Source organism: Pseudarthrobacter sp. NamB4, assembly GCF_005796185.1.
GTDB lineage: Bacteria > Actinomycetota > Actinomycetes > Actinomycetales > Micrococcaceae > Arthrobacter.
The window spans coordinates 114,517-168,981 of record NZ_VAHM01000002.1 but is presented as its reverse complement, the minus strand read 5'-3'; the positions used below and the strand labels follow the sequence as shown (position 1 = coordinate 168,981).

The following is a 54,465-nucleotide window of genomic DNA, read 5'->3' as shown; positions in this document are numbered from 1 at the left end:
CCGCTGGAAACGCTGATTGTGGTGGGCGAAAAGAGCCCTGCGTACTTCGGCGTGGCCTGCGGCCAGATTCACGACGTCCTCTCCGGCTCCAGCTACACCATCCTGCCCGGCTACGGCCACGACGGTGTCATCAAGGCCCCGGACCGGCTCATCAAGGAGCTCGCGGACTTCTTCGCCGGCTGACCCAAGTAGCTCGCAGCTAACGTCGTGAGAACCGTTTCCTCGCGACGATAACTGCCACCCGGTTGGTCAGTGGGCGGCGTGGCCCGGCCCGGTACCTTCGGTCTTGCGCATCATCGCGGAAAGCACGACGGCGGCAAGGGCTATGACGGTTGCCGTCAGGAAGGCGGCGCTCATCCCGGCGACGAGACCCGACGTCGCGGAGACCACGGCGAAGATGGACACCAGCAGCGCCGTTCCCGCGGCTCCCGCCACCTGTTGCGTGGTGCTCATAATCGCCGAGCCGTGCGAGTACAGGTGCGGCGGCAGCGGGTTCAGGCCGGTGGTGAAGGCAGGGGTGAACAGCAGCGCCAGGCCGAAACTTAGCCCCACGTGCAAGGTGACGATCCATGCAACGGAGGTGCCGTCGTCGAGCATTGAGAACTGCCAGAGGGCGGCGACCATCAGGATGGAACCGGTGATGGTTAGCGGCAGCGGCCCCACCTTGTCGAACAGCCTGCCGATGACCGGCCCAAGCAGGCCCATGGCCAGGCCGCCAGGAAGCAGTGCCAGGCCGGTCTCAAGCGAGCCGAGACCACGAATCTCCTGCAGGTAGAGCGGCAGCAGGATGACTCCGCCGAAGAGTGCCATCATGGCCACTACCATCAGCAGGACCGAGACGGTGAACATGCGGAAGTTGAAGGCACGAAGATCCAGCAGCGGAGCTTCCGCCTTCTGCAGCCGGACCTGGCGGAGGACGAACACTGCGAGGCTGACAACGCCGATCACCAGGGCGGCAATAGCGCCGGCACCCGGACCGGCCTGGCCGCCGTGGCCGCCGCCAATCTGGCTAAGGCCATAGACGAGTCCGCCGAACGCCGGAACGGTGAGCAGGACTGAAGGGAAGTCAAGTTTGGTCTTCTCGACCTCACCGATATTGGTGAGGTATTTGGCGCCGATCGCCAGGGCCGCGAGGGCCACGGGCAGGACGAACACGAACATGAAGCGCCAGGTGAAGTGTTCCAGGATCAGGCCGGAAACGGTGGGCCCCATGGCGGGGGCCACGGAGATGGCGATGCTGACGTTGCCCATCACCGCCCCTCGCTTGGCGAGCGGAACCAAGGTGAGGATGGTGGTCATCAGCAGCGGCAGCATGATGGCCGTGCCGCCCGCCTGGACGATGCGGGCCAGGAGCAGCAGTTCGAAGCCCGGAGCAACTGCCGCCATTGCCGTTCCGCCTGCGAACAGCCCCATCGCCAGCATGAAAACGGCCCGGGTGGAGAGGCTCTGCAGGATGAACCCCGTGGTAGGGATGACCACGGCCATGGTGAGCATGAAGCCGGTGGACAGCCACTGCACGGTGGGGGCATCCACCTGGAGTTCAACCATGAGCCGCTGCAGGGCGACGTTCATGATGGTTTCGTTGAGGATCACCACGAACGTCGCCACCAGCAGCGTGGCGATGACGGTCACCGACTCACGGGAGATCTTCTCCGGCGCGCCGGGCTTGGTTCCTTGCGTCTGGACGGACTGGCCGTTCGCGGTCGGAGAGACTTCGGTAGACATGGGTGTTCCCTCAGGGAGTGTTACGGATGGTGCGCGAACATGGCCGCTGCAGATGCCAACACTCTACCGGTTGGAGTAATTCCTCCTCGCCGGAACTTTTATTAAGCCTGAGGGAACAGTAGGGGTGGTTCCAGGAACTATGCGGTCTGCCCCGCGTGCTGGCCCTCCGAGATTTCCTCGACCAGTTTGCCGTTGAAGGCAGGCAGATCATGAGGGTTGCGGCTGGTCACCAGGCCCTGGTCCACCACTACTTCCTGGTCAGTCCAGTTGGCCCCGGCATTTTCCAGGTCCGTGCGGAGGGTGTGGTACGAGGTGACGTTGCGGCCGCGGACTACCCCGGCGTCGATGAGCAGCCACGGCCCGTGGCAGATGGACGCCACCGGCTTGTGCTGTTCAAAGAAGTTCCGGGTAAAGACTTGCGCGTCCTTGTCCACCCGCAGGTGGTCAGCGTTGACGACGCCGCCGGGAATGACCAGCGCATCAAAGTCCGAGGCGTTGGCATCAGATACTGTGAGGTCCACGTGGAAAGTATCGCCCTTCTCCGTGCCTTCGAATCCCTGGACCTTCCCGCTCGAGGGGGCAACCAGGGTTGGCACTCCGCCGGCGTCCTTCACGGCCTGCCACGGGCTGGTGAGTTCAACCTGCTCCACGCCGTCTGTCAGCAGGAATGCGACCTTCTTGCCGGAGATGTTGTGTTCTGACATTGTTCCTCCTCGCGTGAAGCGGGCCAGCCGCGCGGGGGCGCACAGCTTCCGCCTCGAGAGTTGTTTGCCTGACAGTTCCAGCCTAGGAAAGCCTAAAGTGATAAGCAAGCTGACTATTGCGGGTGCTGGGGCCACAGCGAAAGGTACGACGGCGGCGGGCTGGCTGGGCGGGCCTACCACTTTCAGTCAGGCAAGGACACAGAATGTCAGACCCTCCGGGGATGATGTTGGCATGGAAAACAGCACGGGTCCGGGATCGGTGATGGATGGCATTGAGGCCTCTGTTGCCGGGATCGGTGCGCTGTTTGCCGAGGATGCTGCCCTGGCCGCTGCTGACGGTGTTGCCGGGGGCAGTGTCCCTGCAATCGATAAGTTGCAGCGGGCGTACGGGATCCGGCTGGACCGGATGGCGGTAATGAGGCGGCTGGAAGCCCAGATCGCCGCGCTGAAGGCCCGGGACGCGGCCGAAGCCATCGGCCTGCAGCACGCGATGACACCGCCGGAGGCACCGATGCAGGAGCGGACCGTCAACGAGATCTCCACGATCGAGGAAATCGCCGGGGTCCTCACGGTCACCTCCGGGGCCGCCGCCGCGTTCGTCACCCAGGCCCGGCGGCTCTGCTCCCTGCCGCCGGCCATGGCCGCCCTCGCCGCCGGGGCCATGTCCTGGCAGCACGCCCGGATCCTCGCCGACGAAACAGAAGGCCTCAACCCGGCGGGCGCCGCAGCGCTGGTGGCACACATCCTCAACCAGGAGGCCGCGCGCGGGTGTCCGGCGGGGGAACTGGTCCCGTCCCGGTTCCGGGCGAAGGTCCGCTCCTGGCGCCAACGCCACCACCCCGAATCAATCGAAAAACGCCACGCCAAAAGCGTCACGGACCAGCGGGTGGAATACAGCCCGGACTGGGACGGCATGGCCTGGCTCTCCGCCTACCTCCCGGGCCCACACGCACTGGGAATCTGGAACAAAACCACCGCCATCGCCCGCGGCCAGCAAGGTCCCCACGAAACCCGCACCCTCACCCAACTCCGCGCCGACATCATCGCCAACACCCTTTCCACCGCCGGACACCCCGCAACCCACACCGGGACGAAGAACGGGCTGGACAGCGGCAGGCTGGGCAAGAACGGCGTGGGCAACGGTGCAGACCAGTCCCATGACGTGATCGGCATGGCCTTCCTAAACGCCGCTGAGCACGGACCCCTCCAGTCCTCCACCGAGGACGAAATCGGCACGGACAACCAGAACTATGACGCCGGTAAGGCGCCGATGCCCCGCGCGGACGTGCTCGTCACCGTCCCGGTATTCTCCCTGCTCGGCCTCACCGACGAACCAGCAACCCTTGACGGCTACGGCCCCACCCCCGCCTCCATGGCCAGGAACCTCGTCACCGGCGGCGCCGAATCTTTCTACCGGGTACTGGTCGACCCGCGGGACGGGGCACCACTGGAAATCGGCCGCACCAGCTACCGGCTCACCAAAGCAATGAAACAAGCACTGCGCCTCAGGGACGGCAAATGCACCTTCCCCGGCTGCAGCAACCACTCCCCCGACAACGAAACCGACCACCTCACAGCCTGGCACCACGGCGGAACCACCGGGATCAGCAACCTCGCACAACTCTGCCCCAAACACCACCGCCTCAAACACCACAGCCGCTGGACACCAACACCAGCCACCAAAAACCAACCACCCGGCTGGACCTCACCCACCGGCCGCCACTACAAAAACGAACACCACGACTGGCAGCCATCACAATGGCCGAAGGGAATTGGGTTAACGACGGGCATCAGGAAGTCAGGCCATCGAGAGTAGGCACCGCAGCGCCCGGAATTCGTCGCCTAGGCCCGGTGGTGCTCGATCAGCCAACCGGCCATCTGCTGTGCACGCTCGGCAGCCAGCACGTCACCTTCTGCGGCCTGAATAACGGAACTCTTCATGAGTACCAGCAAGGAACGGGCAAACATCCGGCCTCACCAGCCCGGCCTCTTCCGCCACGGCCTGGACGTGGCCGCGGATCCTGTCCAGATAAGCAATGCTGGCCTGCGCCTCCAACAGGATCATATCCATCGTCCACTGCCTGTCCCGTTGCTCGAGGAACGCGAGGACCAGGGAATCCTTGGACGGGAAATGCCGGTAGAACGTGGCCTTGGCTACCCCGGAACGGTCAATCAGCTCGTTCACGCCCACATCCCGCCGCACACCACGCTGGGAGAAGAGCTCGTAGGCCGCCGCCATGATTCGGTCAGCTGGACCGGCAGGAGCCATCAGCGAGTCCGCCACAGATTCGAAAGGCTGCGGGACTTTCGCCTCTGGACTCATAGCACCCTCAGTCTATCGCTGGGGAAGACAGACCGGTCTTCCCCGCAGTAGAGTTTTTTCTAGCGCAGTGCTTTGGACGCCGTGCTTTAGACGCCGTAGAGGTCCTACACCGGCCGCTTCGGACTGGTGCAAGGAGGCCCCGATGTCAGCAGAGCGGATGTTCAAAAGCGCCCCCTCGGACCCTGATCCGTGGATGGCCGCTGACACTCCTGACGACATCCGGCAGTTCGCCCTCGAGTCCCTCCGATGGCAGGCGCAGGAAATCATCGACGAAATACTCTGCGGCAAAGAACCCGGCGAAGAACTTGCCAGAGCCAGGCTTCGCCGCTGCGTGGCCAGGAACCCCGGCCGCCCCGAGCGTGCTCTCCTGGAACAGCTCATGACCAATCGGGACAGGACCGGGATCTAGCGCAGGGAAACCAGTCGCCAAACTGTACAGCCCAAGGCGTCAGGAACTGAGCGGCATGTTGTCGATCAACCGCACAGGACCCACCTTGGCCGCAATGAGCGCGAGGCCCTCACCACGGAAGGGTGTCTCCCGGCAGTTTTCCGCCAGCGGCTCCAGAGTGGCCGGATCCACCACATCGAAGTAGTCCAGGGCCACCAGCGGCTGGGACTCCACCAGCGCCTGGGCTGACTCAAGGTCCAGGGGTTCCCGGGCATGTGCCCGCTCCTCCAGCAGCCGAAGGGCCCGGGACAGTACCAGGGCCCCTTCCCGCTCCTCAGGCGACAGGAAGCGGTTGCGGCTGGACAGCGCCAGCCCGTCCGCCGCACGCACCGTGGGCACTCCCACAACCTCCACCGGAAAGTTCAGGTCAGCCACCATGCGCCGGACCAATGCCAACTGCTGCGCGTCCTTTTGGCCAAAGTAGGCGCGGTAGGCGGGCAGCCCGCCGCCCGTCCCTCCGCCTGCAGCCAGCCCGGCAGCGGGCAGGCCGTAGTGCAGGAGCTTGGCCACAACGGTCAGGGCGCCGTCGAAGTGGCCTGGCCGGGACGCCCCTTCCCACTTCTCCCCCAGGCGCCCGGAGGTCACCCGCACCAGCGGCTCACCGCCCGGATACACCTCGTCCACCGACGGCGCAAAAACCAGGTCCACGCCCTCCCTGTCAAGCAGCGCAAGGTCGGCCTCCAGCGTGCGGGGATAGCGATCCAGGTCCAAGGCGTCGCCGAACTGCAGGGGGTTTACGAAGATGGTGGCCACCACCACGTCGTTCTGTTCGACGGCGGCACGGGCCAGGGCGGCATGGCCCTCATGAAGTGCGCCCATGGTGGGCACCAGCCCCTGCGACGTTCCGCGTTTGGCAGCCAGTAGCCGTGCACCCTCAGAGTGAAGCTCCTGCACCGTGGTGACGAGTTTGACGGCCATCTTCAGTCCTCCTTGGGTTCCAGGGCGTGGCGCAGCCCCTCAAGCTGGCCGGCCTTCAGCAGCCCGCGCCCTTCGGCGCGCAGGGCTGTGGCCCGTGCCATGGCAAGGTACGCCGCAAGCACGTCGCCGCGCCCGCCGCCGTCGAACTCCCGCAATGCCTCGGCATGGGCGGCGACGGTTCCCACGTCACCCCTGGCAACCGGACCAGTCAGCGCCGACTCCCCGGACGCGAGCGCGTTCTCCAAGGTGGCCCGCAGCAGCGGACCCAGCATGCGTGCCGGCAGCTCCACGCCTACCGAGCCGAGCAGCTCCGAAGCCTGAGCCACGAGCGTGACCAGGTGGTTGGACCCGTGGGCCAGGGCAGCGTGGTACAGCGTCCGGTCCGCCTCCGCGATGGCCACGGGTTCGGCACCCATCTCCACTACCAGCGCCTGGGCAATGGGGAGCATCGCCGCGTCCGCCGTGACCCCGAACGTGCAGTCCAGCAGCCGCGTGAGGTCCAGGCTCATCCCCGTGAACGTCATGGCCGGATGCAGTGCCAGCGGAACGGCACCGGCGGCGCGGACCGGATGCAGGACGCCGACGCCGAAGCGGCCCGACGTATGGGCAACCAGCTGGCCCGGCTGCCAGGCTTCCAGCTTGGCGAGCCCATCCACCAGGCCCGGAAGGGCGTCGTCAGGCACGGCGAGCAGGACCAGTTCCGCGCGTTCCACGATCTCCTGCACCTCAAGGACGGGAACGCCGGGAAGGAGGGCTTCCGCCCGGTCACGGCTTGCCTCAGAAACCGCGGACACCCCGATCACCGCATGCTCGGCGGCGCGCAGGGCGGCACCAAGCACTGCCCCGACTTTTCCGGCGCCAATGATTCCGACGCCTAGGCGCCCGGGCTTAGCCATGCTGCCCGCCTTCCTGTTGGTGGGTGGTCCGGACGGGCTCGGCCACCGGTACGGCTTCAGCTGCCGCCGGTGCTACTTGCCGGAGCCACTGTTCGGCGGTCTGCCGCTTCCTGGCCAGCCGGGCCCGTGCGGACTGTTCGTCGAAGAGCGTCCTGGCTTCGTCCACCCCGGCCTGGGTGAGGCGGGGAAGGACCGGCCCGGCGGTGGTGTGCAGGACCAGGTCCGCAACCCGGAACAACCGTGCCAGCGGGCCCTGGTGCAGGGCGATGGACTGGGTGCGCTGGTGCGGCACCACCACGAGCTGGCGCCACCAGCGGCCGGACCGCAGCAGCAGGGCGGTGTCCGTGGCGGCGAACCCGTTCCGGCGCCAGCCCAGCGGGGCCAGCCAGCGGGCCCGGCGTGGAGTGGTGACGAAGCCGCCGGCGAAATCCAGTCCGGTCAGCCCGGCGCCAAAGACGACGGCGGGTTGCGGAGTGCCGGGGTCCGGGAGCACCAGGGCGAGCATGTTCATCACGTCCGGAAGCGTCCCCACGGGCAGCAGGGTAGTGCGGGCCGATCCTTCGCCCGCGTTCTCCACCAGTCCGTACCCGGCCACGTTGACCTGCATCCGAAACCAGCCCAGCAGCCGCCAGAGCGGTGGCTGGGTTATCTTCACGGCCTGGATGCGCCCGGGCGGCAGCGTCTGCGCCTGCGTGTCGAGCAGTCCGTACCGCAGCCGGATGCCGTCCGGCGAGATGGCGGCCGTGAAGTTGTATCCCTTGTTGAACAGGTTCCAGTAAGTGGCGGCGAGACCCAGCACTGCCGGGACGAGATACAGGAAGAAGGCGCTGCTCTCCGTGACAGCGGAAAGCACCACGGATGCCACGGTGGCCGCCACCACGAAGACGCTCTGCCCGCTCAGCAGCAGCGAGCCCACAAGGCGCGACGGCGGCACTGCAAGTACCGGATATTCCGGCGCCTCGGGTGCGGCCACGCCTGGGTCTTCCGTTCCGGTGGTAACACCGGCGGCGCGGGCGAGGATGGTGGCGCGGAGCTGCCGGGCGTCGTCCATTTTCAGGTAGGCCAGCCGCACCGCGGATTCGCCGGCGTCAGCCACCTCGAACTTGAGTTCTGCAAGCCCGAAGATCCTGGCCAGCAGCGGCTGGACGATGTCGATGGCCTGCACCCGGTCCAGCCTTGCCTGGCGCTGCTGCCGGAACAGGAACCCGGTATTGACGCGGACGTAGCCGCCCGCCACCTGGTACTTGGTGAAGTACCAGGTCAGGATGAAGCCGAGCACGGTGACCAGCAGGACAGCTCCGCCGCCGGCGAGCAACAGGGGCGCCCGGCCCGCGAGCTCCTCCTCGAAGACAGGCCGCCCTTGGAGGGAACGCTCAAAGATGTCCCGGCCGAAGAAGAAGGCGATGGCCGCCAGGGCAACCCAACCACGCACGAACGGCGACGCCGGATGCACGCGCAGCCATTCGCCGTTGGACGCTGCACTTTCTGCAGCAGGGGCCGGCGCGGGACTTTCTGCAGCGGGGGCGGGCAGGGCCGGAAGGGGCTGGCCCGACTGTGTCCCGGGGTCAGGAAACCGCCCGTCTGCCGTCACAGCCCTGCCAGCCTGGCTTCGCCCCGGGCCGCCAGCTGCTCGCGAAGCCGGGCCCCCTCGGCGGCGGGAAGGCCGGGAATCTGGGCGTTCGTGCCGGGTGATGCCGTATGCAGTTTAAGGGTGCACAGGCCCAGGCCGCGCTCCACCGGCCCCACGCTGATGTCGACGTACTGCATGCGTCCGTAGGGAACGGCCATGGTGCGCTGGAAGAAGATACCGGTCCTGATCAGGAGGTCATCGTCCCGCTCGGCATAGCCAATGGCCCGGACCTGCCGCGGTATCAGCACCAGCCGCCAGAGGGCCACCAACAGCATCACAGCAGGAACAGTCACGGCCAGCCACAGCGGCGGCCACACCCACACGCCTGCCAGGACGAGCATCAGCGGCAGGGAGAGAACCAGCACAGCAACCAGGTTTCCCAGCGCCCACTGCACCAACCTCACGGTGATGTACCTGGGCGAAACGCGCTGCCAGGCGATGCCTGGAGGGTCAATCGCCTCGGTACGCATATTCGCCCTCCCCAGCGGCCTCACCCGGCACGGCGCGGCCGGATTTCCCGTCAACACCCTTGGTGTCGCCGTCTTCGGGCGGGATTTTGCAGAACCGTTCCACCAGCAGGCCCACCACGATCATCACGAGGCCCCCTCCGGCCATCGCCAGTGCAAGCCAGGTGATGCCTTGGTCGCTGCGCAGGCTCCAGATGCGCAGCTGGTCCAGGAAGATGCCCACATGCCACCCCAGCAGCACCGTCCCGGCGTATGCGCAGGCTTGGGCGAGCACCAGGGTCCGCGCGGCGAGCAGCGGGTCAAGCACTGTCTTCTTCCTGGTGCTGTCGTTGAGGCTGTTCCGCCACCGCAGGACCCTGATGCCCAGGATCAGGGTGATGGCAACTATCACGCCCATGGTGGCCAGCGCCGTCGCCGGCAGGACCGGGGTTGCCATGCTGAACCGGCTGGTGACCACAGTGGCGGACCAGCCTGCCACGGCCAGGATGAAACCGATGAGCAGGAGGCGCAGCGGACTGATGGGCTTCATCGCTCCTCCACTGCCCCGGCCGTGGGCATTCCGTCAAAGTCGCCGAAGCCGTCGAACGGAACGAGGTCGCCGAAGTCCTCTGCCTTGGCGGCCAGTATGCTGATGCGTTCGCCGTCCAGCGTGGCGGCGGGTTCAATGAGCGACCATGGGTAGAGCACGAACGCGCGGCCGGCGGCGCGGGGATGCGGGAGGGTGAGGACCGGATCATCGCTGCGAAGGTCGCCGTAGGTAATGATGTCGACGTCGAGCGTGCGCGGCCCCCAGCGCACCTCCCGCACGCGGTGGTGCTTGTTCTCCACCGCCTGGCAGTGTTCCAGCAGCTCGCTCGGGGACAGGCTGGTTTCCACGGTGATGACCATGTTCAGGAAATCCGGCTGGTTGGGAGGCCCGCCCACGGCCTTGGTCTGCATGACAGGAGAGACCGCCAGCAACCGCACCTCGGGCGGATCCACGAGGTCGGCAACGGCCTCGGTCAGGGTGTCGTTGCGTTCACCCAGGTTGCTGCCGAGGGCAAGGACCGCCTTGGAATAACCGATGTTCATGACCCCTCCCCTTCAGCTGGTTCTTCCGCGCTGCTGCGTGCACGGCGGACGGTGACAGCCACATCGCCGAAGGGTACCTCGATGGGCGCCTGTGGCTTGTGCACGGTGATGTCCACGGCCTGGAGCCGGAATTCGCTGAGCAGGCTGTCCGCAATCCGCACGGCCAGCGCCTCGATGAGGTTCATCGGCGCGCCGGAGATCCATTGGGTAATACGCTGCGCCACCTCGCCGTAGTGCGCGGTGTCCCGGACGTCGTCGGACTCCGCCGCCTTGGTGAAGTCGAGGTAGAGCACAGCGTCCACAACAAAAGGCTGGCCCTCGCGGCGCTCAAAATCAAACACGCCGTGATGGCCGACGGCGGTCACGCCGCTCAGCGTAATCCTGTCCATGGGTCCCCCGGCCCTACTGGTTTTTGGGTGATGCAGCCATGCGCGCGGCAACCTTGACGGCATCAAGGCTGGAACCGACGTCGTGCACCCGGACGGCCCAGGCACCGCGGTAGGCGCTTATGGCAGTGACGGCGGCGGTGGCCCCGTCACGCTCCTCAGGGGCAGCCGACTTTCCGGCCACCGTCAGCAGGGAGCCGAGGAAGCGCTTGCGTGAAGCGCCCACCAGGACCTTGTGCCCGAGGCTGTCCAACTGGTCAAGGTTCTGCAGGAGCTCCCAGTTCTGGGCGTCGTTCTTGGCGAACCCCAAACCGGGGTCCACGATGACCTGCTCCTGGCTGACACCGGCGGCATACAGCTTGTCCCGTACGCCGGCGAGTTCCGCCACCACTTCCCCGGCCACATCCTTGTACTCGGCGAGCGAGTTCATGGTGCGCGCGTCCCCGCGGCGGTGCGTGAGGATGTACGGGACCTTGGCGGCTGCCACGAGTTCAGCCATCTCCGGCTCCATGCTGAGGCCGGAGATGTCATTGATGATGGCGGCGCCGGCTTTCAGGGCGGCGGCGGCAGTGGAGGCATGGGTGGTGTCGATGCTGACCAGCGCACCGGCTTTCACCAGTGCCTCGATCACGGGAATGACCCGCTGCTGTTCCTCTTCCGGGCTGACGTCCTCGGCGCCGGGGCGGGTGGATTCGCCGCCGACGTCGATGATGTCCGCACCGGCGTAGAACATCCCCAACCCTGCCGCGATGGCTGAATCCGCCGTCGGGTGCTTGCCGCCGTCGCTGAACGAATCGGGGGTGACGTTCAGGATGCCCATGACCAGGGTGCGGTCAGTGGGAAGGTCTTCGAAGCGGGCCGCCGCGCGGGGCTTGCGCAGGACGGGCAGCGGGGAGGTTGCGGGCCCGGTTCCCGGGGCTGCAGCGAGTGAATCCATGGTCTGATGGTTACCTTCCGAGGATGAGGCTCATGGCTTCGGCGCGGGTGGCCGGGTCATGCAGCTGCCCGCGGACCGCGCTGGTGACGGTCTTCGCTCCGGGCTTGCGGATACCGCGCATTGACATGCACATGTGTTCGCATTCGATAACGACGATCGCGCCACGCGGCTTGAGGTGGCGGACCAGCGCTTCAACAATATCCGTGGTGAGCCGCTCCTGGACCTGCGGGCGGCGTGCGTAGATGTCCACGAGCCGGGCCAACTTGCTCAGCCCGGTGACCTTTCCGTCATGCGAGGGGATGTAGCCCACGTGGGCGGTCCCGTGGAACGGCACCAGGTGGTGCTCACAGGTGGAGTAGAACGGGATGTCCTTGACCAGGACCAGTTCCTCATGGTCCAGGTCGAAGGTGGTTGACAGGACGTCCGCGGGGTCGTGGTGCAGCCCGGCGAACACCTCTGCGTACGCCTTGGCCACCCGCTTAGGGGTATCAATGAGGCCGCCGCGGTCCGGGTCCTCGCCGATGGCCAGGAGGATTTCACGGACGGCCGCCTCGATCCGGGGCCGGTCCACTTTCTGGTGCTTTGGATGGTGGGCGCCGCCCTCCGCCGGGTAGCCGGCGGAGGCGGGAACGTCGTCGTCGTCGAAGTGGGTCACGTATGAAAGCTTAGCCGCGGAGGGCGTCGGGCCCCGAGTCGGTGACCCCGCCCTTGAAAGGCGCACCCTCCGGAACACCCTGCGGGTGCGGGGGGTTCGCGTCCAGAGGCTCGTCCAAGCGGGCCTTCCTGGCCTCTTCCTGGGCTTCGCGCTCGGCCCTTTCCCGGGAGGACTCAACCGGGCCGGCCATCTGCACCGGGCGGGTCTCCTTGGACAGCCAGACTTCCCGGAAATCGCGCTTGCGGATGTCCCTGAAGATGTCGGCGATCTCAGCCTGGTTCAGGGTTTCGCGTTCCAGCAGCTCCAGGGCAAGGCGGTCCAGGACGTCGCGGTTCTCGGTGAGGATGGCGTAGGCCTCGTCATGGGCCTGGTCGATGAGGCGGCGCACTTCCTCGTCCACCACGTAGGCAATCTGGTCCGAGTAGTTGCGCTCGTGGCCGGCGTCGCGGCCCAGGAACGGCTCGCCGCCGCCTTGGCCCAGGCGGACAGCGCCAACGCGCTCACTCATGCCGTATTCGGTGACCATCTTGCGTGCGGTGCCGGTGGCCTTCTCGATGTCGTTGGACGCACCGGTGGACGGGTCATGGAAGACGATCTCTTCGGCGACGCGGCCGCCCATGGCATACGCCATCTGGTCCAGGAGCTCGTTGCGGGTCACCGAGTACTTATCGTTGTCCGGGACCACCATGGTGTAGCCCAGGGCCCGGCCGCGGGGCAGGATGGTGATTTTCGTGACCGGGGCGGAGTTCCGCAGCGCTGCCGCCACCAGGGCGTGGCCGCCTTCGTGATAGGCAGTGATCTTGCGCTCGTGCTCCTTCATGACGCGGCTGCGCTTCTGCGGGCCGGCCATGACGCGGTCGATGGCTTCATCCAGCGCCCGGTCATCAATCAGGTTTGCGTTGGAGCGTGCCGTCAGCAGCGCGGCCTCGTTCAGGACGTTGGCCAGGTCCGCGCCGGTGTATCCGGGGGTCTTCTTGGCCACGGCCTTCAGGTCCACGCCGGGCGCCATCGGCTTGCCCTTTGCATGCACCTGCAGGATCTGGTCCCGGCCGATCATGTCCGGAGCCTCCACACCGATCTGGCGATCGAAGCGGCCCGGGCGCAGCAGCGCGGGGTCCAGCACGTCGGGACGGTTGGTGGCTGCGATAAGGATGACATTGGTCTTGACGTCGAAGCCGTCCATCTCCACCAGGAGCTGGTTGAGGGTCTGCTCGCGCTCGTCATTGCCGCCGCCGATGCCGGCACCGCGGTGGCGGCCTACAGCGTCAATTTCGTCAACAAAGATGATGGCCGGGGAGTTGGCCTTGGCCTGCTCAAAGAGGTCGCGGACACGGGAGGCGCCCACGCCGACGAACATTTCCACGAAGTCCGAGCCGGAGATGGAGAAGAAGGGAACGCCGGCTTCACCCGCAACGGCGCGGGCCAGGAGGGTCTTACCTGTGCCGGGAGGGCCGTACAGCAGCACGCCCTTGGGGATCTTGGCGCCCACGGCCTGGAACTTGGCGGGCTCCTGGAGGAATTCCTTGATCTCCTGGAGTTCTTCTACGGCTTCGTCGGATCCTGCGACGTCCGCAAACGTCACCTGCGGCATGTCCTTGCTGACCATCTTGGCCTTGGACTTGCCAAACTGCATGATCTTGGAGCCGCCGCCCTGCATGCGGGTCATGAGGAACCAGAACAGCGCGCCGAGGAGGATAACGGGGATCAGGAGGGAAAGCAGGCCGGAGAACCAGTTGCTCTCGATGGGCTGGTCGGTGTAGCCCTGGGCCGGCTTGGCGTCGGTCACGGCTTTGACCACGTCCTCCGCGCGGGCGTCCACGAAGAAGAACTGGACGCTCTTGCCCTTGTCCTGGCCGTCCAGCTGCAGGTTGTCCTTCAGGGTGAGGTCAACGCGGTTCTCGCCGTCGAAGATCTTTGCCTGTTCGACGTCGTTGCCGGCAAGCAGTTCAAGGCCCTTGTCAGTATCGATCCGTGCCGCACCGCCGGGGGCCAGCGTTGCAAAGGCCACCAGGAGCAGACCGACCACGACGACGATCCAGATGCCTGGGCCTTTGAAGAAGTTCTTAGCTTTCATCTGTTCGGGGGCTGGCCCCGTCCCTTCTGGTAGTGCTTCACGGCGAGTAGTCTGCGCGCGTGATGGTGCTGCGTCAGCTTCTAGCTATACACCGTCCGGAGTAGATCACGCATGATGGAAGGCAAAAGTTCCCTGTGGGCGTAGCCCTGCAACTCCCCGGTGCCGCGGCGCCCAGCCCGCTTCGCGCAGCAAGTTCTATGCCTTTAATTTTAGTCGCGCGGCCCGGCGACGGATTCCCTGATCACGGCTGGACATGGCAAGAGCGCCGGCTCCGGCCCCTTGTGATCTGCCGGAAGCTTTCCTTCAACCATGCCCACCAGCCTTTCAGCTGCCCACGCTCCCATCCCGTAATGCGGCAGCGCCACGGTTGTGAGGCCTGGGTAAAGGCCGGCGGCAATAAGTTCCTGGTCGTCGAACCCCACCACGGAGAGGTCCGCCGGAATTGAGAGGCCCAGCTCCGCCGCCGCCCGGTACGCCCCCATCGCCATTCTGTCGTTGTAGCAGAAAAACAGGCCCGAGGGCGGGTTGCTGCCAGCGAGGATCCGGCGGGCCGCTTCGTAGCCGCCCCGCGCGTCCGACGCCGCTGCCTCCACAGGCGCTGCGCCGCCGTCGAGCCCGGCGCTGGTGAGGGCGTCCCGGAAACCGCAGCCGCCCGTCGGTGGACAGCACGTCCTCTGTGTTGTTCAGGAAAGCAATGCGCGTGTGCCCGGCGTTGAGGAGGATATCGACGGCGGTGCGGGCACCGCCGTACTCGTCCGGCACCACGGAGGCCAGGCCGTTGCCGGGGCTGACGGCGTCCACCAGGATTGCCGGGACCATTGCCAGGCCGGCGGGGCCTGCACCGTGCGGTGGTACATCGTGGTGTAGAGGATGCCGTCCACCTGCCGCTCCAGGAGCGCTTGAACGTCCGACTCCCGGGACGTGCTGCTCGCCGTCCCGGAGGTGTTGATAACCATCAGCGTGTAGCCCCGGGCCCTGGCGGCCTTGTCCGCGCCCAGGATGATCCGGCCGGCGTGCGGAGTGGTGGCAATATCCTCACTCACCAGTCCGAGGATTCCGCTGCGCCGGCTCCGCAGCGCCTGTGCCAGCCGATTGGGACCGTACCCCAGCTGTTGTGCAGCGGTTTTAACCCTGCTGCGCGTCTCGGGACTGACCCGCGCGTACGCGGCGTCGTCCAGGACATGCGCAACGGTGGTGACGGAAACTCCGGCCACCAGTGCCACATCCTTGATGCCAATGGTCCTGCCCAAGGCCGGAGGGTGCAGCCTACTCGTAAACGTGCGGCGCCAGGGTACCCACGAAGTCCAGGTTGCGGTACTTCTCGGCGTAGTCCAGGCCGTAGCCCACCACGAACTCGTTGGGGATGTCGTAGCCCACGTACTTAACGTCGATCTCCACCTTCGCGGCGGTCGGCTTGCGGAAGGCGGTGCAGATCTCCACCGACGCCGTGCCGCGGGATTCCAGGTTGGTCTTGAGCCAGGACAGGGTAAGGCCGGAATCGATGATGTCCTCGACGATCAGCACGTCCTTGCCCATCAGGTCCGTGTCCAGGTCCTTCAGGATGCGGACAACTCCGGAGGACTGGGTGCCTGAGCCGTAGGAGGACACCGCCATCCAGTCCATGGAAATGTGGCTGTGGAGCGCCCGGGCCAGGTCGGCCATGACCATCACTGCACCCTTGAGCACACCCACGATCAGGATTTCGCGGCCCTCGTAGTCCTTGTCGATCTGGGCAGCGAGTTCGGTAATCCGCTGCTGGATCTGTTCCTTGGTGTAGAGAACGTGCTTGAGGTCTGCCTGGACGTCGTTTGAATCCACCAATGGCTCCTGTGTAGATGCGGGGTGCGACTATTTTGCGGACGGCTTTTGGGGCCGGAATACTAGCTTCCCACAGCGCGCCCCCTCGCGGGGAACGGGCTCTGCTTTATCAGCCGCCGCCTGGCGGCCTGTTGCCTCGGCTGCTTCGAGCTCTGCCAGCGAGAGCCGGTAGACGCGCACTCCGCCGGGCAGTTCAACGGGACCTGCGGATCCCTGCCGCCGCAGCAGCGCCTCCGCCGCCAGAAGGCGCTGGTAACTGGGCTGCTGGCCTCCGACGTCGGCCGCTGCCTTGGCAAGGACCCGGAACCTGATGGCAGGGGCCAGGGCGCGCAACGACTCCTCGCGAAGGCTCAGTTCCCGGCCGTTCCGCTCCGTGAGCGCAGCGAAGGTGCTTTCCGCCACTTCCTCGAGGTAGTCGGCGTCCAGCTGCAGGATTGACGCGGTCCGGGCGAGCGATTCGGCGACCCCGGGACCCAGTTTTTCCTCCAGGTGCGGGAGCACTTCGACGCGGGTGCGCGAACGTGCGAAGGACGGGTCCGCATTGGTGGGATCGTGCCAGGGCTTCAGCTCCTCCACCGCGCAGATCTCTTCAGTGTCCGCCCGGCGGAGCCCGAGGAAGGGTCGCAACAGCTTTCCGCGGGCGGGCCTCATCCCGGCGAGGGATCGGGTGCCGGAGCCCCTGGCGAGGCCCAACAGCACCTGCTCAGCCTGGTCGTCCAGGGTGTGCCCCAGCAGGATGGCATCCGCACCCTGCGCGGCGGCGGCGGCTTCCAGCGCTTCGTGCCGGGCTTCCCGGGCGGCTGCCTCCGGACCCATGCCGGCGCTTGCCACGGTGACGGCCCGGACCTCCACGGGGGCCAGGCCCAAGTCCCGCAGGACCTCCCCCGTTTTCGCTGCCACCCGGGCAGACCCTTCCTGCAGCTGGTGGTCCACCACCACCGCGCCCACTGTTACCGGATGCCCGTCAACGTGGCCCCGCCGGGCGAAGTACGCGGCCACTGCGGCCAGGGCCAGGGAGTCCGGGCCCCCGCTGCAGGCAACCAGGACATGCCGCGGATAGCCCGCCCGGGCCAGGGCCTCCTGCAATGCTTTGCGGGCCGTGCCGACGACGGGGGCCAGCCTTCCGGGCCGCCGCCGGCCGCTGGGCACACTGTTGTCCATGCCAAGGCGACCGCCGTTGGAAGTGGCGCCAGGTACGGCGGACGCCGCGTCAGGTGATGTGCTGTGCGGCAATCAGTGTCCCATCCGCTCAAGCCACAACTTGGCGTCGTGGATCTCCGGCTCCGTAGGCAGAGTGTCTGCAGACTCCCAGACCTTGTTAAAGCCTTCCATGCCCGCCACATCCACCACGGCACGAACGAACCTGGCGCCGTCCGAGTACTGCCGCATTTTTGCGTCCAGCCCCAGGAGGTTGCGGATGAACTTCTCGATCACGCCGCGGTCCTTGCCGCGGTCATTGAACCGCTGCCGGATGGTTTTCACCGAAGGGATGATGCTGGCATCCACCGCGTCCATCACCACGTTGGCGTGGCCTTCGAGGAGGCTCATCACGGCGGTCAGATGGGAAATGGCGGCCTTCTCTTCGGGATCCTGAAGGAGGTCCAGGATTGCGCCGCGGCCGGGCGTAGTGCCGGAGGCGGTCCGGTCCTTCAGGGAGCGGGCGGCCGCGGTGGCCCGCTCCATCAGCGAATCAACATTACCCAGGAGGTGGACGCTGAGCTGGTCGATCTGTTCGAGCATGTGCTGCCGCAGCCAGGGGGCCGCAGCGAACTGGACGCGGTGGGTCTGCTCGTGCAGGCATACCCAGAGGCGGAAATCCTCGGGGGTGACGTTGAGTTCGCGCTCGACGGCCACGATGTTGGGTGCCACGAGCAGGAGCCTGCCGCCGGACGGTGCGTTGGAGCCTTCGGCGAGGGCAGCGAAGGGATCGTACTGGCCCAGAACCTTGCTCGCCAGGAATGCCAGGACGGCGCCGAGCTGGCTGCCGGTGATGGCCCCGCTGACGCTGGCGGCGGTGGGGCTGAGGGTGCCATGCCGGTTTTCCACCATCTTTTCCATGGCGGGCTTGAGCATCACTGCGAAGCTCTGGGTGTTGGCCTTGGCCCAGGACGCCCGGTCCACCACCAGCACGGTGGAGTCGCGGAGGTCCCGCGCCGCTTCCAGTCCCGTGATGTGGTGCACGTGCTCCACGCAGACGTCGGCCAGCCGGCGCAGGCTGTCCACGGCCTCGCTGATGGCGGCCTGGTTGAGTGCCGGCCCGGCGGGGGCCAGGCGGGCGGCGGTGGAGGCGGCGAGGTCCCAGTTGATCAGGGACTGCGCCGTGGCGGACAACGTCTGGGTTGACGACTCGCGTGTGGGCTCCATGGTCCCATCAGAACACAGAGAGCTGGAGATAGTCCTTAAGTTCGCTGACCGGCGAACCACTACTGCCGATGGTGGTCAGCGAACGCGACACCTACCGGCAGCCGCAGCCGGCGAGCACGGTGGCGGCCCGGTCCAGCGCTTCCTTGTTTCCTGCTGCTCCGGGAGTGAGTCCGTTGCCGATGAACGAAAAGACCAGGAGCCTGCCGTCCGTATCCACCACGTAGCCGCTGAGCGCAAGCACAGTGTTCAGCGTGCCGGTCTTGGCTCGCACCAGCCCTGCTCCCGCTGCGGTGGCCTCGCCTCCATACCGTGTGTCCAGCGTGCCGGTGAGGCCGGCCACCGGGAATCCGTCCAGGGCAGCGCGGAGCCTGGTGTCCGTACCGGTGGTGATGAGTCGGACCACCTCGGAGAAGAGACGCGCCGGGACCTGGTTGCCCATCGCCAGCCCGCACACGTCCACCAGTTGGACTGGGCCTGCGGCGAGGCCGGCTTCGATGAGCTGCGCGCGGACGGCGGCCGTGGCGCCGTCGTTGCTGGCCGGCAGGCCCTCGGCGAGTGCCGTCAGCCGGCCCAGGGCTTCCGCCAAGTAGTTGTCGGAGTCCCGCAGCATCAGGTTCACCTGCTCCGCGACGGTGGCGGACTGCACGTCGGCGAGCACTGGCACCCCAGTGGAACCCTCACCTTCAGGCCTGTCTGTCGGCGGATTTGTTGCCGCGGCAGGCTCCGGTGAACGTTCGACGGCGGCCGCCACGGTGAGTCCCGCAGCGGCGCCTGCCTCCCGCAGCCGGGCAGCGAATTCCCCCGCCACGGTCATCGCCGAATCCTGGGGACGGGGACCCGTGGTGACGGCAGGATCGTAACGGGCTGAATTCAGCGCCAGCGGGAACACCGGCGCCACCTCGCCCGCTGCCACATCGCCGCTCTCCCACGCCGGGTTCAGCGCGGGGCCGGAAAAGAGAGAGTCATCCACCAGGACTTTAATCTCACCGGCCGTTCCCTCTGATTGCAGAGCGGCCACTGTTTCCGCAGCAAGGGTGGCCAGGCCGGCCTGGCCCAGCACCTGCTCCCGGTTCGACCCGCCAGCACCAAGGAGGACGTCGCCGCCGCCCACCAGCACCACCTGTCCAGGGGCTGGTCCCGTAACCACGCTGGTGGTGAAGCGGTGCTCGGGACCCAGTGTCCGCAGGGCGGCAACTGCGGTCAGCAGCTTCATGTTGGACGCCGGAACCCGGCTCTCGGAACCGCCGCGGTCGAACAGGACCTGGCCGGTCAGTGCATCCTGCACCAGCCCGGTAAAGTCTCCACCGCCGTCGGCCTTCAAGAGCGGGTCCAGCTGCGCAGTGAGGGCCGCCTGCGCTGGGAGGTCGGCGGAAGCACTCAGGGCGGGAAAGCCTTCATGGGCGGAGAGCGTGGCGGGGGCCTGCTGCCACGCAGGTGCAGACGGAGCGGGGGCGGGAGGTTCGGGGCCCAGGAAACCCGGGGCCACCAGCAGCGCCGCCGGCACGGCCAGGACGAGCAGGAGCGCCGTCAGCAGGACGGAGGGCCAGACCCTCCGCAGGCTGGCGCCTGCCCTCCGCACCGCCTGCCGCGCACGGGCAACCCACTGATCCTTGCCGCTTGTTGTGGTCATGCCGGTGCCGGTCCTCAAGTCCTGAAATATCCCCACAAGTTCCTGATTCCAGGGCCTCTCGCTATATCCTCAATAATAGTCGGCGGCACTGACAGTCCTTTTTGTTGCCCGTCAAAGGTGCCGCGAACCCCTGCAAATTGCCGAGGAGCATTCCATGAAGCATGACGTGACCATCGAAATTCCCAAGGGATCGCGCGTCAAGTACGAAGTTGACCACGAGACCGGCCGCGTCCGCCTGGACCGCGTCCTCTTCACCGCCATGCAGTACCCGACGCACTACGGATACTTCGAGAACACCCTCGGCGAGGACGGCGACCCGCTGGACGCGCTGGTGCTGCTGCAGGACTTCGACCTGCACCCCGGCGTCATCGTCGAGTCCCGCCCCATCGGCGTCTTCAACATGACCGACGACGGCGGCGGAGACGCCAAGATCCTTTGCGTCCCCGTGGATGCACGCTTTGACCACATCCAGGAAGTCAGCGACGTCAACGAGTTCCTGATCAAGGAAATCGAACACTTTTTCACCCGTTACAAGGACCTGGAGCCGGGCAAGTGGGTCAAGGCCGAGGGCTGGGGCGACCGCGCCGCAGCCGAAGCCGAACTGGAAGCTTCAATCAAGCGTTACGTGCCCACGGGCCACTAATCCCCACCGTCCCCTCACCTCGCTTCGCTCGGTCCGGGAACCCTGACGGCGTGGGCCCACCCACCGTCCCCTCACCTCGCTTCGCTCGGTCCGGGAACCCTGACGGCGTGGGCCCACCCAGCGGCGGCGGGTGGCTGGTTCGGAAGAGCCGGGCACCCGCCGTCGTGGTTTAAGAGTCCAGATGTAAAAGCCTAGGTGCGTGAACTCCGCGTCAACCTTCACCCTGCCCTCCTTTTCCCCGCCCTGCGGTCCCGTCACCGGTTGGCGGGACGGGGCGGTTATCCGGGCAACCGGCATCCCCTATGCAACCGCTGCGCGTTTCCAGCCTCCCGTCCCTGCAGCGGACTGGACAGCGTCGTTTGCCGCTACCTCGCCCGCTCCCGCCTGCCCGCAGGGACCCGTTCCCTTCCTCGACAACGTCCTGGGCACCCGCTATGGCGAACTTCCCGGCAGCGAGGACTGCCAGAACCTGTCCGTCACCATGCCTGCCGACCTTGCCGACGGTGAGCAGCTGCCCGTCATGGTGTGGATCCACGGCGGCTCCTACACCACGGGCTCCGGGGACCTCGCCATCTTTGATCCGGCTGTGCTGGTGACTGAGAACCGGGTGATCGTTGTTTCCGTGACCTACCGCCTGGGGTTGTTCGGGTTCCTGGCCACCCGGACCGGCAGGCCCGGAAACCTGGGCCTCCTGGACCAGCTGGAGGCGTTCCGCTGGGTGCAGCGGAACATCGCTGCGTTTGGCGGCGACCCCGCCAGGGTGACCGCCTTTGGCCAGTCCGCCGGCGGGGACGCGATTGCCCACCTGATGGCGACGCCGGAAGCACCCTCGCTCTTTCAGCGCGCGATCATTCAAAGCGCGCCGTTGGGCATTTCGAGGGGCAGGGCCCGGATGAACCATGCCACGGGGATCGCGGCCGAGGGGGTCACCGGGGAAACTCCTGCCATGGAAGTGGTGGAGCTGGAGGACCACGTGGCGCAGGTGGCCCGGAAGTTCGGCATGCTGGCTGCCATGCCTTTCGGGACGCAGTACGGACACGCGCCGCTGCCGGAGGAATCAGACATTGAAGCAGCATGGAACCGCTCCGCTCCCGGCATCGAGGTGCTGATCGGGCATACGGCCGAAGAAGCCCGGCTGTTCCTGCCCCGGAGCCCGCACCTGAAGCGGCTCGGGCAAATTCCCGTGGTGGGCAACGCGGCGCTGCGGGCCATCAACTGGGTGGTCACCGAAACCGTCTACGGCAGGGCAGCCCGGAAATTCACCCGCCGGCATGCCCGGGCGGGAGGGGAAGCCCACCGTTACGTCCTGCACTGGCATGCCCCGGGAAACATCTTCGGCGCTGCCCACACCATTGATCTGCCCCTTCTCTTCGGCAACAGGAACACCTGGGACGGGGTAGGTCTGATTGCCGGCGCCCGCTGGGACGACGTCGACGCAGCCGGGCGGCAGCTGCGCAGCCTCTGGGCGGGTTTCGCGCGGGGAGACTCGCTTGGCGATGAGGGCGGGGTTCCGGGTGTGCTCACGTACAGCGCCGTCTGACCCCTTGGAGTTTTTGTCCGGATATGCAGGCTTCCAGTGCGGCAAACTCCGCATATCTGGACAAAAGCTCTCGTCTGGCGGCGTGGAATAGCCATGAGGACTTTGGGCGTTGACCTTGCCGCGGCCACAAAGAAAACTGCGGTGGCCGTGCTCGAGTGGGACCATGGCTCTGCCCGGCTGGCGCACCTTGCACTCGGCGTGGATGACCAGGAGATCGTGGACCTGTTCGGGGCTGCCGGCATGACGGGCATCGACTGCCCGGTGGGCTGGCCGGACGCGCTGCTGCCCTTCCTCACCGGGCACCTGAACTTCGACGCCGGACCAGTCCTGGCGCACGACGGCATAGCCGGGCGGCGCCTCCTGGCCTACCGCGACACGGATCGGTTCACCACCGCACACACAGGACTCATTCCCCTGAGCGTGTCCGCCGACCGCTTGGCGCATCCGGCCATGAGGTGCGCAGTGATCCAGGCCAGGATCGCAGCGCTCCACGGACCCCAACCCCGCGACGGCTCCGGACGCCTGGCGGAGGTCTACCCCGCTGCCTCCCTGAAAATCTGGGGGCTCAGCGGCCGCGGCTACAAGGGCCGCGGCAGCGCCGAAGCCGAACTGCTCAGCCTGCTCCTTGCCAACCTCAAGGCGCAGGCACCCTGGCTGGACCTGGCGGGGCACGAGGACAAACTCGCCGCTTCGGACGATCTCTTTGACGCCGTCGTCGCTTCCCTTACCGCCCGGGCCGCCGCCCGCCGTCGGACGCTCCTGCCCGATGAGGCGCAGGCGGGTGCGGCGCGGAGTGAAGGCTGGATCCACCTGCCGTCATGCCGGCTGGACGAACTGCCCGGCGAGGAGGGCTAGGAGGTCAGCCGCCCCGCTTCCAGTTCCGGATGTCCTCCAGGTCCTCACCGTCCGTCCTGGTATGCTCCCGCGCCCGGATCCGCCGGTCCTGCAGGTCCTGGCGCAGGAGTGAGTGCTTCTCCGCCAGACCGGGCACGCGGTCGATCGCGTCAATGGCCAGCTGGAACCGGTCGATGCCGTTGAGCATGGCCATGTCGAAGGGGGTGGTGGTTGTTCCCTCTTCCTTGTAGCCGCGAACGTGCAGGCCCTCCTGGTTGGTGCGGCGGTAGGCAAGCCGGTGGATCAGGGAAGGGTAGCCGTGGTAGGCGAAGATGATGGGCTTGTCGTTGGTGAAGATCCCGTCGAAGTCCCGGGACGGCAGCCCGTGCGGGTGCTCGCTCTCGTCCTGCAGCCGCATCAGGTCCACCACGTTCACCACCCTGACTTTGAGCCCCGGCACGCCCCCGCGCAGCAGTTCAGCGGCGGCGACAGTTTCCACCGTCGGCACATCGCCGGCACAGGCAAGGACGACGTCGGGCTCCTCCCCCTGCACCTCGGACCCGGCGAACTCCCAAATCCCCAGGCCGCGGCGGCAGTGGTTGGCGGCGTCGGCAGGCCCCAGCCAGGTGGGTGAGGGCTGCTTCCCGCTGACCACGATGTTCACGTAATCCGTGGATTCCAGGCAATGAGCCATGACGCACAGCAGTGTGTTGGCATCCGGCGGCAGGTACACCCGGATGACCTCGGCCTTCTTGGTCACGGCATGGTCGATAAACCCCGGGTCCTGATGGGAAAACCCGTTGTGGTCCTGCTGCCACACATGCGAGGACAGCAGGTAGTTCAAGGAGGACACCGGCTGCCGCCAGGGCAGCTTGCGGTGCACCTTCAGCCACTTGGCGTGCTGGTTGAACATGGAATCGACAATGTGGATGAAGGCCTCGTAGCAGCTGAACACCCCATGCCGGCCTGTCAGGAGGTAGCCTTCCAGCCAGCCCTGGCACAGGTGTTCGCTGAGCACCTCCATCACCCGGCCGGACCGCGCGAGGTGCTCGTCGGCGTCGTCAATCCTGTGCTGCCACACCTTGTCGGTGACCTCATAGACGTTCTGCAGGCGGTTGGACGCAGTTTCGTCCGGGCCAAAGAGCCGGAAGGTTTCCATATTCAGCGAGATGGCGTCGCGCATCCACGAACCCAGGGTGATCATGGGGCTCACCCGTTCGGTCCCCGGCTCCTTGACCTCGACGGCGTGATCCCGGTAGGCAGGCAGCTTCAGTGCCTTGCGCAGCAGTCCCCCGTTGGCATGCGGCGTGGCACTCATGCGGAAGTCTCCCGTGGGCGCGGCCTCGGCGACCTCGGGCCGGAGCCTGCCGTCGCCGTCGAACAGCTCCTCCGGACGGTAGGACTGCAGCCATTCTTCCAGCTGCCGCAGGTGGTCCGCGTTGGTGCGCACCTCGGTCAGCGGCACCTGGTGGCTCCGCCAGGTCCCCTCAACCTGCAGCCCGTCCACCTCACGGGGGCCGGTCCAGCCCTTCGGGGAGCGCAGGACGATCATGGGCCAGCGCGGCGCTTCTATATCCGCGTCCTCTGTCCCGGGGGCCCTGCGGGAATCCTGGATTGCCCGGATGCCCGCGAGGCTCCGCTCGAGCGCCTCGGCAAAGTCCTGGTGGGCCTGCGCGGTGTTATCCGGGTCCTTGACAGTGACGAAATACGGCTCATGTCCGTAACCGCGCAGCAGCTGCTCCAGCTGGGCCTCGGGCATGCGGGCCAAGACGGTGGGGTTGGCGATTTTGTAGCCGTTGAGGTGCAGGATGGGCAGCACGGCGCCGTCCGTGGCCGGGTCCAGGAAGTTGTGGGAGTGCCAGCTGGCGGCCAGCGGCCCGGTTTCGGCCTCGCCGTCGCCGATCACGACGGCGGTGACCAGCTGCGGGTTGTCCAGCACCGCTCCGTACGCGTGGGCCAGGGAATACCCGAGTTCGCCGCCTTCGTTGATGGAGCCGGGACTTTCGGGCGCGGCGTGGCTGGGAATGCCGCCCGGGTAGGAGAACTGGCGGAACAGCTCGGCCAGTCCGGCCTCGTCGTTGCCCACGTGTCCGTAGATTTCCGAGTAGGTGCCCTCCAGCCAAGCATTGGCGACGACGGCGGGACCACCATGGCCGGGGCCTGCCACAAAGAGCATTTCGGCGGAGTCGCGGCGGATTACGCGGTTCAGGTGGGCGTACACGAAGTTCAGACCCGGCGTAGTGCCCCAGTGTCCGAGCAGTCGGGACTTGGTGTCCTCTGCCTTCAGCGGCTCGCGCAGCAGCGGATTGGAACGGAGATAGATCTGCCCAACCGAAAGATAGTTTGCGGCGCGCCACCAGCGGTCCACAAGTTCAAGCTCGTCCTGCCCAATGCTGCTGGTCATAACCATCCTCACGTCGCGTTCGCCGCCCGTTCCGTCGTACGTCAGCCCGGCCGTTCCCCCATCGCATCAGATGGGCCAGCCGGAGGCAACCCCGCTTGCCCGCAGTCAGCTACCTGCGGGTAGTCTTTGGATCAATGTTCACCTTGACCATCAACCAGACGGACAGCCGGCGCGACGGCGACCGGGTGCCGCAGCTGCTGAAAGACCTGCGGCACATCCCTGCGCGCCTGGACTTCGACCGGTCCGTGGAAGACGAGGTCCAGGGCATTGTGGACGTCCCGCACCAGGCCGTGGAGGCTGCGCTGATCGGACTCCGGTGCGGGTCCTGGTACGTGGGGATTGGCGTGGGGCCGGTCAACGAGCCGTTGCCCAACCAGATCAAGGACGCCTCCGGCCACGGGCTGGTGTACGCGCGCCGTGCCGTGGACCGGCTGCGGAACAGCAAGGAGCGGATTCCTGTCGCCGTGGAGGGTCCGCTGGCTGACGCTGCCCACGACGCGGAAGCGGTGCTCCGGCTGCTGGGCCACATTGTCCGCGACCGTTCCGATGCCGAATGGCGGGTGCTTGACCTGCTGACCCCCGGCGTCCGCGGGCAGCAGAAAGCCGTGGCGCAGGAGCTGGGCATCACCACGCAGGCCGTCAGCAAGGCGGTTGCGCGGTCCCAGTGGAACGAGGAACATGCGGCCCGGCCGGCGGCAGCCCGGCTTTTGGCGCTGATTCTCGAGGTGCGGTAGCGGCTGCTGCCTGAGCTCAGCCCGGGTATTTAGCCGTTCAGCTTTGGTTTTTCAAGCCTGGTTGTTCAGCTCTGGGTGGCCGCCATCACCGGCTCGCCGTTGAAGTACTCGAGCTGCCAGCCGTCGATGGCGTGGTGGTGCGCCAAATTGAGCACCGCGTTGTCAATGCTTGTGAGGGTGCTGCCCACGGCGCGGCTGAGGGTTACGCGCAGGAGCGTCCCGTGCGCGACGACGAGGAGGCGCCGTCCGCGGAACTCCTCGGCAAGTGCCTCCAGCGCTGCCAGTCCACGGTCTGCTGCCTGGTCCTCGCTCTCGGCACCGCGAAAACCTCCCGGAATGCGCAGTGCATCAAGCTCTGGCCCCGCCTGCATCCCCTCAGCTGGCCCGAAACTGCGCTCGGTCAGCTCCGGAACCCGGCGGACGTCACTGAGTCCAAGGCCCGCGGCGATCAGGTCGGCGGTCTCGGCGGCCCGGCTCAGCGGCGACGAGACAATGGCGTCCCATTCGTAGGCGGAAAGAACGGCGACGGCATCCCGCGCCTGGCCGCGGCCCACCTCGTTCAGGGGGATGTCTGTGGATCCCTGGAGCCGGCGCTGGGCGTTCCAGTCTGTCTGGCCGTGGCGGATCAGGGCAAAGGTCGTGAGAGTCATGCTGTCTATTCTGCCTTGTACTGCTTAGAGCAGACTGCGCAGCACGTGGGCGGCGCCGTCGTCGAACACCGAGTGGGTGACCTCATCCGCTGCGGCGATGACTTCCTCCGGCGCCTGGCCCATAGCCACCCCGCGTCCGGCCCAGCTGAGCATCTCGATGTCATTGCGGCCGTCGCCGATGGCCACCGTCAGGTGCTGCTCGATGCCCAGCCTGGTCCTGAGGTTCTCCAGGGCGCTGGCCTTGGTCACGCCCGCCGCTGCGATGTCCAGCCATGCCGTCCAGCCCACGGAGTAGGTGACGCCGGCAAGGCCCACGTGCTCAATCGCCTCAGTGAAGTCTTCCGACGTGTTCTCGGTGCTGAACACGACCACGCGAACGGCCGTTGCCTCAAGCATGGTATGGAAATCCACGCCCACGGCCTCGACGCCAAAGCTGGGATCCTGGAAGCGCTCGGTGGAAAGGAAATTGCCGTCGGCGTCCTCCAGCGCATACTTCGCCGAAGGAAGCCGCTCACGCAGTGCGCGTAGGGCGGGTCCGGGATCGAACGTGGCCTTGTGGATGACTTCGTAGCCGCCGTCCAGCTCGGGATGCAGCCGAAGGGTTACGCCGCCGTTGCAGCAGACGGCGTAGCCCCGCTCAATCCCGATCTTTTCGATGATGGGCAGCGTAGCGTTGAGGGAACGGCCCGTGGCGATCATGACCTCGTGGCCGGCAGCGACCACCGCCTGCGCGGATTCCCTGACGCCCTGGGACATGTGGCCGTCGTGGTTCACCAGCGTGCCGTCCACGTCCAGTGCGATCATCAGCTTCTGGTTTACGTTGTTGGTTTCGTTGTCTCGCCGGTCATCGTTGCCGGCGACTGGGGTTTCAGTCAGCGTTGTCATCCACACAGTGAACCAGACGTAACTGATCCGCGCTAGGATTCACGCCACACATTTGTTGAACACCGCATTAACGCGCACCTGGCCTCCCGGCGGGAGCTAGAGGACCCGGAGGACCTCGAGTCCGCCCAAGTACTTCTGCAGGGCCTTCGGCACGTTGACCGAGCCGTCCGCGTTCTGGTGGTGCTCGAGCAGCGCAACGATCCAGCGGGTGGTGGCCAGGGTTCCATTCAGGGTGGCGACCGCCCGGGTGCCCTTGGCAATGCCCTCCGCATTGACCACGCGCTCACGGATGTTCAGGCGGCGGGCCTGGAAGGTGGTGCAGTTGGAGGTGGAAGTCAGCTCACGGTAGGCGCCCTGGGTGGGAACCCAGGCTTCACAGTCGTACTTGCGGGCTGCGGACGTGCCGAGGTCGCCCGCGGCGGTGTCAATCACCCGGTATGGCAGCTCGCACTTGGCCAGCATCTCCTCTTCCCACGCCAGCAGGCGCTGGTGCTCGGCGGCGGCCTCCTCAACCGTGGTGTAGATGAACATCTCCACCTTGTTGAACTGGTGCACCCGGATGATGCCGCGGGTGTCCTTGCCGTGCGAACCTGCTTCACGCCGGTAGCAGGAGCTCTGGCCGGCGTAGCGGACGGGGCCCTTGGAGAAGTCCAAAATCTCGTCAGCGTGGTAACCCGCGAGGGCCACCTCGGAGGTGCCCACCAGGTAAAGGTCGTCTTCGGCGAGACGGTAAATCTCGGCGTCGTGCTTTACGTCGAAGCCCGTGCCCTGCATGGTCTCGGGACGCACCAGGGTGGGGGTGATCATCGGGATGAAGCCGGCCTCGATGGCCTGGTCCATGGCCATCTGCAGCAGCGCCATTTCCAGCCGGGCACCCACGCCGCGGAGGAAGTAGAAGCGTGCGCCGGACACCTTGGCGCCGCGCTCCATGTCGATGGCACCGATCAGCTCGCCGATTTCCAGGTGGTCCTTCGGCTCAAAGTCCGGAAACTCGCGCGGCGTGCCGACGGTCTTGACCACCACGTAGTCGTCCTCGCCGCCCTCCGGGACGCCGTCCTCGATAAGGTTGGGAATGGTGCGCAGCAGTTCTTCCTGCTTTGTCTGTGCAGCATCGGCTTCCGCGGAAGCAGCCTTGACCGAATTGGCCAGTTCCTTGACCTCGGCCAGCAGGGCCTTCTTCTCGTCACCCTTGGCCTGCGCCACCTTCTTGCCGAAGGCGTTCTGCTCGGCACGGAGGTTCTCGAAGCGGATCAGGGCCGCCCGGCGGGCGGAATCCGCGGAGATGATCGCGTCCACCACTGATTCATCCGCGCGGCGGGCGCGCTGGCTGGCACGGTATTTGTCCGGGTTTTCGCTGAGGTCTTTTACGTCGATCACCAGACAAGGGTATCCAATACCGCGCACGACGGCGGGCGGCAGCGGCCGTGCCGAATCCTCAGGCTTCCGCAGGGCTACTGTTGAAGCACCATGAGCGACTGGATCCTGTACCTGCTGATCGGGGTGGCCCTAGCGTTTGCCGTCTCCAGCTGGTGGGGCGTGCGCAGGCTCAAGGCCCTGCACGTGCGCAGTGCTGTGGGCGGGGAAGCGCAGGATTCGGGGTTAAGCCGGCAGCGCGTGGCGGTGGTCCTGAACCCGATCAAGGCGCGCTCGGAAGAGGCGAGGGCCAAAATTCAGCGGGGCTGCCTTGCTGCAGGCTGGGAGAACCCGGTCTTTTTCGAGACAACGGCGGATGATCCGGGCTATTCACAGGTGCGTGCCGCCCTGGCGCACAAGCCCGACGTCGTCCTCGTGGGTGGCGGTGATGGGACGGTGCGTGTGGTGGCAGAGTCCCTCGCGCATACGGACGTGGCCATGGGCCTTATTCCGCTGGGCACCGGCAATCTCCTGGCCCGGAACCTGGAGCTTGAGGTCGCCGACCTGCACGCGAATGTGAACACCGCGCTTTTTGGCCGGCAGCGCTACATAGACACGGCGCGGATGGGGATCGAAAACTCCCGTACCGGGTACTCGGCGGAGCATGTCTTCCTGGTGATCGCGGGCATCGGCATGGACGCCGAGGTCCTGGCGGACACGAATGCGGGCCTGAAGAAGGTTGTTGGCTGGCTGGCATACACCGAGGCCGGGATGCGTCACCTTCCGGGGCGCCGGAAAAAGGTCTCGATTTCGCTGGACGGCAGCGTGGAGCAAGCCCGGAACATCCGCAGCGTGCTCTTTGCCAACTGCGGCCTTGTTCCCGGTGGTATCGACTTCATACCGCAGGCAATGATTGACGACGGCATGCTTGACGTGGTGGTGATGAGCCCCCGCAGTGCCCTTGGCTGGCTGCTGATGTACGTCAAGATCATGTTCAAGCACAGCGGGAAACTGCCCATCATGACCGTTTACCGGTCGGGGAGAATCGTCATCAAGTGCCCGGAACCCATGCCCACCCAGCTGGACGGCGACACAGCGGGCGAGGCAACCAAACTCACCGTCCAGGTGGACCCGAGGTCGCTTCTGGTGAGGGTCAGGGATTGAAGCGGTTCTTGCTGGAGTCTTTTTCCGGAACTGGGCGGAATGCCGTCAGCGGCGGGATTCCTTGTTCTCCTGCCCAGCCTTGGCCGCAGCGTGGGCCTCGGACTGCTCACGGATCATCGCCTGCTCTTCTTCGAAGCGCAGGCGGTCGGCCCGGTCGGCCTCGTCCCCGTCCCAGTCCTGGTTGTCCGCGGTAGGCCGGGGGTTGACGATCATCCCCTGGCCATCGTTTTCAGTGCTGCTCGTAGTCATGACGCGCTCCCTTCAGTAGGGGCCATCCCCGTGTGGATCAGGCAAGCATACGCATTGTCCACAGCCCGGGGAAGTACCTCCAGAGGCATTTACCTACGCTTTTGGCGAAGCGCTGCAACCGGTTTCAGCACCGCTTATGCATGCCTGAGAATGTCTTCAACCCAGGCCCGGGCAGCCTGGAATGCAGGGTCGCTGGTGTGCGCTTCAGCAACAGTGGCCTGCCTGTCTGCCCGTGGATAGGAACCCAGGAAACGCGTGGCTGGACTGATGCGGTGCAGTCCTGCCAAGGCGTCGGCCACCCGCTCGTCGGCTGCATGCCCTTCGGCGTCGATGCTGAAGAAGTAGTGGCCCAGATACTGTCCGGTGGGCCGGGACTCAATCCGGCTGAGGTTCACCCCGCGGCTGGCGAACTGATCGAGGATCTCCATCAGCGCGCCGGGCCGGTCTTCGGGAAGCGGGACCACCACGGTGGTCTTGTCAGCGCCGGTACGGGCCGGCAGGACGCCGGGTTGGCTGACCAGGATAAAACGGGTCACGGCTCCGGGGTTGTCGCCAATGTTCTCCGCGAGCACCGACAGGCCGGGCTGCTCCTGGGCTACCAGGGGAGCACAAATGGCGGCGTCGTAATGGCAGCCAACCTCCAGAAGCCCCATCGCCGCAGCGGCCGTTGACGACCCCGGCACATATTCTGCTGAAGGAATGTTTGCGTTCATCCACATCCTGCACTGCGCCCAGGCGTGCCCATGCGTGGATATCCGCCGGACGTCCTCCAACCGCACTCCGGGCCGTGCCACCAGAACGAAGCTGATGGGCACCAGGACCTCATGGATAATGCGCAGTTCCTGGCCTGCGGCGATTGCGTCGAGGGTGGCCGTGACCCCGCCTTCCACGGAATTTTCCATCGGCACCATCGCCGCGTGCGCCAGGCCGTCCCGTACCTGGTCCAGGGCGGCATTGACGTTCGACGCCGAAACCCGCTTGGCCTGCCCGGCGTCAGGCAACTGCATCAAGGCTGCCTCAGTGAAGGTGCCCTCCGGTCCGAGAAAAGCGTAGGTGGGCAGGGTGGCCACTACAGCACCATAGGCTTCAGGCCGTTGTCAGAAACGAGCGGCCGGCCGGCTTCCAGCCACTGATCCATCCCGCCGGCGACATTGATGGCGGTATAGCCCTGGCCGGTGAGCCACTGTGCCACACGGAAGGAGCGCCCTCCGGTACGGCAGATGACGTAGAGGTCCTCGTCCGGGTCAAGTTCGTCCAGGCGGGCCGGAATCTGGTCCATGGGAATGTGAAGTGCGCCGTCTGCGTGGCCGGCCACCCATTCGTAGTCCTCACGCACATCGAGAATGACGGCATCGTCGGGGACGTCGTGGACGGGAACATTGTCGAAATCGCTCATGGAGATTCCTGCCTTCGCGGATTGGGGGTCGGCATTAAGCCTAGTGCTTCACCCGCCGCCGGAGCCTTGGAACCGGCCACGTTAAGCTTCTGAATGATCCAAGGAGGAAACTGTGCCCCCAAACTATGCTGCCCACGCCGCCCGGGTCGGCGGAAGCTTCCAGGACCGGTGCTGCCACTGCACGGCCGGGTGGCCCCTTGACTGAACTCCATGAGCTGCCGGCCGTGGCCCTGCAGGACCAGCTGCGGCAAGGTAAGGTGTCAGCAACGGAGGCCGCGGCCCATTTCCTGGCCCGGATTGAGCAGCAGAATCCGCTGCTCGGGGCGTTCATCACCGTTACGGCGGACCAGGCTATGGAGCAGGCCAGGGCCGCCGACCGCCGGCGGCCCCACGCCCCCGCAGAAGAACTGCCATTGCTTCACGGCATGCCCCTGGCATTCAAGGACCTTACTGACGTGGCTGGCGTGGTCACAACGCACGGGAGCGCGGCACTGGACCACAAACCTGCGCTCAGCGACGGACCCCTGGCTGCCCTGCTCAGGGAAAGAGGCGTGGTCCCGCTGGGCAAAACACAGGTTCCCGAATTCGGACTGACTGCCTACAGCGAGAACCGGATCGCGCCGCCGTCGCGCAATCCATACGCGCTGAGCAGGAGCTCAGGCGGCTCCTCCGGCGGCACCGCCGCTGCCGTCGCCGCCGGGCTGCTTCCCTTCGCGCCGGGAACAGACGGCGGCGGGTCCATCCGGATTCCTGCAGCGGCCTGCGGCCTGGTGGGACTGAAGCCCGGGCGTGGCCTGGTTCCCGCCGGTGAGAGCCTGGGCGACCCGGCCCGGCTGGTGGTGGCAGGCCCAATCGCCAGGACCTCGGCCGACGCTGCACTCATGATGGACGCTTTGGTGCCGGTTCCCGAAAGTGCCAGCCCCGGGCGCGGCGGAGGCGAGGGGGGCTACCTCGCCGGCTTGAAGGAGGAACCGCCAAAGCTTCGTATCGGCGTCACGCTGGACAGCCCGTGGTCCGGAACTTTTCCATTCAGCCCTGAGCAGGAAGCGCTGGAGGCGCTCGAGGCGGGGCGGAAGCTGCTGGAACACGCGGGCCATGCCGTTGCTGAAGCAGGCATCCGCTATGACAACAGGTATCCGGACGCCTTCACCACCGCCTGGACTGCCCCGGTGGGCAGCGCCCGGATCAACCCGCACCGCGAACTTCTCCTGGCCCCGCTGACCCGCACCTTCCGGCGGCGTGCACAGCAGCGCAGCCCGGCCAAGCTTTTTGAAGCCCTCGCCTTCCTGCGCACATTCCAGCAGGACACGCTGACCCAGTACGCACAATGGGACCTGATGCTCATGCCGGCGCTGGCGCAGACACCGCGCCCGGTTGGCTGGTTCACCGGCACCATGCATGGTGCTGACCGCTGGCCGGCAGCCCAATGGCCAGGGGATGCCGACGGCGACTACCGCAAGCAGTGCGAATACGCGCCGTGGTCCTCCATGGTCAACGTCTGCGGCCTTCCGGCAATCACCCTTCCGGTCCACTGGACCGGCGGACACGCCGGGCAGGGGGTGCCGATGGGCATCCAGCTGGTGGGACCCATGGGGTCGGAAGCCCTGCTGCTGCGGGTGGGCAACCAGTTGGGGTACTGATTCCCGCGTGAGGAGCCAAGGAATGTTGATCTCCGCCTAACCCCGACTTAACGTGCATGTAATCCGGCGGGAGCAATATAGATGTGCGTCGTTGCCGAACCCTCGAAAGCGGCCAGTGCTCAATGAGGAGTTGCCCTATGAATGCTGGAAGTTCCACATCCACCACCGGCCAGGCACCACATCGGGCTGACAATGCCCGGCGGGACCTGAGCAACGCCAACGTCCGGGAAGACCTGGCGGAGAAGGGACGGTGCGGCCTGGTCCATCTGCCCACCGGGCGCACCTGCCTCCTCCCCCTCCGGCACCATGGGCCGTGCGAGTTCCACCGCCCCCAGGAAGCGGAGGACGTGGCCAAGGGAAGTTAGTCGTCCCGCTCCAGCCACTGCGGGCCCGCCGCACGGGGCATGCCGCATGCCCATGCCCCGTGCCCATGCCAATCAAAAGCTGCCTCAAAGGTGTCGACTCCGCCGCCAAACCGGAGGACGATTAAAGGGCAGTCACTGTAAGGAGGTCTGTGATGTGCTACTCATCCAGCAAGGACTTCGGCTGGGGCATCAGGAAAGAAGCTGACCCCAAGCGCGAAGCACAGCGGGAAACTCCGGTGGAAACTCCGGAGAAGCCGGTCAAGGCGCAGGACTTCACGTTCTGGGCTTTCCCGAACTGGCGCAGCACGCCAAAGCCCCGTACCCCCTCCGCCGAGCGGAGCACGGAGAGGGTTTGACGCTGTTGCGGCAAAGTCAACGGAAGGGTCTTCACTGAAGGCCCTTCCGCGCGTTGTGCTGGAGTACTCCCCGCATTATGGTGGAAATATAAGCATGCTTAGTATTGGCACCTGACGGTCCGCACCTACGAAGGGAATCAGCATGAGTACCGGAAACTACCCATCTGCCGGACAGCCGGAGCAGGGCTCGGAAATGCCATCAGCCGATCGGGCTGGCGGCAGCTACGGCAATGCCCCCTCCTATTCGTCGGATGCCCAGGGAGTACCGGCAGGGGGTCCTGCTGCGGGCCCGTCCGGCGGTGCCGCCGAGCGGCGCGTCACCCGCACCGGGGTCATTTGGGCAGCAGTGGTGGCCGCCCTGGTGCTCCTGATCCTCCTGATCATCTTCATCCTGCAGAACCAGGAGCTGGTGCTGGTGAAGTTCCTGGGATTCGAAGGCGCGGTCCCGCTGGGCATGGCGCTGTTCATCGCCAGCGTCACCGGAGGGGTGCTGGTTGCCGCCGCGGGCGGCGCCCGGATTCTCCAGCTCCGTGCCAGTGCACACCGGACGCGCACCAGGCAGCGCCGCTAGCCGTTGGCAGGTCCGGCACGGGGGCAACCCTCCCTGCCGGACCTTTTTGCGCCAGGACGATTATTGACCCGGCCAGGTGACGAACTTAAAATTCTGGGCACTGGACTTACACATGCTCGCTGCACGGACCTCCGGCGGTGCTCTCCCGCCCGGCAGCTCCGTTCGTCGGGGCGCCTGGCGCCCCTCACATCTTTCCCATACCGGTGGTTCCAGCCCTTCACGTCGGGAGCACTGACGGTGTCCACAGTTCACAACATTGACCGGGAACAGGAAATACAGCAGGCGCTGCACGGGTTGCGCGGGAAGCTGGCAGGATCCCTGATCGAACCCCCCGATCCCACCTACGATGAAGCGCGGGCGGTATGGAACGGGATGGTGGATCTCCGGCCCCGCGCCATTGTCCGGGCAGGAAGCACTGCGGATATCGACGTCGTGATCGATGCTGTCCGGCGCAGCGGCCTGGCCCTAGCGGTCCGGGGCGGCGGCCACAACGTGGCAGGGCACGGCACCGTCGACGGCGGACTGGTGCTGGATCTGGGAGCCCTGAAGCGCGTGCAGGTGGAGGCGGAAACCCGGCTTGTGACCGTGCAACCTGGGGCCACCCTTGCCGATGTGGACCGGGCCACCGCCCCTCACAATCTGGCCGTGCCGCTGGGAGTGATCAGCGGCACGGGGGTTGCCGGGCTGACTTTGGGCGGTGGCGTCGGCTGGCTGACCAGGTCCAACGGCCTCAGCCTCGACAACCTGGAGTCCGTGGACGTCGTCACTGCCACCGGCGAGCACCTGCACGCAAGCGGCCAGGAGAATCCGGAGCTTTTCTGGGGCCTGCGCGGCGGCGGCGGAAACTTCGGCGTGGCCTCCTCCTTTACCTTCCGGGCCCGGTCCCTGCCGGCGTCCCCGCTGGGCGGCAACCTGTTCTACCGGCCTGGCCACTGGCGCGATGCCCTGCTCGCCTTTGCCCGCTGGACCCGGGACCTGCCTGACGAGATGAACCCGATCATGTCCTTCCTCGTGTTCCCGTCGGAGTCCGGGATGGGCAGCGATCCCTGGATGATCATCGGCTTCGCCTGGGTTGCCGAGGACCACCAGGGCGGCCTCGCACTTCTGGACCAGCTGAGGGCAGACGCGCCGCCGGACGAGCAGGAGGTGGGACCCACGTCCTGGCTGGAATGGCAGAGCGCCATGGACTCCGTGTTCCCTAAAGGCTCCCGCGGCTACTGGAAGAACGTGTCCTTCTCCCGGCTGGACGAGGAGGCCGTGGATGTCCTGCTTGGATTCGCGTCCGAACTGGCGTGGGAGGGGACCGGCATCGACATCCACCACATGGAAGGAGCGTTTGGACGGGTGCCCGGGGACGCCACGGCCTTCCCCAACCGGGCTGCCCGCTACTGGCTGAACGTTTACGGATTCTGGCGGGACCCGGCGGAGGACGAACGGTTGACCGCTTTTGCCCGGAAAGCGTACCGGCTCATGCAGCCGTTCGCCGAGCATGGCGAGTACATCAACTTCCTGGGCGCCGAGGTAGGGCTAAAGGAAACGGACGCTGCGCGTGCAGCCTACGGACCGGAGAAATACCAACGGCTTGTGGCCCTCAAGGACCGCTACGATCCCGGCAACATGTTCCGCCTCAACCACAACATCCCGCCCAACCCGGCTGCGTCAGGGACTATTTAGCCCGGTTTAGAACGTGTAGTTGGAACTGCTGGAACTGGCAATGGAGAGGCCAATGATAGCCAGCAGCCAGAACGCGCCGTAACCCAGCAGGCACAGGTATCCCAGGACCAGCCCGGCAATGGACATGCCCTTGCCCGCCGGCTCCCGCTTGAGTGCCAGGTGCCCAGTGATGATCGCAGCTATTTGCGGGAGCAAGAGCCAGCCCATGATCACCGAGGCAATACCGCACACCATGCTCGCGATGCTCAATGTCTTCGGCTCGGCAGGCATCCCGTAGTACGCCTGCTGGCCGTACGGGCCCGGGGCATAAGGGCTCGGCGGCCGGCCGTAGGGGCTCGCCTGCTGGCCATAGGGGCTCGGGGCGTAGGGTCCGCTTTCCCCGTACTGCCCGCCATACTGCTGGCCGGCCTGCTGGCCGCTGTACTGGTTGCCGAACTGGTCTCCCTGCCTTGGGGAGCGCGGAAAATCGGACCCCTGGTGTTCAGGGTGCTGGGCAGGCTGGTTGGTCATTGTTTCCCCCGTGGATTCGTCGATTCCAGCCTACCGCGGCAGGCAGCGGCTAGCGCCCCCAGTACGGCAGCACGTAGACGGCAAAAGCGGCGAAAGCCGCCAGCATCGCCAGGCCCCCGGCTCCGGTTTTGCCCTGGTGCCGGGCCCTGGCGTTCCGGCCGCGCCGAGACGCACCCCGCGCAATACCCTCCGTGGCGAGGTGGCGGCCCGAGGGATGCCTGGCGTAGCTCCCGCTGCGGTCCCTTCCGTTGGCGGCGGTTCCAGCACCGGTTCCGTTGACCGCCGGATTTACGTGCTCCCTGGGTGCACCGGGCGGAAGGCCTCCTGCAGGGCGGACCACTGTGCCCGGCCGGACGTTCCGGAACGCCGTGATGCCCGGCTCCTGTTCGCGCGTGAGTTCGCGGCCGAGGTATTCATACAGCCCCGCCACCCCCTCTGCATCGAGCACGGCCGGCAGGGCTTCGATGGCCGCGAGCAACTGCTCGGTGCCGGCAACGGCGACATCAGAGTTGGTCACGCCGAAAAGGTTCGGCTGCGTCGCCATGCAAATCAGCGGGCGCACGAGTTTCCGGTGCGGCGGAGCCACTACCGAGGCCACGGCCGCGCACTGCGCCAGGGCGCCCTCCACGGCCTGGGTCCGCGCATAGCGCCCCTGCCACAGCACTCCGGACGAGACGCGGACCTCGCCGGTCCAGTTCTTGCGGTTCACCACCACGACGCCGGCAGGCCCCACCAGGACATGGTCCAGGTTTGCTTTGGGCCGGCCGGGCCAGTGAACATCATGCAGCACATACCACCCCCGGGGGACCAGCTCGTCCAGCTTGTCCGCCACTGCCTTTTCATCCCCGGCGCCGGCCTCATCCCACGAAGTCGTAAGGCGCTCGTTCCCCTCAAGCTGGCGCTTGAGTTTGGCTACCCTTTCAGCGGCCAGCCTGGACTGCTCGGCTGGCCCGTCTGCTGCCCCCATGGCTTCCCTGCTTCCCTGCCGTAAGGACTTCGGCGCCGGCCGCCGTCGTGCCTTGCTTCCGGATGGTTCCTGCGGATTTTCCGAAGGTAACAGGGCGTGCATGCGCCGGTATATAAGTACTTTTGGTGCGCTGTACTCAGGTTGGCTACTCGCCGGATGACGTTCTTCGATCAGAGGCCGGACACAGGAGTCCGGATACCGGGCCGGTCGTTTTGACTCCGGCCGCCGTCTGGCATGCTGGTGGCATGGCTAGCCGAGCGGGCACAATCGCCCAACCCCAGGACCTTGTTGACATCTCTGCGCTCCTCGATGCGTACTACGACATCAGCCCGGACCTGGGTGATCCGGGCCAGCGGGTGGTATTCGGAACCTCGGGACACCGTGGATCCAGCCTCAAGGCGTCGTTCAACGAAAAACACATCGTCGCCATCACACAGGCAATCGTGGAATACCGCGCCGGGCAGGGCACCACCGGACCGCTGTTCCTCGCCAAGGACACGCATGCCCTGAGCGAGCCGGCTCAGAACTCGGCGCTCGAGGTGCTGGCCGCCAACGGAGTCCAGGTCCTCATCGACGCCCGCCACGGCTACACCCCAACCCCGGCCCTGAGCCACGCCATCCTGACCTATAACCGGAACGCCGGCCCCGGTGCGCCGCAGGCAGACGGAATTGTTGTCACCCCCAGCCACAACCCGCCGGCGGACGGCGGCTTCAAGTACAACCCGCCGCACGGCGGACCTGCCGACTCCGATGCCACGGGCTGGATCGCCAACCGCGCCAATGAGCTGCTCGAAAATGGCCTTCGCGGGGTGAAGCGCATCCCGCTGGCTGATGCCCAGTCCGCTGACACCACCGGCAAATTCGACTTCCTCAGCAGCTACGTGGATGACCTCCCCTCCGTCCTGGACCTAGACGCCATACGTGAGGCCGGCGTCCGCATCGGCGCAGATCCCATGGGCGGTGCCTCCGTTGACTACTGGGGCGAAATCGCCGAACGGCACCACCTGAACCTCACCGTGGTAAATCCCACCGTGGACCCGCAGTGGGCATTCATGACGCTGGACTGGGACGAGAAGATCCGCATGGACTGCTCGTCCCCGTCGGCCATGGCCTCGCTGATCCAGCGGATGTCTGACGCAGCGGCATCAGGACAGCCGGCCTTCGATGTAGCCACCGGAAACGATGCAGATGCTGACCGGCACGGCATTGTCACCCCCGACGGTGGCCTGATGAACCCCAACCACTACCTCGCCGTCGCCATCGACTACCTCTACCGGAACCGCAGCGGCTGGAACCCTGCCTCCGTGGTGGGCAAGACCCTGGTGTCTTCCTCCATCATTGACCGGGTGGCCGGTAGCCTGGGCCGCAAGCTCGTGGAAGTACCCGTTGGATTCAAGTGGTTCGTGCCCGGCCTGCTGTCAGGCGAAGGGGCGTTCGGCGGCGAGGAATCCGCCGGCGCTTCCTTCAACAAGAAGGACGGCAGCGTCTGGACCACGGACAAGGACGGCATCCTGCTGGCCCTGCTTGCCTCGGAAATCACCGCTGTGACGGGCAAGTCCCCGTCCCAGCTGTACAAGGGCCTGACCGACCAGTTCGGCGCTCCCGTCTACGCCAGGATCGATGCCGCCGCCACCCGTGAGCAGAAGGCGAAGCTGGGCAAGCTCTCCGCAGCCGACGTTACCGCCACGTCCCTGGCAGGCGAGGAGATCACCGCCAAGCTCACGGAGGCCCCCGGCAACGGCGCGTCCATCGGGGGGCTGAAGGTGGTCACGGAGAACGCGTGGTTTGCTGCCCGCCCGTCCGGCACCGAGGACGTCTACAAGATCTACGCCGAGTCCTTCAAGGGCGAGGAGCACCTCAAGCAGGTCCAGGCCGAAGCCAAAGCGCTGGTGGACAGCGTCATCGCCTAAGCTTCTGCTTCGGCTCGGGTCCACATCTTCAGGATGCGCCGGACGGTGCGGTCACCGTCCGGCGCCATGTCCACCAGTGCGATCCGGTCGAGCACGACGGCGTCGCCCGGGTTCAGCCGCTTGTCACCATGATGTGAGACGTGGGGCCGGTAGCCGGACCTTGTGTGGGCGGGTGTCAGTACTTTGCCGCGGAGGCCTTCAACTGCGGTAACCAACTGCTCGTGCAGGGTCTGCAGGTTCGGCTGCGGATGGACCAGGCTCACCGGCACGGAGCCGTTGCGGCCGAACCCCGCGTCCTCCCCCACCGACAGTTGCGTACCCAGGGCTGCCAGCGCCGGAGGCTCAGCCAGCCCGGCGACGCGTTCGGCGGGGTCGGCACCTGCAGGACTGTCGACGTCGAACCTCACCAGGGTGACGTGCAGCGGCCATTCCGTCCGCGGGAAAACCCCGCATTCGGCCACCGGCTCGACGAACGCCACGAAGATCAGGTTCCGCATCGGCATAGCACCAGTCTCCCACTCCCCCACAGACGCTCTCTCACTTGATGCCGCTTAGAAACCGACGCTCTCTCACTTAACGCGGTTTAACCGCTGACGCTCTCTCGCGGGTGAGCGAGCGTCAGCAAAAAGGGCGCGTTAAGTGAGAGAGCGTCCGGGGGTTAGACGGTGCGGACGATGTCCTCGTAGGCGAACTTGGGCTTGGCTTCGCCCCAGGCGTTCTCTGCAGGAAGGCCAATGTTGACCACCAGGAAGCTCTTCTGGTCGCCGGCCGGGAAGAAGGCCTCGTCGATGGCACCGAAGTCTGCGCCGGTCATGGGGCCGGCGGCAAAGCCGAGCGAGCGGACGGCCAGGATGAAGTAGCCGGCCTGCAGGTGGGCGTTGTTGTTGCCCGTGGCGGCGGCCAGCTCGGGGTTGGCGTCGTACATGGCCTTGGGGGCGTTGTAGCCGGGGAGGAAGTTGTCCCACTGCCCTGCCCAGTCGGTGTCATAGCTGAGGATGGCCACCAGCGGGGCGGAGGCGGTCTTGGCTCGGTTGCCCGGCATGAGGGTGTCCACCAGCTTGGCGCGGGCCTCGTCCGAGCGGACATACGTCACGCGCAGCGGCTGGGAGTTGAAGGCGGTGGGGCCGAACTTGGTCAATTCGTAGATGGCCTGTGCCTGCTCATCTGTCACCTCTCCGGTGAAGGAATTGGCGGTGCGGGCCTGGGCAAAAATGGCATCGACGGCGGCCGGATCGATGACTGCTTCTTGGTGGGCTATGGTCATGGCGTTACCTTTCGCTGCGCCTCCCCGCTTGCCCGGGGTGGCCTCGTTGCTTTCGATACTTGCAACTTCAACCAGCCAGGGCCTCTTCCCGTGAGGCTGGGTGACGTTTGCCACAGCAGACCGCGGCAGGAGCCGGGCGGTATTCTGGTCCCAGTCATTTTTCGCCCTCAGCGGCACCCCCTTGAAAGGCCTCCGCCCATGAGCATGCTCGGAATCAAATGGAAGCTGCACGGCACCGGCAAGTCCATCAAGCCAGGCCACGTGGTGGCTCCCGATGAGCGGCTCGCCTGGCCGCTGACCGTCGGCGTGGGCATGCAGCACGTGGTGGCCATGTTCGGTGCCACGTTCCTGGTGCCGATCATCACCGGCATGCCGCCGGCCACCACCCTGTTCTTCTCCGGCATCGGCACGCTGCTTTTCCTGGTGCTTACCAAAGGGCGGGTTCCCAGCTACCTCGGCTCCAGCTTTGCCTTCATTGCTCCCATCATGGCCTCGCAGCAGCAGTTCGGCGTGCCCGGAGCGCTCGGCGGCGTGGTGCTGGCCGGCGCGGTCCTCGCGCTGGTGGGCGCGATCGTGCAGAAGTTCGGTGCCGAGTGGATTAACCGGCTCATGCCGCCCATTGTCACTGGCGCCATCGTGGCACTCATCGGCCTGAACCTGGCCCCCGCCGCAAAACAAAACTTCGACGCCGCGCCCATTACCGCCATCGTCACCCTCGCCACCATCATCCTGGTCAGCGTCCTGTTCCGCGGGATCCTGGGCAGGCTCAGCATCCTGGTGGGTGTTGTGGTTGGCTACCTCGTGGCAATGCTCCGCGGCGAGGTGAGCTACGAAAAGATGGAGGCCGCCGCCTGGGTTGGGCTCCCGCACTTCCAGACTCCCGAGTTCCACATCGGCGTCCTGGGCCTGTTCGTGCCCGTGGTCCTGGTGCTGGTGGCTGAAAACATTGGCCATGTGAAGTCTGTTGCGGCCATGACGGGGCAAAACCTCGACGGCGTCTCCGGGCGTGCGCTGATGGCCGACGGCGCCGCTACCGTGCTCGCCGGCGTCGGCGGTGGTTCCGGCACCACCACGTACGCCGAGAACATCGGCGTGATGGCGGCGACCAAGGTGTACTCGACGGCGGCCTACTGGGTGGCAGGCATCTTCGCCATCCTGCTGAGTTTCTCCCCGAAATTCGGCGAACTGATCGCCACAGTCCCGCCGGGCGTGCTGGGCGGCGCCGCCACCATGCTGTACGGAATGATCGGCATCCTGGGCGTAAAGATTTGGGTCCAGAACAAGGTGAACTTCTCGAACCCGGTGAACCTGACCACCGCGGCGGTGGCGCTGATCATCGGCATCGCGGATTACACCTGGACCATCGGCGACCTCAAGTTCACCGGCATCGCGCTGGGGTCTGCCGCGGCCCTGGTGATCTACCACGGCATGAAGGCCATCGCGAAGACACGCGGAACCGTAGCCGAGCCCGAGACGGAGCAGGCCGGCCTTCCGCCGGCGGTCAAGGCAGCAGTCAACGCAGCCGCCAAGCGGTCCCCGAAAAAGCGTTAGGCGCCGCTCACGCCACCTTCCCGGGGTTGTCCAGCCTGCGGGTGGAACGGGCTGTCTGGCCCGGCTTCTCCGCATGGGCTGATGGGAACTGTTCCCTTCCCTGCAGCCTCGCGGCGGGATGGCCGGACGGGAAGGGTCCCGGCCGGCCCAGTCCGAACACCGGGGAGGGCTGCGGCCGCTTTGCCACCAGCGCCTCCTCGTTAACCGGGTGCGGCCGGAGGCGTTTTAACACCCACGGAACAAAATACTGCCGTGCCCACACCAGGTCCTCCGCCCTGGCATGTTTCCATCCGTGCGCGGGAAGGGGCCGCGGTTGCAGGGGTTGGAGGGGGTGGTCCACGCCGAGGGCGTTGAGGGTGGCGACGGCTACGCTGTGGTGCCCCAGCGGCGAGAGGTGCAGCCGGTCCGGGTCCCACATCAGCGCATGCTGGAGTTCCGGCAGGCACCACAGATCCACCATGATGGCATGCCGCCGCGCTCCGATGGCATGGAGGTGTTCGTTGTAGACCGCCGCGCGTCCGCGGATCTTGCTGAACACCGGCGTATTGCCCCAATCAGGCCCGGCAAAGAGGAGCACGGCAGCCCCGGTCCCGGCCAGTACCTGCACCGCCTGGTCCATCTTGTCAGCAAGCTTGTCCGGGTCGCCGCGCCGGAAGATAATGTCATTTCCGCCGCCGGACATAGCCACCAGGTCCGGCCGCAGGGCCAGCGCCGAATCCAGCTGCCGGTCCAGGATCTGCTGGAGCAGCATTCCCCGGACTGCAAGATTGGCATAGGCGAAGTCCGGCTGGCTGCCGCTCAGTTCCTCCGCCACCCGGTCAGCCCAGCCCCGGAGCCCGCCCAGGCTGCGCGGTTCCGGGTCTCCCACGCCTTCGGTATACGAATCCCCGAGCGCTACAAAACGGTGCCACGGATGCTGCCCGATTCCAAACTCCTGTTCCGCACGCTGCACTTGCGGGTCCCCAAGTTGCTCGTGCAGCTGCACCCGAACCTCTTCCGGCCGCTGCTCCTGCTTCTCCGCAGTCATGCCGTCCTCCCTTCCGCCGTCGGCGGCGGGTCCGTGTCCGCTCCGCCTGCAGCGCGGCGCTGCTCGTCCGCCTGGTGGTCCAGTTCGGCAGGAGGCACCAGGCGAAAGTCCGCCGCCACGCCGTCGGGGGTTCCTTGCCCCAGTCCGGAGGGCCCACTGCCGGCGTCCGCGGCACGGGCCCGCTGCTCATGCCCGGGACCGGGACCGGGCGCAACGATGTTGAGGGCAGCGCCCCGCAGGTCAAGCTCGTGGTGCAGCGCCTGGGTCTGCAGGAACCGGAGGGCGCCTTCGCGGCTGAGCCCGTATTCATCCATGAGGCTGCGCACCGCCAGGTCAACCAGGACCAAGGAGCTTTGTACGACGGCGATTCCCGCTGTCGCCTCGGCACGCTCGGCAACCCGGACCACCACGCGCAGCGCACGTGCCACCTGCCGCGCATAACTGCTGCTTCGGAGCAGGTCGTCACTGGTGAAGGCGTGCGGAAAGGCTGCGTACAGGTTGATGGCGGCGCTGGTTCCGCCCTCGGACGCGATGGGCATCGACAGGAGCGACTGGACACCGTGGCCGGCGGCCGCATTGGCGTAGCCGGGCCAGCGGCGGTCCCTGCTGACATCGGACAACAGTACGAATTCACCGCTGCGGAGGGCCTCCATGACGGGCCCGTCCGCGAAGGAGCACTGCTCCCGGTCCGCCTCGCGTGCCTTTTCCGTGCTGGCGGCAACGGTGCGTGCCTTCCCCAGGCGGAAGAGAGTGGCGGCCCAGCTGATGCCGCGCTGGTCACCCTTGATGTCCACCATGAAGTCGTGCGTGACTTCCCAGAGGTAGGTTTCGACGTCCTTGCTGTCGAAAACCTGTTCCGGAGGTACTGGAAGGGGGCCCCAGCCGAGCTGCCCTGCGGGTTCAGCGGCCATTATCCACGCCTTGTTGCGAGCGCTGCGGCCTACTGCAAAACCTTGTATTTACAGAATACGTCCCGTGCGCCCTCCAAGGGAGGGGCAGTGCGGAATCAGCCCGCCTGCTCCCGGGTAAGCACGACGTCGTACGCCTCCACCCGCCGGTCCGTCACCGTGGTGGGCGCCTCGAGATGGACGGCTCCGGACGGCAGGATCCCAGCGCCGCCGAACCTTTCCATCACCTGCCACTGCGCCACGACGTCTTCTCCTGCATGGTTCGCCGGCAATCTGGACCAGAAGCTGAATCCGCCGGCGGCGTTGAGCGCGTCCCGCCGGTACATCGCGCAGCCGCCCAGCCAGGCCACCCGGTAGGGAACCCACTCGCCGGGCTGCAGGGACAGATCGGCGCCCAGGTGGCTGAGGTTAGCGGCACTGTGGAGAGGCCAGCGGTCAAACCCCGGCTCCCCGGGGCGAATGCGTTCGGGCGTAACAGGCCCGTCCCACGCCTCGAAGACCGCCGTCTGCTCCGGCCTCCTGTCATCCAGGTAGGACAGCCCCTGTGGTGCCATCCCCACGAATCCGCAGTCCAGCTTGTCCAGGGCGATGCTGAGCCGGTCCAGCGCTCCGGGTTCCAGCCAGACGTCGTCGTCCAGGAAGAGGCATTTCTCCGCGGTTGACTGCTCCAGCAGGAACTGGCGGTGTTCGGCCAGGCCACGCCGCGGCAGGTGGCGGAGAAGGCTGACCGGCCGGCCCTGGGCTTCGAGGATCCGCACCATGGCGGCAGCGGCAGGATGTTCCCAGCCTGGGGTGCCCGTTGACTGGTCGCTGATGACGACGGCGAAGGCCGGCTCAGTCTGTGCGGCAAGTCCCGCGAGGGTCACGGCGAGTTCTGCCGGACGGTTGCACGTGGGCAGCAGCACGTCCACGTCCACATCGTCCGGCACATGACTGCGGCGCGCCCATTGTTCTGATGATCTTGCGCTCACGCCCACCCTCCTGGCGCCTGCATCGGCATAGCTAGCGAATGTATTCGTCGTTCCCGTACCCACGTGGCCGGGATGTATGCCCGGCACGCCGAAGGCCTCCGCCCTGAAATCCTTAACGAATCGGGACGGAGGCCTTCTGGTGTGCCGTTCAGCAGGCACGCTGTCAGCGCACGTGCTCAGCCGGCGTCGAAGCTTTCGCCGCCGTCGTCGTTCGGTGACTTCTCCTCAGGGAGGTCGTTGCCGCTGCCGTCAGGAATCCCCGCAGCTTCCTGCCCTGGTTCAGAGGAGACCGGAGCAGATCCCCGGGAGTCGTCGTTGGACTCGTCGAGGTCGGCTTCCCCTGAGGGAAGGTCCACGTCCCGGGGCACAGGGTCCTCGCTGGTTCCCTGTTGCGGCTCGTTGGTTCCCACGCTGTCCGAGTCACCGCTTCCACCGGCCTGTGGGCTGTTTGCCAAACCCTGGACCCCGCCCAGTTCCTGTTCGGCGGTGGGAGTGCCGTAACCGCCCGGGTCCGTTTCCGGCTGTGCGTGCTGGTTTTCCTGCGTCATGGTTCCTCCTGTTGTGCGTTGGATGGAGCTGAACTGCGAAGGTGGCCTGTCAGAGCGCCTTGCCGCCGGTCACCGGCAGCACCGCCCCGGAGATGTAGGAGCCGTCCTCCGACGCCAGCAACACGTATGCTGCGGCCAGTTCGGCCGGCTGGCCCGCGCGCTCCAGCGGCGTGTCCTGGCCGAACTTCGGGAGTTTTTCGGGCCATTCGGTGGCGGGAATCAAGGGGGTCCAGATGGGCCCCGGAGCCACTGCGTTCACCCTGATCCCCTGGGGACCAAGTTCCTGGGCCAGTGCCTTGGTGAACGCCACCTGGGCGGCCTTGGTCATGGCGTAGTCGATCAGGCCCGGGGAGGGGCTGAAGGCCTGGACCGACGACGTGGTGATGATCGAGGCGCCTGGCTTGAGGTGCGGAACAGCGGCCCGCGCCGTCCAGAGCAGCGAGTACAGGTTCGTCTTGAAAACCCGGTCGAACTCTTCGGTGGGCAGGGTCTCCAGGCTTTCACGGTTCTTTTGGTATGCGGCGTTCAGCACCACGACGTCAAGCCGGCCGAACTCGGACACGGTTTCCTCGACGATACGCGTGCTGAATTCCTCCTCGCGCCCGTCCCCGGCGAACAGGAGGGCACGCTGGCCGGCCTTCCGGATCCAGTCGGCGGTGTCTTGGGCGTCCTCCTCTTCTTCCGGGAGGTAGGAGATGGCGACGTCGGCCCCCTCGCGTGCAAAGGCTATGGCTGCGGCCTTGCCGATGCCGGAGTCACCGCCGGTGATAAGCGCGGCCTTGCCCTGCAGCTTTCCGTGGCCCTCGTAGCTGAGTTCTCCATGGTCAGGCTTGGGTTCCATTGGCGCCGTGAGGCCGGGCTGCTTCTGTTCCTGTTCCGGGAACGGGCCCGAGTGGTAGCCGCCCCGCGGATCCTTTGGCTGGTCTGTTTGCTTCTGTGTGTCGCTCATAGTCCGCCTGCTCACTGTGTCGGTTTTTCGAAGAGCTCCGCCATGCACCGGCTCCTCGAAGCTATCCCGGCCGGAGGAACGAAGTCCACCGCCCAGTTCGAATAATCAGTAAACTTATCAAATGTTGGCTTTGGCGCAACGTCTGCCTTGCTTCTGGGTAGGGAAAGAGTAGAAAGAAACCCCCGGGGGGCGGCAGTGGAAGGAGATGCGATGTCCGAGGTGGAGGATTACACGGGCCGAACGGGCAGGAACGAAACCCGTGAGGAACAGCTGGACCGCAACTGGGCTGAGCTGCTTCAGGAGATGCGGGTCCTGCAGATGGGCGTGCAGATCCTGGCCGGCTTCCTGCTGACTCTGCCCTTCCAGGAGCGGTTTGAAGACCTGGATGAATTTCAGGTGAACCTCTACCTGACGAACGTCGTCATCGCCGCGCTGACCACTGCACTCATCCTCCTGCCGGTCAGCGTGCACCGGCGGCTGTTCCGCAAGCGACTCAAGGAAACACTGGTTTCCAGCGGAGACACCATCGCCAAGTTGACCCTTGCCGGCATCGCATTGCTGAGCGCGGGAACGGCAGCCCTGGTCTTTGACGTGACGGCCGGACGTTCGGCAGGGATCACCGCCGGCGGAGCGCTGATGGCAGTGATGGTTATCTTCCTGGTTTTCGTCCCCATCCACCTGAACAGGCGCGCTGCAGCAGAGGCGGCACCAGCCAATTTGAAACAGAAGTGACCCCGGTCAGTCCCGGGTCTGCTCCCAACGAAAGGAAAATTGTATGAGAAACATCCTGAGAAGTGCTTTCTTTGCCCTGCTGATCATCTCGGCGCCGGCACTGCCGCTGGGGGCGGCACACGCGTCGCCGGCCGGGGGTTCCGCAACGGCCGCTGTGCAGACGGGGTCGGGATCCTCCGGAGGGGCGTGGGCGATGACTGCTTCATCTCCCACGCCTTCTCCCGGGGATACCGCCTCCACGGGCCCGGCTAACCCGGGAACCGGCGAATCGGCACAGAATGAGTCCACCCGGCTCAACTTCGCCCCCTGGGTCATCGGCGGGATAGCTCTGGCAACGCTGATAGTGGTGCTGGTTTGGCGGCGCCGCCGCAACACCACCATCGTTTAGCTGCCTACGCGCCCTCAAGTACCTGGCTTGTTGCCCAGGCCAGGTACCTGGCGGCGTTGGCAAGGGCGTCCTGCGGGCTGGGTGCCACGTCCAGCAGCTGCGCGGCGGCCACTACACCATGTCCCGCGAGGTCCTCGGGCGTGACCAGGATGCGGCCGGCCACCACAATCACGGGAATTCCGCGCTCCCGGGCGGCGTCAGCCAGGGCGATGGGAGCTTTTCCGGCCAGGGACTGAGAGTCCATGGAGCCCTCACCGGTGATCACCAGGTCCGCCGTGCCGAGCTGCGCGGCCAAGCCGGTGAGCCCGGCCACCAGCGCGAAGCCGCCTTCCAGCGTGGCGCCGGTAAAGGCAAGGAACGAGGCCGGGAACCCGCCGGCGGCGCCGGCCCCCGGGACGTTCACGTCCCGGCCCGTGGCTTCGCGGAGAACGGACGCCCAGTTACGCAGCCCCGCGTCGAGCAATTCCACCGCGTCCGGGTCCGCGCCCTTCTGCGGGGAGAAGACATGCGCCGCGCCCGCCGGCCCATACAGGGGGTTGCGGACATCGACGGCGATGCGGAAGGTGGTCGCTGCAAGCCTGGGGTCCAGGGCGCTGGCGTCAAGCGCGACGACGTCGGCCAGTGAGCCGCCGCCGAGGGGCACCACGTTGCCGGCGGAGTCCAGCGGCTTCAGGCCCAGGGCGCGCAGGGCACCGCTGCCGCCGTCGGTCATCGCTGATCCGCCGAGTCCCAGCACTATCTCCGTGGCCCCGGCGTCCAGGGCAGCCGCGATCAGCTGTCCACAGCCATAGCTGTGTGCGCGGAGGGCGTTCTCCGGGGTAGGCTCCATGTCCGCAAGGCCGGAGGCCTGCGCCGTCTCGATGACGGCGGTGACCCTTCCGCCGTCATCCTTTCGCAGGGCCCATGCGGCTCCAAGGGGCGCCAGGATCGGTCCCACGACGGCGTTCAGCCGCTCCTCGTAACCGGCAGCCACTGCCGCTTCGAGCGTGCCTTCGCCGCCGTCGGCGATGGGGAACTGCGTGGCCACGGCGTCCGGGTACACCCGCAGCGCGCCTTCGGCGATGGCCGCAGCGGCCTCGGCTGCCGTCAGGGAACCCTTGAACTTGTCCGGAGCAATAAGAATGCGCATGCGACCATCATGCCAGCAGCCGCCTGGAAAGCGTTTGCTGAGTTCGTAATCCGGGCGGGAAGTGCGTCGAGTGCGGGATAGCCTCTAGCCCTCGCGCCACTCGTGGCTGGTGATGTGCGACCCTGCCTGCGGCCCCATTTGGAGCATGCCGCCGTCCACTGGCCAGGAGGCGCCGTTGACGTAGCTGGAGGCGGGCGAGGCGAGGAACGCGATCACGGCGGCAATTTCCCGGGCATCACCGGGCCTGCCGACCGGGACGCCAGGCCTGTCCTTGGACGTTGGATCCTCGTCCTCCTGCCCGGTCATGGGGGTGGCGATCTCGCCCGGGGCAACGGTATTGGCAGTAATCCCATATTGCGCAAGCTCGAGGGCCAGCGTCTTCATGAGTCCGCCGAGGCCGTGCTTGGAGGCGTCGTAGGCGGACGATCCCACCCGCGGCTGGAATTCATGCACGCTGGTAACCGCGATCAGCCGCCCGCCCTTGCCGGCCCGGACCATCCGGCGGGCGGCCGCCTGCAGGCACACGAAGGCCCCGTTGAGGTTGGTATCCAATGTTTCCGTCCAGCGGTCAATGTCCATGTCCAGGAACTTGGTGCTCTCGCCGGTGCCCGCGTTGTTGACGAAAACGTCCACGCCGCCCAGCTCGTCAGCCAGTTCTTCAATCACGCTGCCGGCGGAGCGGAGTTCGGTGGTGTCCAGCTGCCGCACCACGGCCTTGCGCCCCAGCCCGCGGATCTCCTCCGCCGTGCCTTCCGCCCCCGCCTTGTCCGAGTGCCAGGTGACGCCCACGTCCATCCCCGCCCGCGCGAGGGCCACGGCGGTGGCCTTGCCGATACCGGAGTCCGATGCGGTGACGATGGCGGTGCTGGGAGTGAATCCTGCGGTGTCCTGCATGGTGTCAACCTCTCCTTGAACTAGCGGGGCTCGATGGTGCGTACGGGTTGGTGGCCGGGCCGGTTATGGCTGCGCTGGTAATGCCGCGTCAGGACCGGACCTGTCACGCAGGGCGGCGGAGCTCAGGCGGCGGATAGCCGCCGTCCTGTGAAGGCTGCAGTTCGCTTGGCACGGCCCTCAGCGGGACGGCGAAGGTTACTACCTGTCGTCCATTCGGATCATCAGCCGACCTCACCGTCAGGCTTCTGGTTCCAGGCGGCACCGAGGGGGTGAACACCTGCAGGTTCCGGGATCCGAGGGTGGCGGAATCCCGAAATGAATACTCTGTGCCGAAGTGGTCCTGGAGGATGATGCGTGGTTCCGGACCGCCGCCGGATGCCAGGTGGATGTTCACCACCAGGCCGGTGGCCCAGATTTCAACTGACAGGACGGTGAACTCCGTGGACCGGGTGATGTGCCGCCCGTAGGTGGGTGGCAGCAGCATCTCGCGGAGGTCGCCGGAGGGGATGAGTTCGCGCATGGCACTTCCTGTATGTTCTGCGTCCGCCGTCGGTGAAGCGGCGCCGACGGGTGGGCCGGTGCTGGGCTGGGGCGGCTGGACGGTTGCGGCTTAGGCGTCTTCCCGGCCGGGGTTTTCGAGCCGGAAGAAGTTTGACTGTTGGCCGTCGCTGCGTTGTTCCTGGTAGATGAAGTTCAGCTGGCGGGCGTCGAAGGTTTCGAACCATTCCTCCCAGCTGATGTGGCGGAGCTTGTCGTCATCGCCCCCGAAGTCGATCCGCAGCACTCCAAGGTGGTCACCGTGCTCGGTGCCTTCCACCGTGGCCGGAACGCCGTCGCGCTCTTCGGCCCACTGCCGGATCACTTCGTGGTGCGTGGTGACCAGGCTGCGGCCCTCGCGCTCGGGTTCGTCCTCCGTTGAGGTGACCTCCTGTGAGTACTTAAGGGACTTGGATGACTCCGGCCCGGTCCGCACCTTGCCTTCGTCGGGTCCGGCGCCCAGGTCCTCTTCGTCCCGGTCCGCTTCAGCTCCGCGGCTCTTGTTGCCCTTGTCCTGCGCCATGGATGCCCGTCCTTTCCCCTGGGGCTCTAACTAGTAAGTCTACTTACCATGTAGCCTCCCGGTCGGGCTCCCTGTCAAGGGCTCGCCGGGCTTTCGGCGGCTTCCCGCAGGCGCGCACAGGCAGGGGCGGAGGATCAGGCCCGCGGGCGCAGCACCGCAAAGTACCCCGGCACCCGGCTTTGCCCGTCAATGCCCGTCAAGGGGTGCGTTTCTATGGCGACCTCACCGTCCACCAGGAGTTCCCAGGTTTCCGGCGGAAGAGCCCGCGAGCGCTCTTCCGGCCCGAAATGACCGGGCATGGGCAGCCCGCGGATGGCGCGCTCGAGCGGGGCGGGGATTTTCCGTGCGGTGGCACCAAGGTGGGAAACGTACTCCACCGGGTTGCCTTGGAAGTTGGTCTCGGCGAGGAAGACTGTGCCCCGGCTGCCGGTCAGCAGCCGCAGGTTCTCCACCAGAGCCGCCTGGTCGGCCGGGTCCAGGACATGGAGCACACCCCGGATGAAGACGTTCGCACCGCCCTCGCCGGCCAGCCCCTCCGCCGCGCCCGGCCGGGTCATGTCCCGGGCCTCGAAACGGATACAGCCCGCGCTCCCACCGGCCGGCGTGCCGTCCGCCGCAGCCTGGGCACTGGCATGGGCAACAGCGTTCGCGGAGACATCCACTCCGATGACCTCGGGAAAGACTTCCGCCAACGCCCTGGTGAAGCTGCCGTGTCCGCAGCCCACGTCCACCACGGGCAGCCCCGGGTCCAGGTACCGCACCAGCACGTCCTTGTAGCCAAGGAACTCATGGTCAGTGCCTGAGTCCCACAAAACTTCATCACCGGAGCCGGTTCCCCGGATCCCCGCCCAGTACCTGTCCCACGCCAGTGGCCGGTCCTTGGGGGCAGAACGGGCCAACCGTATGAGTTTGGGGATCATTAGGTACTTCGGCAGGGCGGAAAAGGCCGATTTTGCGGGGGAAGGCTTCGCTGGGGAGGGCACGGATCAAATATATGTGCCCGATCCAGCGGGAACTGGACGGCCGCCCTTTATTGCGGACGGCGTGCCTGCCTGCCACTTTCGTGAAGCCGACCACACTGTATCCCCCTAGAATGTAGTCAACTGGGAGGGAAGGGGGCATTGTGACAGCTGACATGCCTGGTGGCTTGTCCGTGCCCCGCACCGCCGTCGTGGCAGACCCCGACGGCGCACGGCTGGCAACAAACGCCCAGGCACTGCGGGATGCCGGCTACCGGGTGCTGTGTGCGGAAGATGCCGAGGCACTTGCTGCCGTGCTGGCAGCCTCGGAGCCTTCCGTCGTCGTAGTTGACACGTCCCTGTCCACCGTTGAAACCGCCGCGCCGTTACTGGTGGTGGTGGACCTCGACGACCCCACGGAGCTGGCAGCCATGCAGCCTTCCGGCATCCACGACTGCATCGCCAAGCCGCCGCCGCCCAGGGAACTCGTCCACCGTGCCAATGCCCTGATAGACATGGTGGCCCGCCGCAAGGCCGCCCGGCAGGAAACCGAGGCGCTCCGTGAGCAGCTGCGGCAGGTTTCGGCTGCGGTGCGGGCAACGAATGATCCGCAGGAAATAGCCCGGCACGTGGTGGCGGGCTTCGGCCGCACGTTCAAGGCGGATTATGTCTGGCTGGCGACCTTTGAGGATGACCGCGTTCCACGCATCAATGCATCCTGGAGCAGGCCCGGACTTAGGCCGCTTACTCCCGCTTCGCTGCCGGACGAGCAGCATGCCCGGCAGACGGCGGACCTGCTGTGGGCTGGGGCGGAGACGTCCTCATCCGCGGCAGCGGAAGAGTCGACGGCGGAGGAGCCGACCGCGGGACAGGCCCCTTCAGCCGGCATCGCGGACGCCGCCTCATCCCTGGCGGTGCCCATGGGCGAGGGGAACTCCTCGCTGGGCATCATCGTGATCGCGATGCTGGAGCAGCAGCGGAGCTGGACGGGCGCGGAACTGGGGCTTATGCAGCATGTGGCAGGCAATACCGCCTATGGCCTTATCCAAAGCCACCTGATTAGCAGCCAGCAGCAGGTGGTGAAACAGCTTCAGCAGTTGGACAAGGCCAAGACCGACTTCCTGGCCACCGTGAACCATGAGCTGAGGACTCCGCTCACGTCCATCATGGCCTACCTGGACATGATCCAGGAGAACACCGAGCAGCCGGTCTCCCCCGAGGTCCACCAGATGCTGGACATCGTGGTGCGCAACACAGAGCGGCTGCGGATCCTCATCGAGGACATGCTGAGTGTCTCGCGAAGCGGGCTGGATGACAGCCTGATGCATCTTACGCCGGTGCGGCTGGGGCAAACCCTGGACCTGGTGGCGGCAGCGCTACGGCCCCTGGCTACGCTGCAGAACGTTACGATCGCCGTGGACGCCGTCCCGGAGGACCCGGAGATTCTTGCCGACGAGGTGCAGCTGCAGCAGGTGTTCACCAACCTGGTATCCAACGCAATCAAATTCACCCCCAGCGGCGGCCGGATTGAGGTGGGCAGCGAGTCCCATGCCGCCGCCGACGGCACGCGATGGGCCACCGTCAGCGTGGCGGACACCGGAATCGGCATCTCGAGTGATGAAATCGACCACGTCTTTACCCGGTTCTACCGTGCCTCCAACGCCATGTCCGGAGCCATTCCGGGGACCGGCCTGGGGCTGGCAATCACCAAGGACATCGTGTCCCGCCACGGCGGCCGCATAGACGTCTCCTCCACGCTGGGTGCGGGGACCACCGTCAAAGTAAGCCTTCCCCTGGGCGCCGACCGCAGCCAGGAGAACTGAACGCATGCCGGAACCCGATGTTTGCGGATAACGACCCGCGGCTCTCCCAGCTCCTCGAAGGCATCGTCCGCCTGGCATCCGGAGACCTCAGCTCCCGGATCGAGGTGTCCCCGGCACGTGATGAACTGGACGCCATCATCATGGGCACCAACCTGCTGGCAGAGGACCTGCAGATTATCTACGAAGAGCTCGAGCAGCGGGTCCAGGTCCGGACCCAGCTCCTGCACGAAGCCCATCTGGAAATGCAGAAGATGGCCATGCAGGATCCACTGACGGGCCTGGCCAACCGGTCCGCCCTCCTCGAGGCATTGAAAGGTGCGCTTGACGCCGACGGCGGGTCCGGCGACAGCCCCGCCCTCCTGCTGATGGAT

General features: G+C 66.4%; 56 protein-coding genes and 2 pseudogenes (2 of these 58 cut by a window edge). 19 read left to right on the top strand and 39 right to left on the bottom strand.

What is annotated here, in order from left to right; all coding sequences use genetic code 11:
* Nucleotides 1-183 carry the final stretch of an alpha/beta fold hydrolase gene (locus FDW81_RS02290; RefSeq protein WP_138132501.1) on the top strand. Its footprint begins 654 nt before the window's first position, so the window shows 183 of its 837 coding nt (coding positions 655-837); its start codon lies off the left edge, out of view; it ends in the stop codon at nt 181-183.
* A 66-nt stretch (nt 184-249) separates the two neighbouring features.
* On the opposite strand, the gene FDW81_RS02285 is transcribed toward FDW81_RS02290, so the two are convergent.
* Together FDW81_RS02285 and FDW81_RS02280 are read right to left on the bottom strand one after the other, a co-directional pair.
* Complete coding sequence (locus FDW81_RS02285; protein WP_138132500.1) at nt 250-1,725, bottom strand: MDR family MFS transporter; 1,476 nt, start codon at nt 1,723-1,725, stop codon at nt 250-252.
* Between the two features lie 137 nt (nt 1,726-1,862).
* Entirely contained in the window at nt 1,863-2,429 is a 567-nt protein-coding gene (locus tag FDW81_RS02280) for a type 1 glutamine amidotransferase domain-containing protein (RefSeq protein WP_138132499.1), read from the bottom strand.
* A gap of 232 nt (nt 2,430-2,661) precedes the next feature.
* On the opposite strand from FDW81_RS02280, the gene FDW81_RS02275 reads away from it, so the two are divergent.
* Entirely contained in the window at nt 2,662-4,245 is a 1,584-nt protein-coding gene (locus FDW81_RS02275) for an HNH endonuclease signature motif containing protein (RefSeq protein ID WP_240719850.1), read from the top strand.
* Nucleotides 4,246-4,271: 26 nt separating this feature from the next.
* On the opposite strand, the pseudogene FDW81_RS02270 reads toward FDW81_RS02275, so the two are convergent.
* Nucleotides 4,272-4,698 (bottom strand): annotated as a pseudogene (locus FDW81_RS02270) (helix-turn-helix domain-containing protein).
* A 196-nt stretch (nt 4,699-4,894) separates the two neighbouring features.
* Here FDW81_RS02270 and FDW81_RS02265 point away from each other — a divergent pair.
* Nucleotides 4,895-5,161, top strand: a complete 267-nt coding sequence (locus FDW81_RS02265; protein ID WP_138132498.1) for a hypothetical protein — start codon at nt 4,895-4,897, stop codon at nt 5,159-5,161.
* A gap of 39 nt (nt 5,162-5,200) precedes the next feature.
* On the opposite strand, the gene FDW81_RS02260 is transcribed toward FDW81_RS02265, so the two are convergent.
* The 15 genes and pseudogenes from FDW81_RS02260 to FDW81_RS02190 form a co-directional block, all read right to left on the bottom strand.
* Nucleotides 5,201-6,118: a pantoate--beta-alanine ligase gene (locus FDW81_RS02260; RefSeq protein WP_138132497.1), complete on the bottom strand. Its 918-nt coding sequence runs from the start codon at nt 6,116-6,118 to the stop codon at nt 5,201-5,203.
* Between the two features lie 2 nt (nt 6,119-6,120).
* Entirely contained in the window at nt 6,121-7,014 is an 894-nt protein-coding gene (locus FDW81_RS02255) for a Rossmann-like and DUF2520 domain-containing protein (RefSeq protein WP_138132496.1), read from the bottom strand.
* A complete protein-coding gene (locus FDW81_RS02250; protein ID WP_138132495.1) occupies nt 7,007-8,605 on the bottom strand; it encodes a PH domain-containing protein in 1,599 nt (532 codons plus the stop codon). The genes FDW81_RS02255 and FDW81_RS02250 overlap by 8 nt, the downstream gene beginning before the upstream one ends.
* On the bottom strand, nt 8,602-9,114 hold the full coding sequence (locus FDW81_RS02245; RefSeq protein WP_138132494.1) for a PH domain-containing protein: 513 nt from the start codon (nt 9,112-9,114) through the stop codon (nt 8,602-8,604). The genes FDW81_RS02250 and FDW81_RS02245 overlap by 4 nt, the downstream gene beginning before the upstream one ends.
* Nucleotides 9,095-9,640, bottom strand: a complete 546-nt coding sequence (locus FDW81_RS02240) for a DUF3180 domain-containing protein (protein WP_138132493.1) — start codon at nt 9,638-9,640, stop codon at nt 9,095-9,097. Before FDW81_RS02240 ends, FDW81_RS02245 begins: the two co-directional genes overlap by 20 nt.
* Complete coding sequence (gene folK / locus FDW81_RS02235) at nt 9,637-10,182, bottom strand: 2-amino-4-hydroxy-6-hydroxymethyldihydropteridine diphosphokinase (protein WP_138132492.1); 546 nt, start codon at nt 10,180-10,182, stop codon at nt 9,637-9,639. Before folK ends, FDW81_RS02240 begins: the two co-directional genes overlap by 4 nt.
* Nucleotides 10,179-10,571 (bottom strand): dihydroneopterin aldolase, encoded by a 393-nt coding sequence (gene folB, locus FDW81_RS02230; RefSeq protein ID WP_138132491.1) that lies wholly within the window; start codon nt 10,569-10,571, stop codon nt 10,179-10,181. The genes folK and folB overlap by 4 nt, the downstream gene beginning before the upstream one ends.
* A 13-nt stretch (nt 10,572-10,584) precedes the next feature.
* Nucleotides 10,585-11,505, bottom strand: coding sequence for a dihydropteroate synthase (gene folP / locus FDW81_RS02225; RefSeq protein ID WP_138132490.1), 921 nt, complete (start codon nt 11,503-11,505; stop codon nt 10,585-10,587).
* Between the two features lie 10 nt (nt 11,506-11,515).
* Nucleotides 11,516-12,160 (bottom strand): GTP cyclohydrolase I FolE, encoded by a 645-nt coding sequence (gene folE, locus FDW81_RS02220; RefSeq protein WP_138132489.1) that lies wholly within the window; start codon nt 12,158-12,160, stop codon nt 11,516-11,518.
* A 10-nt stretch (nt 12,161-12,170) separates the two neighbouring features.
* The gene (gene ftsH, locus FDW81_RS02215; protein ID WP_138132488.1) at nt 12,171-14,234 is read right to left on the bottom strand and encodes an ATP-dependent zinc metalloprotease FtsH; all 2,064 of its coding nucleotides are present in this window, start codon (nt 14,232-14,234) and stop codon (nt 12,171-12,173) included.
* Between the two features lie 209 nt (nt 14,235-14,443).
* Nucleotides 14,444-15,457: pseudogene (locus tag FDW81_RS02210) on the bottom strand (LacI family DNA-binding transcriptional regulator).
* A 43-nt stretch (nt 15,458-15,500) separates the two neighbouring features.
* On the bottom strand, nt 15,501-16,052 hold the full coding sequence (gene hpt / locus FDW81_RS02205) for a hypoxanthine phosphoribosyltransferase (protein WP_041651844.1): 552 nt from the start codon (nt 16,050-16,052) through the stop codon (nt 15,501-15,503).
* 30 nt (nt 16,053-16,082) lie between these two features.
* On the bottom strand, nt 16,083-17,213 hold the full coding sequence (tilS, locus tag FDW81_RS02200; RefSeq protein WP_171027081.1) for a tRNA lysidine(34) synthetase TilS: 1,131 nt from the start codon (nt 17,211-17,213) through the stop codon (nt 16,083-16,085).
* Between the two features lie 72 nt (nt 17,214-17,285).
* The gene (locus tag FDW81_RS02195) at nt 17,286-18,416 is read right to left on the bottom strand and encodes a zinc-dependent metalloprotease (protein WP_138132487.1); all 1,131 of its coding nucleotides are present in this window, start codon (nt 18,414-18,416) and stop codon (nt 17,286-17,288) included.
* A gap of 91 nt (nt 18,417-18,507) precedes the next feature.
* A complete protein-coding gene (locus tag FDW81_RS02190; protein ID WP_138132486.1) occupies nt 18,508-20,046 on the bottom strand; it encodes a D-alanyl-D-alanine carboxypeptidase/D-alanyl-D-alanine-endopeptidase in 1,539 nt (512 codons plus the stop codon).
* Between the two features lie 154 nt (nt 20,047-20,200).
* On the opposite strand from FDW81_RS02190, the gene FDW81_RS02185 reads away from it, so the two are divergent.
* The 3 genes from FDW81_RS02185 (at nt 20,201) to FDW81_RS02175 (ending at nt 23,084) form a co-directional block, all read left to right on the top strand.
* Nucleotides 20,201-20,689 (top strand): inorganic diphosphatase, encoded by a 489-nt coding sequence (locus FDW81_RS02185; protein WP_013599443.1) that lies wholly within the window; start codon nt 20,201-20,203, stop codon nt 20,687-20,689.
* A 199-nt stretch (nt 20,690-20,888) separates the two neighbouring features.
* Entirely contained in the window at nt 20,889-22,229 is a 1,341-nt protein-coding gene (locus FDW81_RS02180) for a carboxylesterase family protein (protein ID WP_240719848.1), read from the top strand.
* Between the two features lie 93 nt (nt 22,230-22,322).
* Nucleotides 22,323-23,084: a DUF429 domain-containing protein gene (locus FDW81_RS02175; RefSeq protein WP_138132485.1), complete on the top strand. Its 762-nt coding sequence runs from the start codon at nt 22,323-22,325 to the stop codon at nt 23,082-23,084.
* 4 nt (nt 23,085-23,088) lie between these two features.
* On the opposite strand, the gene FDW81_RS02170 is transcribed toward FDW81_RS02175, so the two are convergent.
* The gene (locus FDW81_RS02170; RefSeq protein WP_138132484.1) at nt 23,089-25,467 is read right to left on the bottom strand and encodes a phosphoketolase; all 2,379 of its coding nucleotides are present in this window, start codon (nt 25,465-25,467) and stop codon (nt 23,089-23,091) included.
* Nucleotides 25,468-25,601: 134 nt separating this feature from the next.
* Here FDW81_RS02170 and FDW81_RS02165 point away from each other — a divergent pair, with 134 nt between their 5' ends.
* The gene (locus FDW81_RS02165; protein ID WP_138132632.1) at nt 25,602-26,201 is read left to right on the top strand and encodes a hypothetical protein; all 600 of its coding nucleotides are present in this window, start codon (nt 25,602-25,604) and stop codon (nt 26,199-26,201) included.
* A 65-nt stretch (nt 26,202-26,266) separates the two neighbouring features.
* Here the strand turns inward: FDW81_RS02165 and FDW81_RS02160 are convergent, their stop codons facing one another.
* From FDW81_RS02160 to serS, 3 genes are all read right to left on the bottom strand, one after another.
* On the bottom strand, nt 26,267-26,851 hold the full coding sequence (locus FDW81_RS02160; protein ID WP_138132483.1) for a histidine phosphatase family protein: 585 nt from the start codon (nt 26,849-26,851) through the stop codon (nt 26,267-26,269).
* 24 nt (nt 26,852-26,875) lie between these two features.
* Nucleotides 26,876-27,736: an HAD family hydrolase gene (locus FDW81_RS02155; RefSeq protein WP_138132482.1), complete on the bottom strand. Its 861-nt coding sequence runs from the start codon at nt 27,734-27,736 to the stop codon at nt 26,876-26,878.
* A 96-nt stretch (nt 27,737-27,832) separates the two neighbouring features.
* A complete protein-coding gene (serS, locus tag FDW81_RS02150; RefSeq protein ID WP_138132481.1) occupies nt 27,833-29,113 on the bottom strand; it encodes a serine--tRNA ligase in 1,281 nt (426 codons plus the stop codon).
* A gap of 90 nt (nt 29,114-29,203) precedes the next feature.
* Between serS and FDW81_RS02145 the strand changes: the two genes are divergently transcribed.
* Complete coding sequence (locus FDW81_RS02145) at nt 29,204-30,253, top strand: diacylglycerol kinase family protein (RefSeq protein WP_138132480.1); 1,050 nt, start codon at nt 29,204-29,206, stop codon at nt 30,251-30,253.
* Between the two features lie 45 nt (nt 30,254-30,298).
* Here FDW81_RS02145 and FDW81_RS02140 read toward each other — a convergent pair whose 3' ends face one another.
* The 3 genes from FDW81_RS02140 to FDW81_RS02130 form a co-directional block, all read right to left on the bottom strand.
* The gene (locus tag FDW81_RS02140; RefSeq protein WP_138132479.1) at nt 30,299-30,502 is read right to left on the bottom strand and encodes a hypothetical protein; all 204 of its coding nucleotides are present in this window, start codon (nt 30,500-30,502) and stop codon (nt 30,299-30,301) included.
* A gap of 134 nt (nt 30,503-30,636) precedes the next feature.
* Nucleotides 30,637-31,509 (bottom strand): prephenate dehydratase, encoded by an 873-nt coding sequence (gene pheA, locus FDW81_RS02135; protein ID WP_240719874.1) that lies wholly within the window; start codon nt 31,507-31,509, stop codon nt 30,637-30,639.
* A 62-nt stretch (nt 31,510-31,571) separates the two neighbouring features.
* Nucleotides 31,572-31,898: a rhodanese-like domain-containing protein gene (locus tag FDW81_RS02130; RefSeq protein ID WP_138132478.1), complete on the bottom strand. Its 327-nt coding sequence runs from the start codon at nt 31,896-31,898 to the stop codon at nt 31,572-31,574.
* A 197-nt stretch (nt 31,899-32,095) separates the two neighbouring features.
* On the opposite strand from FDW81_RS02130, the gene FDW81_RS02125 reads away from it, so the two are divergent.
* The 5 genes from FDW81_RS02125 to FDW81_RS02105 all read left to right on the top strand — a co-directional run bounded on the left by FDW81_RS02125 (nt 32,096) and on the right by FDW81_RS02105 (nt 36,504).
* Nucleotides 32,096-33,538, top strand: coding sequence for an amidase (locus FDW81_RS02125; RefSeq protein ID WP_138132477.1), 1,443 nt, complete (start codon nt 32,096-32,098; stop codon nt 33,536-33,538).
* Between the two features lie 137 nt (nt 33,539-33,675).
* Entirely contained in the window at nt 33,676-33,903 is a 228-nt protein-coding gene (locus FDW81_RS02120; protein ID WP_138132476.1) for a hypothetical protein, read from the top strand.
* Nucleotides 33,904-34,055: 152 nt separating this feature from the next.
* A complete protein-coding gene (locus FDW81_RS02115; protein WP_138132475.1) occupies nt 34,056-34,259 on the top strand; it encodes a hypothetical protein in 204 nt (67 codons plus the stop codon).
* A gap of 142 nt (nt 34,260-34,401) precedes the next feature.
* A complete protein-coding gene (locus FDW81_RS02110; RefSeq protein ID WP_138132474.1) occupies nt 34,402-34,830 on the top strand; it encodes a lipopolysaccharide assembly LapA domain-containing protein in 429 nt (142 codons plus the stop codon).
* 237 nt (nt 34,831-35,067) lie between these two features.
* Nucleotides 35,068-36,504 (top strand): FAD-binding oxidoreductase, encoded by a 1,437-nt coding sequence (locus FDW81_RS02105; protein ID WP_138132473.1) that lies wholly within the window; start codon nt 35,068-35,070, stop codon nt 36,502-36,504.
* A gap of 6 nt (nt 36,505-36,510) precedes the next feature.
* On the opposite strand, the gene FDW81_RS02100 is transcribed toward FDW81_RS02105, so the two are convergent.
* Nucleotides 36,511-37,014, bottom strand: a complete 504-nt coding sequence (locus FDW81_RS02100; protein WP_138132472.1) for a DUF4190 domain-containing protein — start codon at nt 37,012-37,014, stop codon at nt 36,511-36,513.
* Between the two features lie 49 nt (nt 37,015-37,063).
* A complete protein-coding gene (locus FDW81_RS02095; protein ID WP_138132471.1) occupies nt 37,064-37,981 on the bottom strand; it encodes a nuclease-related domain-containing protein in 918 nt (305 codons plus the stop codon).
* 245 nt (nt 37,982-38,226) lie between these two features.
* Here FDW81_RS02095 and pgm point away from each other — a divergent pair, with 245 nt between their 5' ends.
* The gene (gene pgm, locus FDW81_RS02090; RefSeq protein ID WP_138132470.1) at nt 38,227-39,891 is read left to right on the top strand and encodes a phosphoglucomutase (alpha-D-glucose-1,6-bisphosphate-dependent); all 1,665 of its coding nucleotides are present in this window, start codon (nt 38,227-38,229) and stop codon (nt 39,889-39,891) included.
* On the opposite strand, the gene FDW81_RS02085 is transcribed toward pgm, so the two are convergent.
* Together FDW81_RS02085 and FDW81_RS02080 are read right to left on the bottom strand one after the other, a co-directional pair.
* Nucleotides 39,888-40,388 carry a 2'-5' RNA ligase family protein gene (locus FDW81_RS02085; RefSeq protein WP_171027090.1) on the bottom strand — a complete coding sequence of 167 codons (501 nt, stop codon included), beginning with the start codon at nt 40,386-40,388 and terminating at the stop codon, nt 39,888-39,890. The two genes, pgm and FDW81_RS02085, sit on opposite strands and share 4 nt — an antisense overlap.
* Before the next feature lie 161 nt (nt 40,389-40,549).
* Nucleotides 40,550-41,155, bottom strand: a complete 606-nt coding sequence (locus FDW81_RS02080; RefSeq protein WP_138132468.1) for a malonic semialdehyde reductase — start codon at nt 41,153-41,155, stop codon at nt 40,550-40,552.
* Between the two features lie 198 nt (nt 41,156-41,353).
* On the opposite strand from FDW81_RS02080, the gene FDW81_RS02075 reads away from it, so the two are divergent.
* A complete protein-coding gene (locus FDW81_RS02075) occupies nt 41,354-42,706 on the top strand; it encodes a uracil-xanthine permease family protein (RefSeq protein WP_138132467.1) in 1,353 nt (450 codons plus the stop codon).
* Nucleotides 42,707-42,713: 7 nt separating this feature from the next.
* Here the strand turns inward: FDW81_RS02075 and FDW81_RS02070 are convergent, their stop codons facing one another.
* The 5 genes from FDW81_RS02070 to FDW81_RS02050 form a co-directional block, all read right to left on the bottom strand.
* Nucleotides 42,714-43,733: an SGNH/GDSL hydrolase family protein gene (locus FDW81_RS02070; RefSeq protein WP_138132466.1), complete on the bottom strand. Its 1,020-nt coding sequence runs from the start codon at nt 43,731-43,733 to the stop codon at nt 42,714-42,716.
* A complete protein-coding gene (locus FDW81_RS02065) occupies nt 43,730-44,644 on the bottom strand; it encodes a GAF domain-containing protein (protein WP_138132465.1) in 915 nt (304 codons plus the stop codon). The genes FDW81_RS02070 and FDW81_RS02065 overlap by 4 nt, the downstream gene beginning before the upstream one ends.
* Nucleotides 44,645-44,739: 95 nt before the next feature.
* Complete coding sequence (locus FDW81_RS02060; protein WP_240719846.1) at nt 44,740-45,612, bottom strand: glycosyltransferase family A protein; 873 nt, start codon at nt 45,610-45,612, stop codon at nt 44,740-44,742.
* 176 nt (nt 45,613-45,788) lie between these two features.
* Nucleotides 45,789-46,160 carry a hypothetical protein gene (locus FDW81_RS02055; protein WP_138132464.1) on the bottom strand — a complete coding sequence of 124 codons (372 nt, stop codon included), beginning with the start codon at nt 46,158-46,160 and terminating at the stop codon, nt 45,789-45,791.
* A gap of 49 nt (nt 46,161-46,209) precedes the next feature.
* The gene (locus tag FDW81_RS02050; protein ID WP_138132463.1) at nt 46,210-47,109 is read right to left on the bottom strand and encodes an SDR family oxidoreductase; all 900 of its coding nucleotides are present in this window, start codon (nt 47,107-47,109) and stop codon (nt 46,210-46,212) included.
* Nucleotides 47,110-47,319: 210 nt separating this feature from the next.
* Between FDW81_RS02050 and FDW81_RS02045 the strand changes: the two genes are divergently transcribed.
* Nucleotides 47,320-47,841, top strand: coding sequence for a DUF6328 family protein (locus tag FDW81_RS02045; RefSeq protein WP_138132462.1), 522 nt, complete (start codon nt 47,320-47,322; stop codon nt 47,839-47,841).
* Nucleotides 47,842-47,884: 43 nt separating this feature from the next.
* The gene (locus tag FDW81_RS02040; RefSeq protein WP_138132461.1) at nt 47,885-48,229 is read left to right on the top strand and encodes a LuxR family transcriptional regulator; all 345 of its coding nucleotides are present in this window, start codon (nt 47,885-47,887) and stop codon (nt 48,227-48,229) included.
* A 4-nt stretch (nt 48,230-48,233) separates the two neighbouring features.
* Here FDW81_RS02040 and FDW81_RS02035 read toward each other — a convergent pair whose 3' ends face one another.
* From FDW81_RS02035 to FDW81_RS02015, 5 genes are all read right to left on the bottom strand, one after another.
* Complete coding sequence (locus FDW81_RS02035) at nt 48,234-49,358, bottom strand: glycerate kinase (RefSeq protein ID WP_138132460.1); 1,125 nt, start codon at nt 49,356-49,358, stop codon at nt 48,234-48,236.
* An 84-nt stretch (nt 49,359-49,442) separates the two neighbouring features.
* Complete coding sequence (locus FDW81_RS02030; protein ID WP_138132459.1) at nt 49,443-50,252, bottom strand: SDR family oxidoreductase; 810 nt, start codon at nt 50,250-50,252, stop codon at nt 49,443-49,445.
* A gap of 103 nt (nt 50,253-50,355) precedes the next feature.
* A complete protein-coding gene (locus FDW81_RS02025) occupies nt 50,356-50,772 on the bottom strand; it encodes a hypothetical protein (RefSeq protein WP_138132458.1) in 417 nt (138 codons plus the stop codon).
* Between the two features lie 90 nt (nt 50,773-50,862).
* A complete protein-coding gene (locus FDW81_RS02020; protein WP_205754587.1) occupies nt 50,863-51,312 on the bottom strand; it encodes a hypothetical protein in 450 nt (149 codons plus the stop codon).
* 134 nt (nt 51,313-51,446) lie between these two features.
* Nucleotides 51,447-52,232 carry a class I SAM-dependent methyltransferase gene (locus FDW81_RS02015; protein ID WP_138132629.1) on the bottom strand — a complete coding sequence of 262 codons (786 nt, stop codon included), beginning with the start codon at nt 52,230-52,232 and terminating at the stop codon, nt 51,447-51,449.
* A gap of 215 nt (nt 52,233-52,447) precedes the next feature.
* On the opposite strand from FDW81_RS02015, the gene FDW81_RS02010 reads away from it, so the two are divergent.
* The gene (locus FDW81_RS02010; RefSeq protein ID WP_370278689.1) at nt 52,448-54,094 is read left to right on the top strand and encodes an ATP-binding protein; all 1,647 of its coding nucleotides are present in this window, start codon (nt 52,448-52,450) and stop codon (nt 54,092-54,094) included.
* A 17-nt stretch (nt 54,095-54,111) separates the two neighbouring features.
* Nucleotides 54,112-54,465, top strand: partial view of a bifunctional diguanylate cyclase/phosphodiesterase gene (locus FDW81_RS02005; protein WP_138132456.1) — the 5' portion only. It continues 1,188 nt past the right edge of the window; the window shows 354 of its 1,542 coding nt (coding positions 1-354); its start codon is at nt 54,112-54,114; its stop codon lies off the right edge, out of view.

What these genes read in the sequence shown, in the direction of transcription:
- FDW81_RS02285 (WP_138132500.1), bottom strand. Translation starts at nt 1,725, where the DNA reads ATGTCTACCGAAGTCTCTCCGACCGCGAACGGCCAGTCCGTCCAGACG.
- FDW81_RS02280 (WP_138132499.1), bottom strand. Translation starts at nt 2,429, where the DNA reads ATGTCAGAACACAACATCTCCGGCAAGAAGGTCGCATTCCTGCTGACA.
- FDW81_RS02275 (WP_240719850.1), top strand. Translation starts at nt 2,662, where the DNA reads ATGGAAAACAGCACGGGTCCGGGATCGGTGATGGATGGCATTGAGGCC.
- FDW81_RS02265 (WP_138132498.1), top strand. Translation starts at nt 4,895, where the DNA reads ATGTCAGCAGAGCGGATGTTCAAAAGCGCCCCCTCGGACCCTGATCCG.
- FDW81_RS02260 (WP_138132497.1), bottom strand. Translation starts at nt 6,118, where the DNA reads ATGGCCGTCAAACTCGTCACCACGGTGCAGGAGCTTCACTCTGAGGGT.
- FDW81_RS02255 (WP_138132496.1), bottom strand. Translation starts at nt 7,014, where the DNA reads ATGGCTAAGCCCGGGCGCCTAGGCGTCGGAATCATTGGCGCCGGAAAA.
- FDW81_RS02245 (WP_138132494.1), bottom strand. Translation starts at nt 9,114, where the DNA reads ATGCGTACCGAGGCGATTGACCCTCCAGGCATCGCCTGGCAGCGCGTT.
- FDW81_RS02240 (WP_138132493.1), bottom strand. Translation starts at nt 9,640, where the DNA reads ATGAAGCCCATCAGTCCGCTGCGCCTCCTGCTCATCGGTTTCATCCTG.
- folK (WP_138132492.1), bottom strand. Translation starts at nt 10,182, where the DNA reads ATGAACATCGGTTATTCCAAGGCGGTCCTTGCCCTCGGCAGCAACCTG.
- folB (WP_138132491.1), bottom strand. Translation starts at nt 10,571, where the DNA reads ATGGACAGGATTACGCTGAGCGGCGTGACCGCCGTCGGCCATCACGGC.
- folP (WP_138132490.1), bottom strand. Translation starts at nt 11,505, where the DNA reads ATGGATTCACTCGCTGCAGCCCCGGGAACCGGGCCCGCAACCTCCCCG.
- ftsH (WP_138132488.1), bottom strand. Translation starts at nt 14,234, where the DNA reads ATGAAAGCTAAGAACTTCTTCAAAGGCCCAGGCATCTGGATCGTCGTC.
- tilS (WP_171027081.1), bottom strand. Translation starts at nt 17,213, where the DNA reads ATGGACAACAGTGTGCCCAGCGGCCGGCGGCGGCCCGGAAGGCTGGCC.
- FDW81_RS02195 (WP_138132487.1), bottom strand. Translation starts at nt 18,416, where the DNA reads ATGGAGCCCACACGCGAGTCGTCAACCCAGACGTTGTCCGCCACGGCG.
- FDW81_RS02190 (WP_138132486.1), bottom strand. Translation starts at nt 20,046, where the DNA reads ATGACCACAACAAGCGGCAAGGATCAGTGGGTTGCCCGTGCGCGGCAG.
- FDW81_RS02185 (WP_013599443.1), top strand. Translation starts at nt 20,201, where the DNA reads ATGAAGCATGACGTGACCATCGAAATTCCCAAGGGATCGCGCGTCAAG.
- FDW81_RS02175 (WP_138132485.1), top strand. Translation starts at nt 22,323, where the DNA reads ATGAGGACTTTGGGCGTTGACCTTGCCGCGGCCACAAAGAAAACTGCG.
- FDW81_RS02170 (WP_138132484.1), bottom strand. Translation starts at nt 25,467, where the DNA reads ATGACCAGCAGCATTGGGCAGGACGAGCTTGAACTTGTGGACCGCTGG.
- FDW81_RS02165 (WP_138132632.1), top strand. Translation starts at nt 25,602, where the DNA reads ATGTTCACCTTGACCATCAACCAGACGGACAGCCGGCGCGACGGCGAC.
- FDW81_RS02160 (WP_138132483.1), bottom strand. Translation starts at nt 26,851, where the DNA reads ATGACTCTCACGACCTTTGCCCTGATCCGCCACGGCCAGACAGACTGG.
- FDW81_RS02155 (WP_138132482.1), bottom strand. Translation starts at nt 27,736, where the DNA reads ATGACAACGCTGACTGAAACCCCAGTCGCCGGCAACGATGACCGGCGA.
- FDW81_RS02145 (WP_138132480.1), top strand. Translation starts at nt 29,204, where the DNA reads ATGAGCGACTGGATCCTGTACCTGCTGATCGGGGTGGCCCTAGCGTTT.
- FDW81_RS02140 (WP_138132479.1), bottom strand. Translation starts at nt 30,502, where the DNA reads ATGACTACGAGCAGCACTGAAAACGATGGCCAGGGGATGATCGTCAAC.
- pheA (WP_240719874.1), bottom strand. Translation starts at nt 31,509, where the DNA reads ATGCAGTTGCCTGACGCCGGGCAGGCCAAGCGGGTTTCGGCGTCGAAC.
- FDW81_RS02130 (WP_138132478.1), bottom strand. Translation starts at nt 31,898, where the DNA reads ATGAGCGATTTCGACAATGTTCCCGTCCACGACGTCCCCGACGATGCC.
- FDW81_RS02120 (WP_138132476.1), top strand. Translation starts at nt 33,676, where the DNA reads ATGAATGCTGGAAGTTCCACATCCACCACCGGCCAGGCACCACATCGG.
- FDW81_RS02115 (WP_138132475.1), top strand. Translation starts at nt 34,056, where the DNA reads ATGTGCTACTCATCCAGCAAGGACTTCGGCTGGGGCATCAGGAAAGAA.
- FDW81_RS02110 (WP_138132474.1), top strand. Translation starts at nt 34,402, where the DNA reads ATGAGTACCGGAAACTACCCATCTGCCGGACAGCCGGAGCAGGGCTCG.
- FDW81_RS02100 (WP_138132472.1), bottom strand. Translation starts at nt 37,014, where the DNA reads ATGACCAACCAGCCTGCCCAGCACCCTGAACACCAGGGGTCCGATTTT.
- FDW81_RS02095 (WP_138132471.1), bottom strand. Translation starts at nt 37,981, where the DNA reads ATGGGGGCAGCAGACGGGCCAGCCGAGCAGTCCAGGCTGGCCGCTGAA.
- pgm (WP_138132470.1), top strand. Translation starts at nt 38,227, where the DNA reads ATGGCTAGCCGAGCGGGCACAATCGCCCAACCCCAGGACCTTGTTGAC.
- FDW81_RS02085 (WP_171027090.1), bottom strand. Translation starts at nt 40,388, where the DNA reads ATGCGGAACCTGATCTTCGTGGCGTTCGTCGAGCCGGTGGCCGAATGC.
- FDW81_RS02080 (WP_138132468.1), bottom strand. Translation starts at nt 41,155, where the DNA reads ATGACCATAGCCCACCAAGAAGCAGTCATCGATCCGGCCGCCGTCGAT.
- FDW81_RS02075 (WP_138132467.1), top strand. Translation starts at nt 41,354, where the DNA reads ATGAGCATGCTCGGAATCAAATGGAAGCTGCACGGCACCGGCAAGTCC.
- FDW81_RS02070 (WP_138132466.1), bottom strand. Translation starts at nt 43,733, where the DNA reads ATGACTGCGGAGAAGCAGGAGCAGCGGCCGGAAGAGGTTCGGGTGCAG.
- FDW81_RS02065 (WP_138132465.1), bottom strand. Translation starts at nt 44,644, where the DNA reads ATGGCCGCTGAACCCGCAGGGCAGCTCGGCTGGGGCCCCCTTCCAGTA.
- FDW81_RS02055 (WP_138132464.1), bottom strand. Translation starts at nt 46,160, where the DNA reads ATGACGCAGGAAAACCAGCACGCACAGCCGGAAACGGACCCGGGCGGT.
- FDW81_RS02050 (WP_138132463.1), bottom strand. Translation starts at nt 47,109, where the DNA reads ATGAGCGACACACAGAAGCAAACAGACCAGCCAAAGGATCCGCGGGGC.
- FDW81_RS02045 (WP_138132462.1), top strand. Translation starts at nt 47,320, where the DNA reads ATGTCCGAGGTGGAGGATTACACGGGCCGAACGGGCAGGAACGAAACC.
- FDW81_RS02040 (WP_138132461.1), top strand. Translation starts at nt 47,885, where the DNA reads ATGAGAAACATCCTGAGAAGTGCTTTCTTTGCCCTGCTGATCATCTCG.
- FDW81_RS02035 (WP_138132460.1), bottom strand. Translation starts at nt 49,358, where the DNA reads ATGCGCATTCTTATTGCTCCGGACAAGTTCAAGGGTTCCCTGACGGCA.
- FDW81_RS02030 (WP_138132459.1), bottom strand. Translation starts at nt 50,252, where the DNA reads ATGCAGGACACCGCAGGATTCACTCCCAGCACCGCCATCGTCACCGCA.
- FDW81_RS02025 (WP_138132458.1), bottom strand. Translation starts at nt 50,772, where the DNA reads ATGCGCGAACTCATCCCCTCCGGCGACCTCCGCGAGATGCTGCTGCCA.
- FDW81_RS02020 (WP_205754587.1), bottom strand. Translation starts at nt 51,312, where the DNA reads ATGGCGCAGGACAAGGGCAACAAGAGCCGCGGAGCTGAAGCGGACCGG.
- FDW81_RS02015 (WP_138132629.1), bottom strand. Translation starts at nt 52,232, where the DNA reads ATGATCCCCAAACTCATACGGTTGGCCCGTTCTGCCCCCAAGGACCGG.
- FDW81_RS02010 (WP_370278689.1), top strand. Translation starts at nt 52,448, where the DNA reads ATGCCTGGTGGCTTGTCCGTGCCCCGCACCGCCGTCGTGGCAGACCCC.